This is a genomic window from Rhodococcus sp. KRD162 (genome assembly GCF_017168335.1).
Lineage (GTDB): Bacteria > Actinomycetota > Actinomycetes > Mycobacteriales > Mycobacteriaceae > Rhodococcoides.
Map to the genome: position 1 here is coordinate 297,163 of NZ_JABFAU010000011.1, position 57,671 is coordinate 354,833.

A 57,671-nucleotide genomic window follows, 5' to 3' on the forward strand; every position below is an offset into this window, starting at 1 on the left:
ACCGGGGCCAGGGATGCCGCCGCGCAGCGGTGGCAGGAATTCGGTTGGAGAACCAATGCAGAGGTTCCAGGACCGGCTCTGCGGCAACGATTTCGGCTGGCTCGTTCGGCCCTGGCACCGGTCGAGCGTGCGTTGCGCAACGGATCGTTGACCGCGCGAGGGGCGGATCGGGCGATTCGGGTGGCGTGGACGTTGAACGATCTCGCGGGCGGCACCGTTCCCGGTGCCGACGAGGTGGGGGCGGCACTGGATTTCCGTGACAGGGGAGTGGCATGAGCGGGAGTGGCATGAGCGACGACGAACGCAGACTCGCGTGGGCGTATCTGTCTCGGGTGGCGCAAGGTCCGCATCGGCCGTTGTTCGACCACGCCGCTGAGCACGGCCCGCAGTCGGCGGCCGCGGCGGTGCGATCAGGTGGTCTGGGCGAGCGGCTCGAGGTGCGGGCCCATATCGACACCGCCGCAGCTGATCTCGATCACATTGCTGCATTGGGCGGCCGGTTGGTCACGCCCGATGACGACGAGTGGCCGGCCTGGCGTTTCCTCGGCTTCGATGGGTCCGGTGTGACCGCAGCGGTCGATACCTGTCCACCGCTTGCGTTGTGGGTGTTGGGAAGCGCTCCCGTGGCAGCGGTCACCGAACGCTCGGTGTCCGTCGTGGGTACTCGGGCATCGAGTCCCTACGGTGATCATGTGACGGCGGAGATATCTGCTGACCTGGCGCTCGATGGCTGGACGATCATTTCCGGCGCGGCCTTCGGGATCGATGCCGCGGCGCATCGGGCGGCGCTCGGGGTGGAGGGCACGACGATGGCGGTGCTCGCCTGTGGCGTGGACCGGGCCTATCCGGCGGGCCACTCCCGACTGCTGCGCCAGATCGCAACTCGCGGGCTTGTTCTGAGCGAATATGCGCCGGGTACCACCCCGGCGAAGCATCGATTCCTGGCCCGCAACAGACTCGTCGCGGCGCTCGGGTCGGCAGTGGTGGTGGTGGAGGCCGGGTGGCGCAGTGGAGCTCGCAATACCGCGGCGTGGGCCGCAAAGCTGGGGCGGCCGGTGCTGGCGGTGCCGGGGCCGGTCACCTCGCCCACCTCCACCGGGTGCCATCGCATGATTCGTGACAGTGAGGCGATTCTGGTGACGAGTTCGCACGACGTGGTCGCCGAGGCAGGGCCTCTCGGCTCGCCCGAGGAGTCGCGGCCCGAACTGTTTCGTGACACCGATGCCTTGTCCGAGACCGCATTGATGATCTACGACGCGTTGCCGTCGGCGGGATCATTGTCATCTCGTGAGTTGTCCGAGCATTCCGGTGTGCCGCTGAACAAGGTGCGCGCAGCCCTGCCGGTGCTGGAGGTGGATGGCTTCGTGGCGAGCGACGAGACCGGGTGGTTTCGGGTGGTGCGAGGCTGAACGTGCTGCGTCGTGAGCCCCGAAGGTAGGGTGTTAGGTAATGCTTAGTCGATGCAGCGGGCATCGGCGTCATGTGCTCGAAGAAGGGTCAGAAGTGCCACGCAAGAAAACCACCCTGTCCGTCCTGCGGACCGAAGCGCTCACTCCGCACATGCATCGGGTGTATCTCGGCGGTGCGAATTTCGACGATTTCGACGCGATCGATCAGACCGACGCCTACGTCAAACTCTTCCTCGGTACCGAGGAAGAACCGATCATGCGGACGTACACGGTGCGCTCGGTCGACACCGTCGCGCGTGAGATTGCCATCGACTTCGTGGTGCACGGCGACGAGGGTGTCGCCGGGCCGTGGGCAACCCAAGCGAAACCCGGCGACGAGATGTCGTTCTTCGGGCCCTCCGGTGGGTACGCCCCGCGCGCCGACGCAGACTGGCATCTGTTCGCAGGCGACGAGTCGGCGATTCCGGCGATCTCGGCCGCCGTCGAGGCGCTACCGGAAGACGCCATCGCCAAGGTCTTCATCGAAGTTGCCGACCGCCACGACGAGATCTACATGGAGACACTCGCAGTCGTGGACGTCACCTGGATTCACCGGGGCGCAGCCTCGAACGAGATCGACGACGATCACGCGGGAGACAACGCACCCCTGATCGCCGCCGTGAAGAACACCGAATGGTTGCCGGGGCAGGCCCAGGTCTTCGTCCACGGTGAAGCTCAGGCAGTCATGCACAACATCCGGCCGTACATCCGCAAAGAGCGCGGGGTCGCCGCCGAGTGGGCGTCGATCTCCGGCTACTGGCGGAGAGGCCGAACCGAGGAAACGTTCCGGGTATGGAAGCGCGAACTCGCGCAGGCCGAAAGCGGAGTCGACGCCTGAACCGGCACCGCGCCGTCGTGTTCGGCGTGTCCGGTTGTGGTGCCGCCCACGAGCCCGCAAGCTGAGCCGATGACCGATTCGCTGCCGCCGCACCTCGGCATCCACGTCGAAGAGTTCGCCGAGCATCTTCGTCTCGGTCGGGAGCGTTCGGAGCACACGATTCGCGCCTACGTGAGCGATGTTCGATCCCTGCTCGCACACCTGGCGGCCTCGTCACCGGAGGCGACGATCGGCGATCTCGACCTCCGCACGGTGCGCTCCTGGTTGGCGGGGTACTCGGCAGCGGGTTCGGCCCGGACATCCATGGCCAGGAGAACCTCCTCGGCGCGCACCTTCGGCAAGTGGCTCGAGCGGGTGGGAGCGGTGGAGATCGGGCCCACGGAACGCCTGGCAGCACCCTCCAGCCACCGCACGCTGCCCGGTGTTCTTCGCCACAATCAGGCGGCTCAGGCGTTGGCCGCGGCCGAGTCGGGTGCGGCCGAGCTCGATCCCATCGCCCTGCGAGACCGACTGATCGTCGAGCTTCTGTACGCGACCGGAGTGCGCGTCGGAGAACTGTGCGGCCTGGACATCGACGACGTGGACACCGACCGCCGCCTGGTTCGAGTGGTGGGCAAAGGCAACAAGGAACGATCTGCGCCGTTCGGTGCGCCTGCGCTGCAGGCGCTCGAGAAGTGGCTGGCCAGCGGAAGGCCTGCCTTGGCGAGTGATCGCTCCGGCCCTGCACTGTTGCTGGGTCGTCGAGGTGGCCGACTCGACCAGCGGCAGGCCAGGTCCGCTGTGCACGCGGTGCTCGACACCGTCCCAGGAGCGCCCAGTCTCGGTCCACACGGCCTACGGCACACGGCGGCAACCCACCTGCTCGAGGGCGGTGCCGATCTGCGGGTGGTGCAGGAGTTGCTCGGCCACGCCTCTCTGGCGACCACCCAGATCTACACACACGTGTCGGTGGAACGGTTGCGCGCAGTCCACGATCAGGCTCATCCTCGGGCGTGAGCCGAGCGTCTGCGGCGCTAGGTTTGGTAGCGTCGTTTCAGACGCACTACATCGAAAACGGGGGACCGTGGACCGCGACCGACCACAAGGCACTTCGGAGCCGTGGTCGATGCATGTCGGTCGAGGCTTTGCCGCCGAGCGCCAGGATTCGGCCGATCGGACCGACCGGACTCGTGACAACGACGGTGGGCCCACATCCTCGGAACCGACTCCGCCACCCCGGTCGGTACCCCGGCAGCCTCCGCCCTGGCAGACGCCGGATTCCCTCGACCGGCGAATCGCTCCGCCCCGATACAACCCACCGGTACCGGTTCAGCCGGTACCGCCACCCGCGCAGTCCGATCGCTACCAGCCCGATCCGAACGCCCAGGAGTTTCCGGCAGCATCGGGTCCCTGGTCGCAGCAGCCGTGGGCAGGTGCACCCAACGCGTATCGACCGAACAGCCAGGACCTGGGCGCGGACTCGCTCCTCAAACGTCCCAAGCGCGCATCGAGCTCCGGCTGGCGACGAAGCGTGCACCGTCTCACCGGCGGCGTCATCAATCCAGGTGAGTCGACCGCCGAGGAGCGGTACCGAAATCAGGTGGAACGCATCCGTCAGCCTGTGCTGGGCGACTACCGGATCGCGTTTCTCTCACTCAAAGGTGGTGTGGGCAAGACGACCACCACCCTCGGCCTCGGCTCGACGTTCGCGTCGCTGCGGGGCGATTGCGTGATCGCCGTGGACGCAAACCCCGATTTCGGCACGCTCGGAGAGCGAGTTCCGCGGCAGACGTCCTCCACCGTGCGCGATCTGCTGGCCGCGGCGCCGAACATTCGTCGGTACTCCGACATCCGCGAACACACCTCGCAGGCACCGAGCCGTCTCGAAGTGTTGGCCGGAGAGCGTGATCCCGCGGCATCGGAGATGTTCGGTGAAGAAGATTATCGAGCCGTCATCGAGATGCTGCAGGTGTACTACAACCTCATCTTGACCGACTGCGGCACCGGCATCATGCACTCGGCGATGAACGGGGTGCTGCAACTGGCCAATGCGCTCGTACTGGTCAGCTCTCCGGCGGTCGACGGCGCTCGCAGTGCAGCGGCGACGCTGGACTGGCTCGAGCTGCACGGCTACGGCCACCTGGTCGAGCGAACAGTGGTCGTCATCAGCTCGGTTCGCCCCGGCTCGTCCGCGGTGGACATGAATTTGCTCCAGCAGCACTTCCTCGAGCGCTGCCGCGCCGTGCACGTCATACCGTTCGACGAGCATCTGGCCGAGGGAGCCGTCGTGGATCTCGATCTCCTGCGCCCCCAGACGCGTAATGCATTCGTCGAGCTCGCCGCCATGGTGGCCGACGACTTTCCCGCAGCGGCGGGCAGGCACTCGGGGGCGCGCCGCTGACGATCCTCGGCGCTCGAATCTCAGCCGTGGGGTGTGTCGAGGGGCTTCAACCTGATGGGATGCCCGCGTATGAGCGCCGTCGGATCGAGGTAGTCGCGACCGCGTCTGATGCCCCAGTGCACGCAGGTCGACGTGCAACTTCCGTGGCCTGACTGCACGAAGCCCACGACCGTCCCTCGCCGAACCCGTGTCCCGGCGGTGACCGAGGCCGACACGGGTTCGTAGGTCGAACGCAGTCCACCCGGATGATCCACCGATACGACGGGCTTGCCCGCCACCGAACCGGCGAAGACCACCGTGCCGTCGGCGACGGCCAGTACCGGTTCACCCTCACCTGCGGCGAGGTCGACACCGCGGTGGCCGGGTAGCCAATCGTGCTCCGGACGATCGAACGGGGTGAGGACCTGCGGCTTCGGCCGAAGTGGCCAGTCGAATGCGCCGGGTGCCGCCGACGCGACCGGCGTCGAGAGCGCGATGGCGGCCACCACACACACCGTCAGTGTCCGAACTGTCAGCGTGCGAACTGTCAGTGTCCGAATTATCGTGGGGATCGTCACCCGAGAACCATCTCTCGAATCCGGGTACGGAAACGAACATGCAGTCCGAGTGTGGACGAGAAAATTCTTCGTCCACAGGCATCGGAATCTCTTGACAGTCGGGCCTGGTTATGACGGGGGCCGCGGCAGGTCTACAATCGTCCATGCGACCTGTGCACGCACGGGTCGACTTCGCGCGTCCGCGTCATCGTATCGACTGCTTCGGCAGAACACCGACACGAGAACCGGTTGCCGGCGGTCCTTTGGAATCTTCGTGATTCGAATGGTCCGGCAACTACAGCGGGCGCCAGGGCAGAGGTCACCGACACTCTGCGTCAACCGCACCATCGAAAGAGAGTTCTTCAGCCATGGCTGTAGTAACAATGAAGCAGCTGCTCGACAGCGGCACACACTTCGGACACCAGACCCGTCGCTGGAACCCGAAGATGAAGCGATTCATCTTCACCGACCGCAACGGCATCTACATCATCGACTTGCAGCAGACTCTGACCTTCATCGACAAGGCCTACGAGTTCGTCAAGGAAACTGTCGCCCACGGTGGCACGGTTCTGTTCGTCGGCACCAAGAAGCAGGCCCAGGAGTCCATCGCCGCTGAGGCGACTCGCGTGGGTATGCCCTACGTGAACCAGCGCTGGCTCGGTGGCATGCTCACCAACTTCCAGACGGTCCACAAGCGTCTGCTTCGCCTCAAGGAGCTCGAGGCAATGGAGCAGACCGGTGGCTTCGAGGGACGCACCAAGAAGGAAATCCTCATGCTCACGCGTGAGATGACCAAGCTGGACCGCACCCTCGGTGGTATCCGGGACATGGCCAAGGTTCCGTCGGCCATCTGGATCGTCGACACCAACAAAGAGCACATCGCCGTCGGCGAGGCACGCAAGCTGAAGATCCCGGTGATCGCGATCCTCGACACCAACTGCGATCCCGACGTGGTCGACTACCCGATCCCGGGCAACGACGATGCGATCCGTTCCGCAGCGCTGCTGACCAAGGTCGTCGCATCCGCAGTGGCCGAGGGCGTGCAGGCGCGTGCAGGCCAGAACACCGCATCCGACGCCAAGCCCGAGGTCGGCGCAGGCGAGCCCCTCGCCGAGTGGGAGCTCGAGCAGCTCGCGCAGGCATCGCCTGCAGCAGAGGCTCCCGCCGAGGCTCCGGCAGCAGAGGCTCCCGCAGCCGACGCACCGGCAGCAGAGGAAGCACCGGCCGCTCAGTCTTGATCGAATTCGGTCCCGGTTCACCCTCAGGGGTGGGCCGGGGCCGCTTCGGTCTGTCAGGGTTGTCGTCGGTTCGGCTCCGCAAGAGCCAGTCGACCGTGCCCTGAGAACAGCATTTCGTCAACGTCCGTACCCAGCATTTGAGGAGGCTCGCCCAAGATGGCGAACTACACTGCCGCCGACGTCAAGCGGCTCCGCGAGCTCACCGGCTCCGGAATGATGGACTGCAAGAACGCGCTCGCCGAGAACGACGGCGACTTCGACAAGGCCGTCGAGTACCTGCGCATCAAGGGTGCCAAGGACGTCGGCAAGCGCGCAGAGCGCAGCACCGCCGAGGGCCTCGTCGTCGCCGAGGGTGGAGTGCTCGTCGAGATCAACTCCGAGACCGACTTCGTGGCCAAGAACGACGAGTTCCAGACGTTCGCGGCCGCAGTGGTGGCGACGGCTGCAGCAGGCAAGCCTGCCGATGTCGATGCGCTGAAGGCACTCGATATGAACGGCACGACTGTCGACACGGCTCTCAACGAGTTGTCGGCGAAGATCGGTGAGAAGCTCGAAATTCGCCGCGTCGCGTCCTACGACGGCAACACGGCAACGTACCTGCACAAGCGCAGCGCGGATCTGCCGCCTGCCGTCGGTGTTCTGGTCGAGTACACCGGTGACGGCGAGGCCGCCGGCGACGCTGCGCGCGGTGCCGCGATGCAGATCGCAGCACTCAAGGCCAAGTACGTCACGCGTGAGGAGGTCCCCGAGGATCTCGTCGCTGCCGAGCGTCGCATTGCCGAAGAGACTGCTCGTGAAGAGGGCAAGCCGGAGCAGGCACTGCCGAAGATCGTCGAAGGACGCGTCAACGGATTCTTCAAGGATGTCGTTCTCACCGAGCAGAAGTCGGTGCAGGACGGAAACAAGACCGTCAAGGCCATCCTGGACGAGGCAGGCGTGACGATCACGCGCTTCTCTCGTTTCGAGGTCGGCGCAAGCTAGTCTGCGCACCACTCGGTCGAGGCGATGCCGTTCATTCGATTCCATCGAGTGGGCGGCATCACTCGTGTGTGGGCGACGTTCGGTTGGACGTCGGAGCCCTGTCCACTACTCCGACCTCGATAGGGCAGGATGATCGTTGAAGTTAGCCGTAGTGTTCGACGAGTACCGAGGAGAGCTATGACCGATCCGGCCCCTGACCGTCCCGGGTTCCGACGCGTGATGCTCAAACTGGGTGGGGAGATGTTCGGAGGCGGCCAGGTCGGCCTCGATCCGGATGTCGTGAACAACGTGGCAGAACAGATCGCCGAGGTCGTGGCCACCGGAGCGCAGGTCGCCGTGGTGATCGGTGGCGGCAACTTCTTCCGGGGTGCCGAACTGCAGCAGCGCGGAATGGACAGGTCGCGTTCGGACTACATGGGCATGCTCGGCACCGTCATGAATTGCCTTGCCTTGCAAGACTTCCTGGAGAAGCAGGGTGTTGCCACCAGGGTTCAGACCGCGATAACCATGGGGCAGGTCGCAGAGCCGTACCTCCCGCTTCGGGCACGGCGACACCTGGAGAAGGGTCGCGTGGTGATCTTCGGAGCCGGGATGGGTATGCCGTACTTCTCCACCGACACCACCGCTGCGCAGCGCGCGCTCGAAATCGGTGCCGAGGTGTTGCTGATGGCCAAAGCCGTCGACGGCGTCTACTCGGCCGACCCTCGGGAGGACCCCGACGCCACGATGTTCGACACCATCACCCATCGCGAGGCCATCGAGCAGGGACTGAAAGTGGCCGACGCGACCGCCTTCAGCCTGTGCATGGACAACGAGATGCCGATGCTGGTGTTCAATTTGCTGATCCAGGGAAATATCGCCCGCGCAGTGGCCGGCGAGAAGATCGGAACGCTGGTCACATCGTGACTGTCACCGACAGTGGCGCGGACGAATCGAAGACGAAGACGATGGAGGACAGACCGTGATTGACGAAGCTCTCTTCGATGCCGAAGAGAAGATGGAAAAAGCCGTATCGGTTGCTCGCGACGATCTGTCCTCGATTCGCACCGGACGTGCCAACCCCGGAATGTTCTCGCGCATCGTGATCGAGTACTACGGAGCGCCGACGCCGATCACGCAGCTGGCCAGCATCAGCGTCCCCGAAGCTCGGATGGTCGTCATCAAGCCCTACGAGTCCAATCAGCTCGGACCGATCGAAACCGCCATTCGCAACTCCGATCTCGGGGTCAATCCCACCAACGACGGAAACCTGATTCGCGTCGGCGTGCCGCAGCTGACCGAGGAGCGTCGCCGCGAGTTCGTCAAGCAGGCCAAAGGCAAGGGCGAGGATGCCAAGGTGTCCATTCGCAACGTCCGCCGCAAGACGATGGAAGAGCTCAAGCGGATTCAGAAGGACGGGGAAGCCGGCGAGGACGAAGTCGTCCGCGCCGAGAACGAGCTCGACAAGACGACCGCCAAGTACACCGCGTCCGTGGACGAACTCGTCAAGCGCAAAGAGGGCGAGCTGATGGAGGTCTGACCTTCCGGAAGCTGACTGCTTTCACGACAGAAGACGATGAATTCCGAGGAGTTGACGACAGTGGTGGGTCCGGATCGGCAGGAGGGCAGCGGTACTCCCGCTGCTCCATCCGGGGTCGCTGCCGCGAAGTCCGCAGGCAAAGCAGGCCGCAATCTGCCCGCCGCGATCGGTGTCGGCGGGAGTCTGGGAATCGGCCTGATCCTGGTCCTCGTGTTCGTTCCGCTGGTCTGGATCGGTGTGGTGGCCGTGGCGTTGGCCGTCGCCACCTACGAGGTGTCCAAGCGACTACGCGAAGGCGGCGTGCTCGTACCCCGCATCCCACTGATCCTCGGTGGGCAGGCGATGATCTGGCTCGGCTGGCCGTTCGGTGCCGTCGGTGTGCTCAGCGCTGCCGTGGGCACCGTCTTGGTCTGTATGGTGTGGCTCCTGCTGAGGCAGGGTTTCGGTGCGGCTCCGAAAAATTACCTCGAGGAACTGTCGGTCACCGTCCTCGTGGCGTGCTGGCTGCCACTGCTGGCCTCCTTCGCGGTGCTGATGGTGCTCCAGGACAACGGAGCCGGCCGCATCCTGGTGTTCGTCATCGGCGTGGTGTGCTCCGACGTCGGCGGATACATCGCAGGCGTGCTGTTCGGAAAGCACCCGATGGCACCGGCGATCAGCCCGAAGAAGTCATGGGAGGGTCTGGTCGGTTCGTTGATCTTCTGCGTCATCGGATGCCTGCTGACGGTGACGCTCATTCTCGAGGCCAACTCGATGATCGGCGTTCTGCTCGGGGTGGTACTGGTGGTGACCGGCACACTGGGTGACCTGATCGAGTCGCAGGTCAAAAGGGATCTTCGGATCAAGGACATGGGCACTTTGCTACCCGGGCACGGCGGCATCATGGACCGACTGGACTCGCTGTTGCCCTCGGCGTTCGTCGCCTGGCTCGTCTTCACCGTGCTGCTCTGAGCCGAGTACGACGCCATGCACCGTGCTCGTAGCGGGGTGATTCCCAGTCCGAACATCTGGCACTGGCCGCACGTGTACGAGGCGGAGAATCGCGCTCAGGACGTGGACGGCGCACTGTTCGAGGCGATCCGCTCGGTTGCCGACTGGACTTCGAAGACGGTCGTCGACATCGGCTGCGGAAGTGGATTTCATCTCCCGATCTTCGCTGCTGCGGCCGAGCGGGTCATCGGTATCGAGCCGCACGAGCCGCTGGCCGCCGCGGCGCGGACGCGGGTGGCCGGTTTGTCGAACGTCGATGTGAGGGCCGCGCAGGCCGACTCACTCCCGATGGGAGACGGAACGGTCGATCTCGTTCATGCCCGCACCGCGTATTTCTTCGGGCCCGGTTGCGGCCCGGGAATCACCGAGGCCATGCGAGTTCTCGTGCCCGGTGGTGCGTTGGTAGTGATAGATCTCGATGCGACGGCCTCGCCGTACGGCGATTGGATGCGCGCCGATCTACCGCACTACGACCCGGCGGCCGTCGAGGCATTCTTCTCGGTGCAAGGATTCGACATCACCCGGGTGGACACGAGGTGGTCGTTTCCGAATCGAGCCGTCCTCCGCGAGGTGCTGGCAATCGAGTTCGGGCCCCGGGTTGCGAGGGATGCGATCAGGGCGGTAGAGGGCGTCTCGTTCGACGTCCGTTACCGAGTGCACGTGCGCCGTAAACCGACTGGAATCGAGTTGCGTTGAGCCCGAGAGCAAGCAGGCCGACACGCAGTGGAATGCGGGTCGGCCTGGTGGACGGTCAGGATGCGGGAGAAATCCCGAACACCTCGGCCGAGTCGTTGATCCCGAGTGCCTTGGCCAGCCGCGGCAGATCACTGCCGTCCTTGACGTGGGCACCGTCGGCACCGAGAGCCTCGATCACCTCGTGCGCCCAGGACACGTCGCTGGGGGACGGGGCGAGCTCACGATTGACGATGGCGGCCTGATGGGTATGCATGCACAGCTTGCCCGTCATGCCCATCGACACCGTCAGTGCTGCATCTCGACCGAGGACGCTCTCGTTGGAGTTCAGCGTCGGTCCGTCGATCGGACCGGGCAGACGCCCTGCCCGCGAGGAGACGACCAGGCGCGAACGTGGGTATGCCATGGCAAGTGGTTCGTCGCTCATGCCGGTGTCGCGGCGGAAATCGCCGCTGCCGAAGGCGAGTCGGAAGGTCGACTCCGCGCGGGCGATCTCGGTTGCCGCTTCCAGCCCCATCGCCGATTCCACCAGGGCGAGGATCGGAGTGCCGGGTGCGAGGCGGGCAGCTGTGGCCTCGACCTGGCCGCCGCTTTCGGTCTTGGCGAGCATGACGCCCACGAGTCCTGGCATTCCCGACAGGGCCGCGAGGTCGTCTGCCCAGTACGGGGTCGTCGCGTCGTTGATGCGGACCCACGCGGAGTTGCCCTCGCCGAGCCACTGCAGGACGGACTCACGTGCTGCGGGCTTCTTGGCCGGGGCGACGGCGTCTTCGATGTCGAGAATGACTGCATCGACTCCGGACGTCGCGGCGTCGCTGAATGTCTCGGGCTTGGTTCCGGGGACCAGTAGCCACGACCGCGCGCGGTCTGGGGCGATGCCGGATGCCACTGGTGTCTCCATGAAAGTTGTCACGTCGTGCTCCTCGGGTGAAGTGGGGGCAACACCAGCCTGATCGATTCAGTGACGAGACGCCAGATTCCGTACATAGTGTTCACAAATCGTGAGGATATTTCTTGTTCGCTGCCCGAACCGGCACCGAAGAGTCCAAGCCTGTCAGACCGACGACATCACCAGCGCCCATGATCGTGGCCGGCAGCGTCGGTGTCCGAATCCTCGGTTCGTGCGCATGTCGGTGCGGGATTGCGCGCGCATACGAACTCGTGGCGACTGCCCACCGGCCGCACATCCGACAACCGCGAATAGGACTGCGACGCGAACGGGTGGACAATGGCGGAATGATGTTCGACAGGCAGGAAGGACTGTGGGTGACGTATGAGTGAAGCGGTCGACGCAACGGACGCGTCGGCGGAGCAGAAGAGGCCGAATCTTCCCTTGGTCTTCACCGCGCCGCGTCGCGGCATGCCCTCGCGCCATCTTGCCGACCTCGACAGGGAAGGTCTGCGGGAGGCAGTGAAAGTACTCGGCCTGCCGGCGTTCCGCGCCGATCAGCTGGCCCGGCACTACTATGCGCGCCTCGAAGCCGACACCACGAAGATGACCGATCTGCCGGCCGACGTGCGCGAGAAGGTGGGGGCCGATCTCTTCCCCACGCTGCTCACTGCCATCAACCATCTGGCGTGTGACGACGGTGACACCCGCAAGACGCTGTGGAAGGCGAACGACGGGACGTTGCTCGAGAGTGTCCTGATGCGATACCCGGGCAGGGCGACGCTGTGCATCTCGAGTCAGGCCGGTTGCGGAATGGCCTGCCCGTTCTGCGCGACCGGTCAGGCGGGCCTGCAGCGAAACCTCTCGACGGCCGAGATCGTGGATCAAGTTCGGTCCGCGGCAGCGGATTTGCGCGACGGAGCGGTACCGGGCGGTGAGGGCCGGCTCTCGAACGTGGTGTTCATGGGTATGGGCGAGCCGCTGGCCAACTACAAACGCGTCGTCTCGGCGGTCCGAAAGATCGTCTCGCCCGCACCCGACGGGCTCGGTCTGTCCCAGCGATCGGTGACGGTGTCGACGGTCGGTTTGGCTCCGGCCATACGCAAGTTGGCCGACGAGGGACTGTCGGTGACGCTGGCGGTGTCGTTGCACACGCCCGACGACGAGCTGCGCGATACGTTGGTGCCGGTGAACAACCGGTGGTCGGTGGCGGAGGTGCTGTCGGCTGCTCGGTACTACGCCGATCAGACAGGTCGACGCGTGTCGATCGAGTACGCGATGATCCGCGATGTGAACGATCAGCCGTGGCGAGCGGACATGCTGGGCAAGAAGTTGCACAAGGCACTCGGGTCACGGGTTCATGTGAACCTCATCCCGCTCAATCCGACTCCGGGCAGCGAATGGGATGCCAGCCCGAAGCCGGTGGAGCGAGAATTCGTGCGACGGGTGATCGCGCAGGGTGTGTCCTGCACCGTCCGGGATACTCGTGGCCAGGAGATAGCGGCGGCCTGCGGCCAGCTGGCCGCCGAGAACTGATCGGTTGTCAGCGAGGCTTGCGTCGGACGATCACGTCGCGAACGACCAGGCCGACCAGGGCTGCGGCGAATCCGACCAGCCACAGATCTTCGACCCTGCCCTCGTGGTTTCCGATGGTCAGCAACAGTAGAAATACTGCGACGACGACGGCGGCGATGCGCATGGCCTTGTTCGATTCGCCGCTCCAGCCCCACTCGGCGGACGGTACCTCGGGCACCTCGTGCCGCGTATCGACGACCGGGTCGTACGAAGCGGATTCCAGTTCGGTATTTGCCACCGGTCGGTCCTCTCGGGTGATGAATTCTCGAAATCGTCCTGCACGAGGCGTCGAGGCTGCCGCGTTCGGTCAATATTGGCATACGACCGCCCGTCGTAGCCATCAGGGCTGCGCTCACCGGGCGCGGGTGTCGACTTCGGTGAGAGACTGCCTCGGTGACGTCCGAACGCCTTCCGCACCCACTGACCCGGTTTCCGCTGAGCTACCCCCGTGACATGGTCGGCTACGGGCGGACTCCGCCGGACGCACAGTGGCCCGGTGGGGCGAACATCGCCGTGCAGTTCGTCCTCAACTACGAGGAGGGCGCGGAGAACAACGTGCTCGACGGCGACACCAAATCCGAGACGTTCCTGTCGGAAATGATCGGGGCGCAGGCGTTTCCGAACCGACACATGAGCATGGAATCGCTGTACGAGTACGGTTCACGCGCCGGCGTGTGGCGGGTACTGCGGGCCTTCGAGAAACGGGATCTACCCCTGACGGTCTTCGCCGTGGCCAAGGCCATGGAACGAAATCCGGAAGTAGTTGCCGCTCTGCTGGAGCTGGACCACGAGATCGCGTGCCATGGACTGCGGTGGCTGTCCTATCAGCAGATCGACGAGAACGTCGAGCGCGAACACATGGCCGAGGCCGTGGCCATTCTGCGGGATCTCACCGGTTCGGCACCGCGGGGTTGGTACACCGGCCGCGACTCACCCAATACTCGGTCACTCGTCGTCGAGCACGGCGGATTCGTCTACGACTCCGATTCCTACGCCGACGATCTGCCCTACTGGACGACGGTGTCCACAGGGAGTGAGACGAGGGATCACCTGGTGGTGCCGTACACCCTCGACACCAACGACATGCGTTTCGCTTCGCCGGGCGGATTCTCCACCGGCGACGAGTTCTATGCGCATCTGCGCGACGCATTCGACGTGCTCTACGCCGAGGGCGCGAACGGCAGTCCCAAGATGCTCTCGGTCGGCCTGCACTGCAGGCTGGTCGGCAGGCCGGCTCGGGTGGCAGCCCTCGAGCGCTTTCTCGATCACGTGCAATCGCACGAGAAGGTCTGGGTCGCCAAGCGCATCGACATCGCCGAGCACTGGCGCGCGGTACATCCCCCCGGCTCCTGACTCAACGAGCAGAACGGCACGCCGATTCCAACGCGGCGAAGTACCTGTCGGTGATCAGCGCCTGTACCCGCCTGCCCACGGGACCGCCCAGTGTGGTGAACCAGCGTCCCGGACGCGAGAACGCAGAGATGTGCGCGGTGACGATGCCGTCGGCAGGGGAGTAGTCGATGTGGAAGAGCTCCTCGCCCGCCTCGGGATGGCCGTCGAGCGTGCCGTAGGCGAAGCCCTGACGGTTGGCCTCGTCGATGACGTACACCACGCGGCACGGGCTTTGGATCGGGCCGAGGGTGAGTACGACCACTGCGTCGGGGATCGCGGTGTCGGCACTGGGATGAACCCTCAGCCCGGCCCCGCGATGCATGTCCCACTGCATCAGCGCATCGGCTGCCGCCCCGTATTCGTCGAGCCCGGCCCCGATCACCTGCGATCTGGTGAGGTGGTGGTAGTCGGCTGGAAAGGTCCCTTCGCTCGCTCCCACATCGGCGTAGTTGAACGAGGTCGTGCGGTACTTCGAGACGTCCATGCCCTCCAGCGTGCCAGTACCGGTGAAGCGCATAGGGGTTTCTCAGACTCGGTAGGCAACAATGGACCCGTGCCAGACCATCGTGAGCGAACGACCACCGCGGACCGTCCCGACCCGATTCGCGTGCTGCTGTTGGGGAGCACCGGTTCGATCGGAACCCAAGCACTCGACGTCATCGCAGCCAACCCCGACCGATTCGTCGTGGTCGGTCTCGCCGCAGGCGGACGCAACATCGATCTGCTCCGGCGTCAGATCGCCGAGACCGGAGTCGAGCGGGTTGCCGTGGCCGACTCCGACGCCGCGGCCGAGCTCGGCCTGCCCGGGGTGCTCAGCGGTCCGCGTGCGGTGACCGAGCTCGTCGAGTCGACGCCTGCCGACGTCGTGCTCAACGCTTTGGTGGGCTCGCTCGGTCTGGAGCCGACTCTGGCCGCTCTGCAGACCGGCGCTCGGCTGGCGCTGGCCAACAAGGAGTCGCTGGTGGCAGGCGGCGATCTCGTTCTCGCCGCGGCCGCTCCCGGGCAGATCGTGCCGGTCGACTCCGAACACTCGGCATTGGCGCAGTGCCTGCGTGGTGGACACCGTAGCGAGGTGGATCGACTGATCCTGACCGCCTCGGGAGGACCGTTTCGCGGGTGGAGCGAGGAAGAACTGACATCGGTCACCCCGGAGCAGGCGGCCGCGCATCCCACCTGGTCGATGGGTCAGATGAACACGCTGAACTCGGCGACACTGGTCAACAAGGGCCTCGAATTGATCGAAGCGCACCTGCTTTTCGGGGTGCCGTACGAGAAGATCGACGTCACCGTCCACCGGCAGTCCATCGTCCACTCGATGGTCACGTTCGTCGACGGCTCGACGATCGCTCAGGCCAGCCCGCCGGATATGAAGTTGCCGATCGGGCTCGCACTCGGGTGGCCCGATCGAGTCCCGAACGTGGCACGCGCACTCGACTTCACCATGGCATTCTCCTGGGATTTCGAGCCGCTGGACGATCGAGTGTTTCCGGCGGTGCAATTGGCCCGCGAGGCAGGAATCCTCGGCGGTTGCATGACAGCGGTGTACAACGCGTCCAACGAAATCGCGGCCGAGGCCTTTCTGGGCGGGCACATCGAATTCCCCCAGATCGTGCAGACGGTGCGCGCGGTGGTCGATGACGGTAGCGGGGACTGGTCGGCGGCCCCGACTACCGTGGACGACGTTCTGGCTGCGGATTCCTGGGCTCGCGCACGTGCGCGTGAGCTCCTGAAGAAGAAGGGTCTCTGACTCATATGGCGTTCGCAATAGGTGTCGTGCTGTTCGCCGTCGGTATCGGCGTGTCGATCGCGCTGCACGAGGCGGGACACATGTGGACCGCGAAAGCGCTCGGCATGAAGGTCCGGCGCTACTACATCGGTTTCGGCCCCAAGATCTTCTCCTTCCGCCGAGGGGAGACCGAATACGGCCTCAAAGCCATTCCGGCAGGCGGTTTCTGCGATATCGCAGGCATGACGGCGATCGACGAGCTGGCTCCCGACGAGGTCGAGCGGGCGATGTACCGCCAGAAGACGTGGAAGCGCATCGTCGTCATGGTCGGCGGAATCGCCATGAACTTCGTACTCGGCATCGTGCTGGTCTACACGCTGGTCTTGGGCTGGGGAACGCCGGATCGGGTGACGCCTCCCACCGTTCAAGTGAGCAATGTCGTCTGCATCGCACCCTCGCAGAGCGAGGACGGAACATTCGCGCCCTGCTCGGGAACCAGTCCCGCCGCCGAGGCCGGGCTCCGCAAAGACGATGTCATCACCGCAGTGAACGGCCAGCCCACGCAGTACTGGGGCGATGTGGTCGACGCGGTGCGAAACTCGTCCGGCTCGGTCGACTTGACGGTCGAGCGGGACGGAGCATCGATCGATCTGACCATTCCGATCACCGAGGTGCAGCGCTACGTCACCGACCCGGATACCGGAGCCGTGCAATCGATGACAGTCGGTGCCGTGGGTGTGAAGGGTTCGACGATCATGCCCCCGCGTATCCAATACAACCCGATCGAGGCCGTGCCCGAGACGTTCGTCTTCACCGGCGACATCTTCGTGCAGACCGGAAAAGCCCTCGTCCAGTTGCCGACGAAGGTGCAGGCGCTGTGGGAGTCGATCTTCGGCGGACAGCGCGGACTCGACACACCCATGAGCGTGGTCGGTGCCAGTGTCATCGGCGGCCAAGCGGTCGAGCGTGACGACGCGATCACTTTCCTGGGGCTGTTGGCGTCGCTGAACTTCTTCCTCGGTGCGTTCAACATCGTGCCGCTGCTGCCGCTCGACGGCGGCCACATCGCCGTGACCATCTACGAGCGCATCCGCAACATCTTCCGTAACCGGCGCGGCCTGCCCGACGGGGCACCGGTGAACTACATGAAGCTGATGCCGGTCACCTACGTGGTCATCATCGTTTTCATCGGGTTCTCCTTGCTGACGCTCACGGCGGACATCGTCAACCCGATTCAGATCTATCAGTAAACTCGACAGTCGTAGCGACGAAAGAAGGCCACTGTGACCGTGTCAGTCGGATTGGGAATGCCGGCACCGCCGGTGCCCGTACTCGCGCCACGTCGAAAGACCAGGCAGCTCCAGGTCGGATCGGTGGGAGTAGGTAGCGACAGTCCTATCTCGGTGCAATCGATGTGCACCACCAAAACTCATGACATCAACGCCACGTTGCAGCAGATCGCCGAGCTGACGGCATCGGGTTGCGACATCGTGCGTGTGGCATGCCCCACACAGGACGATGCGGACGCGTTGTCGATCATCGCCAAGAAGAGTCAGATCCCGGTGATCGCCGACATCCACTTCCAGCCCAAGTACATCTTCGCCGCAATCGATGCAGGCTGCGCCGCGGTGCGCGTCAACCCCGGCAACATCAAGGAGTTCGACGGCCGCGTCAAGGAGGTCGCCAAGGCTGCCGGCGACGCCAACATCCCGATCCGTATCGGCGTGAATGCGGGCTCGCTCGATCCCAGGCTGATGAAGAAGTACGGCAAGGCCACCCCCGAGGCTCTCGTCGAATCGGCGCTGTGGGAGGCCGGGCTGTTCGAGGAACACGGGTTCGGCGACATCAAGATCTCCGTCAAACACAACGACCCGGTGGTCATGGTCGCCGCCTACGAGCAGCTCGCTGCGCAGTGTGACTACCCGCTGCACCTCGGTGTCACCGAGGCAGGGCCGGCCTTCCAGGGCACCATCAAATCCTCGGTGGCGTTCGGGGCGTTGCTCTCTCGCGGGATCGGCGACACGATTCGGGTGTCGTTGTCGGCCCCGCCTGCCGAGGAGATCAAGGTCGGCAACCAGATTCTGCAGTCGCTCAATCTGCGTCCGCGCAAGCTCGAGATCGTGTCCTGCCCGTCCTGCGGTCGGGCACAGGTCGACGTGTACACCCTTGCCGACGAGGTCACTGCAGGCCTGGAGGGCATGGAGATTCCGCTGCGCGTCGCCGTCATGGGATGCGTCGTCAACGGGCCGGGAGAAGCGCGTGACGCAGACCTCGGGGTGGCCTCGGGTAACGGTAAGGGCCAGATCTTCGTCAAGGGCAAGGTCATCAAGACGGTGCCCGAGGCGCAGATCGTGGAAACCCTGATCGAGGAGGCCATGCGCATTGCCGAGGAATTCGACAAGGACGAGACCACAGACGGTGGCGCTCCCGTGGTGACGGTCAGCTGAGTGGAGTCGATCTGATCGGTGTCCGGTTTGCCGCTCCGCCACCGAGACGACGTGTTCTCTGGAATGATTCGGTACACGCTCGGTCGGGGCGCAGGCGGTAGGTGGGTCAGGAGGTCCATAGGTGCTCAAGCTCCTCGGTGCGAAGCCTCTCGGTAATCGAGACGCCGCACACGTGCTGCGGGTGCTGGACGCCGATCCGGTAGCCACCTGCATGGTTGCGGCGCGGGTGCAGGAATCCGGGCTCGATCCGAGGTCTTTTCACGGTGAGTTATGGAGTAGGGGTGGCCCGGACGAATCGTTGTGCTTCTCCGGAGCGAACCTCGTCCCTCTGCTCGGATCCACCGACGACCTTCGATCGTTCGCCGATCGCGCGTGCCGCGGCCCACGGCTGTGTTCGTCCCTGGTCGGCAGAGCCGAACTGACACTTCCGCTGTGGGAGATGCTCGAGACCGACTGGGGCCCGGCTCGCGAGGTCCGTAGTGAGCAGCCACTGTTGGCGACGTCGGTTCGCTCGTCCGTTCCAGCAGATCCTCAGGTCCGCCTCGTTCGTCCGGACGAGCTCGATGCGTATCTCACGGCAGCCGTGGCGATGTTCATCGAGGAAGTCGGAGTCGACCCGCGCATGAACGACGGCGGCCGGGGCTATCGACGTCGGATCGCCAGTCTCATTGCAGCCCAGCGTGCCTGGGCTCGATTCGAGGACGGCCGAGTGGTGTTCAAAGCCGAGATCGGATCACAGTCGGCGTCGGTCGGCCAAATTCAGGGAGTGTGGGTTCATCCCGATCTGCGAGGTCACGGGTTGGGTGCCTCCGGCACGGCGACAGTGGTGAACTCGGTGGTCCGGCATGGCCGCATCGCCAGCCTGTACGTCAACAGCTTCAACTACGTCGCCCGGCGGGCGTACGCAAAGATCGGTCTCACTCAGGTAGCGACCTTCACGACCGTGCTTCTGGATTGACGCCGGGCTTCTCGATTGGCTTGTCGCCAACCGCGATTCGTTGCCGTCGGTAGCCCGCTGCCCCATTACGATGGGTCTCGATGAGATCACCTTGTGCAACCGATATGCGGTACAGAGTGTGTGCGCTGCTCGCGATCGGAGCCGTCGCGGTCGCCTCGCTCGCCGGGTGCACTCCCAAGCCCGACGGCCCGGAACCGGCCGCTCAGGCATTTCTCGCCGCCTTCGAATCGAAGGACATCCAAGTTGCCGCTGCGCGCACCGACAAACCCGACGCGGCAGCCGCAGCGCTGACCGAGACGTGGGCCAATCTGCAGGCCGAGGCTCTCGATGCGGAAACGACTTCGGTGCAGGTCGACGGGGACACCGCCACGGTCGGCTATACCTATCGGTGGCAGTTGCCGAAGGACCGGGTATGGACCTACGACGGGCAACTGAACATGGGCCGCACCGCGGGTGAATGGGCGGTCCGCTGGACGTCGTCGGACATACATCCCAAGCTCGGCGACACCCAGACGATGTCGCTCCGCTCGACGGCAGCTCCGCGCGCACGCGTGAACGAGCGTTCGGGCACCGATGTGCTGGTGCCCGGCGTGGTGCATCGCATCAAGTTCGACGCGGCGAACACGAACAACGTCGTCGCCTCGGCAACAGCACTGGCATCGTTGCTCACTGCCTTCGACGCATCGATCACGGCACAGTCGATCGTGGAGTCGGCCACCTCGGTCGATGGCGACTATCCGGTCGCGCTTCTGCGCGAGAGCGACTTCGAGCCCATCTCCGCCGCCGTCACCGAGATCCCTGGCGTCACTGCGTCCGACGAATCGGATCTGTTGTCCACCGATCCGACGTTCGCTCCGGATCTGGTCGGGCAGGTCAAGAAGGCCGTCATCGACGAGGTCGACGGGAAGGCGGGCTGGAGTGTGGTGACCACCAACCGCAACGGCATCGACATCGACGTTCTCACCGATACTCCGCCGGAGCCCGTGCCCTCCTTTTCGATCAGTCTCGATCGCAACGTCCAGGTCGCTGCCCAGAAAGCGGTGAATGCTCGCTCGGAGCAGGCGATGACGGTGGTCATTCAACCGTCGACCGGTGCCATTTTGGCGGTGGCGCAGAATCCGGCCGCGGACCGGGATGGGCCCGTCGCGTCCGCTGGCCTCTACCCGCCCGGATCGACGTTCAAGATCATCACTGCAGGCGCTGCCATCTCGAACGGACTTGCCGGCCCGGGCAGTACCGTGCCGTGCCCGGGCCGCATTGTGATCGGCGAGCGCAGCGTGCCCAATTACAACGAGTTCTCACTCGGTGACGTGACGATGACCACCGCGTTCACCCGTTCGTGCAATACCTCGTTCGCGAAGCTGGCCAGTGAGATGTCGCCGGACGCGTTGACGGTCGCCGCGTCTCAGTTCGGCGTCGGACCGGACTACGACGTCGTCGGATTGCCGACCGATTCGGGTTCGGTGCCCCCGGCCGAGGAACTGGTCCAGCGCACCGAAGACGGCTTCGGGCAGGGCAAGGTGGTGGTGTCCACCTTCGGTATGGCGCTGGCGGCCGCGACGGTGGCACACGGTTCGACGCCGGTTCCGAATCTGCTGGTCGGACGAGACACCATGATCACCGGCGATCATCCGCCGATCGAGCCGGCCATGGTCGATGGTCTGCGGGGGATGATGCGGTCGGTGGTCACCAGCGGTACCGCCGAGCGCATCGCAGATCAGGGGGAGGTCTACGGAAAGACGGGTGAGGCAGAGGTCGAGGGCGGCTCGCACTCCTGGTTCGTCGGTTACCGAGGCGATATCGCTTTCGCCACCCTGGTGGTGCGCGGGGGAAGCTCGGACAACGCGGTCGCAGTGACCAGGGAATTGTTCGAGCAATTGCCGCCGGGATACTGAGCGGGCAGTCGATGTCCCGTGGTCAGGAGTTCAACAGGCCGAGTCGTCGGCAGGTCATCACTGCCTCGTAGCGGGTGTGCGAATCGGTTTTGCGCATCACGCTACGCAGGTAGGACTTGACCGTTTCGGCACCGATCGACAGGCGGCGACCCACCTCGATGTTGGTGCAGCCCAGTGCGACTTGCGAGATCACGTCGATCTCGCGTGGCGTCAACGACGGTGACATCTCCTCGGCCCGCGTGCCGTGGTGTGTTTCCTGGCCGAGCGACGCCGCCACACGGGCCGCGACCGCGTCGAGTCTGCGGCGAATGATCCCGTCATCCACCGACCGAGCGAGATCGGCCAGCTCCTCGTGGACGCTGCGCAGTTCGGCCGTGCGCGAGGCATCCGAATCGAGCATCGATCCGGTGGTCTCCAACAGGCGGACTCTGCGGTCGACCTCGTCGCGCACGGCGATCTCCTGGCCGAGGCGTCGTGCGGCGGTCGTCATGAGGTCCGTGACGCGATCGCCGAGGGGCCCGCGCTCGCGCACCGCCGCGTACATCACCAGCCGCGCGGCACCGGCGACGACCACCGGCACCGCGAGAATCGACTTGAGGCCCTCGCCGAGCACGGGGCGGTCGAAGTGATGAGTGATCGATAGCGACGAGCCGTAATCGCTCACGGCAGCCGGTCTGCGCTGCGCCATCACCCGACCGCCGAGTCCTGATCTCGGCGCGATGGCGAGTCCGTCGAGACCCCGCGTTCTGGTGCCGTGGAACTCGCTCAGGTACAGAGTGTTCGAGGACACCTCGCCGCCGAATACCACCGGGACTCCGGATGTCGCCGCTACCTGGCGCAATTCGGCCCGCAGGGCATCACCGTCACGAGGTCGCAACAGGTTCGAGTGAATCATGGTGCTTCCTTCCTCGCGCGGGACGCTTCGGGTATGAACGTGACCCAGATCATATCCGCTGCAACGAACGGTGATTCGCCGGCATCGAGCATCGATGCGCTGCGTCGTGGAGCCGATCGGGTGCCGACTACTGTGGGGCTTATGTCTGTGACCGCCGAGAGCACGCCACGCCAGCCACTCGTACCAGGCGTTGTTTCGCCCGTCCTTGCGGTGCCGAAGTCGATCGAGCGGCCCGAGTACGCGTGGAAGTCGACGGTTGCCGAGGGGAGCGAACCCTGGGTGCAGACTCCCGAGGTCATCGAGAAGATGCGCTTGGCGTCGAAGATCGCTGCTCGAGCGCTTCAGGAAGCGGGCCGGGCGGTCGCCCCCGGCGTGAGCACAGACGAACTGGACCGGATCGCACACGAGTACATGATCGATCACGGCGCATACCCGTCCACGTTGGGTTACAAGGGTTTTCCCAAATCGTGCTGCACCTCGCTCAACGAGGTCATCTGCCACGGCATCCCCGACTCCACGGTGATCGAGGACGGTGACATCGTCAACATCGACGTCACCGCGTACATCGACGGCGTGCACGGCGACACCAACGCGACCTTCCTGGCCGGCAACGTCTCCGAGGAAGCCCGTCTGCTCGTCGAGCGCACGCACGAGGCCACGATGCGCGCCATCAAGGCGGTGAAGCCGGGTCGGGCACTGAACGTGATCGGCCGGGTCATCGAGTCGTATGCGCATCGGTTCGGCTACGGGGTGGTCGAGGACTTCACCGGTCACGGCATCGGCACCACCTTTCACAACGGTCTCGTCGTGCTGCACTACGACCAGCCCTCGGTGGATACGGTCATCGAGCCGGGGATGACGTTCACCATCGAACCGATGATCAACCTGGGCGGCATCGACGCCGAGATGTGGGACGACGGCTGGACTGTGGTCACCCGTGATCGGAAATGGACCGCGCAGTTCGAGCACACGCTCGTGGTGACCGAGACGGGTAGCGAGATTCTGACTCTCCCGTGAGTCCGCGCGGTGCACTTCTCGTTGCCGGGACGACGTCCGACGCGGGCAAGAGTGTGTTGGTTGCCGGTCTGTGTCGCATGCTGGCTCGCCGGGGCGTCCGGGTAGCTCCGTTCAAGGCGCAGAACATGTCCAACAACTCGGTGGTGACGCTCGACGGCGGTGAGATCGGCCGAGCCCAGGCGATGCAGGCCGCGGCCTGCGGCCTGGAGCCGAGTGTGCGTTTCAATCCGGTGTTGCTCAAGCCGGGCAGCGATCGGACCTCGCAATTGTTGGTGCGCGGGCGTGCGGTGGCGCAGGTGAATGCGAGCAACTACATCGAGCATCGGCGGTCGTTGCGGGCGGTGGTGGCCGAGGAGTTGGCTTCTCTGCGTGCAGAGTTCGACGTGGTGATCTGTGAAGGGGCCGGTTCGCCTGCCGAGATCAATCTGCGCGCGACGGACTTGGCCAACATGGGTTTGGCGTCGGCGGCATCGCTGCCGGTGATCGTCGTGGGAGATATCGATCGCGGGGGCGTGCTCGCGCATCTGTTCGGCACCGTGGCGGTGCTGTCCGAGGAAGACCAGGCGCTCGTTGCGGGCTTCGTGATCAACAAGTTTCGAGGCGACCCGGCTCTGTTGGCTCCCGGTCTCGATCAGTTACACGCGTTGACCGGGCGGCCGACGTACGGCGTCGTTCCGTTCGCCGACGGACTGTGGCTCGATGCCGAGGATTCGCTGGGCACCGTTCCCGATGCCCCGGTGGGCAGGCCGCGTCCGCCGGTCGGGTCGCAGTGGCTACGCGTTGCGGCGGTGCGGTTGCCGCGAATTTCCAACACCACCGACGTCGAGGCGCTGGCCTGCGAGCCGGGTGTGTCGGTGCACTGGGTCACCGAGCCGTCTCGGCTCGAGGATGCTGATCTGGTGGTCGTCCCGGGCAGCAAGTCCACCGTCTCGGATCTGGAGTGGTTGCGGCGCACCGGTCTTGCTCGTGCCATTTCCGAGCGGGCCGCGGCGGGTCGGCCGGTGCTGGGTATCTGCGGCGGCTACCAGATGCTCGGCCGAACCATCTCGGACACTGTGGAGTCGGGTGTCGGTGTGGTCGAGGGGCTCGGCCTGCTCGATCTGGACATCGAATTCGCGGACGAGAAGGTGCTCGCGCAGGTGAACGGCTTCTCGGTCGAGTTCGGCTCGGACGCAGTGGCAGGGTACGAAATTCATCACGGTCGCGTTGCCCGGAACGGTGACCGGCCGTTGTCGTCATCGGCATCGGGTGCTGACGAGGGCAGTGTGCGCGGCAGTGTCGTGGGCACCCACTGGCACGGTCTGCTCGAGTCCGACGGCTTCCGGCGTCACGTGCTCTCCTGGGTGGCAGAGGCGTCCGGGCGTACCGGATTCGTGGTGGCACCTGCTACGTCGGTCAGGGCTCTCAGAGAGCAGCAGTTGGATCTGCTGGCGGATCTCGTGGAGGACAATCTCGACGTCGACGCAATACTCGATCTCATCGAGAACGGCGTCGACCGTCGCGTCGAGATGATTGTCACGCAGTTGCTTTGAGCAAACCGAACCAACTGGCGGCTGACAACACGCCTGCGATGGTCAACGGGATGACGACCAGCAGTAGGATCCGCGGCGTGTCGGTGAAGAAGCTGCCGATGTGCGGCCACCAGTTCTGCCAGGTCACGAGAATCGCTCCGCCGCCGAAGACCACGAGCGCGCCGAGACCGAGCGTGAACAGTCCGTTCGTACGGTAGTGCCGATAGACGACGCCGATGAAGGCACCGATTCCGCCGATCATCAACAATCCTGTCACCAGGGCGGCCCATTGGAGGACTGGATTGTCGGTCGCGTATCGGGCGAGGCCGAACATACGGATGTTCTTGCCGAATCCGCCGGTCGCCGCCTCGACCAAGGACAGCAGATACACGATCGTGCCGATCGCAACCGACTGTGTAATCCCCACGAGGGCTGTAGCGCTGAGGAATTCGCGTCGGGTGATACTCAGGCTCAGTGCGTAGGGAAAGCACTGTGTTATGGCGGTGATGTAGAACGCGATGGCGAATCCGTACACGGAGAACACGCCGCCGGTGAAGGTGGAGTCGGAATTGCTCGTCGGTACCACCAGGAAGATGCCGTAGGTGATGGCGAACACTATCGCAAGGATCCCCAGTGGCCACGTGAATGTGGTCGCCCATGAGGTGTTGTGGACGCGGGCTACGTTCAGTATTCGCTTCATGACACTGTCTCCTCGGTGTCGCCTGTCGTGCGTTCGATGATCAACTGCTGCAACGGAACGGCCTCGATGGTCAGCCCTGCTGCGGTACCGTCCGTCTTCTGCCGTTCGTTCAATCGGCCGTCGATGGTGGTGCGGGCGCTCGCGCCGAGCGCAGTTCGGTGCAGTATTCGGTGCCCCGAGGCGAACGAGTCGACGGCCTGTGCCGGCCCTGTTATCTCGAACGCGCTCTCGCGCAGGGAATCCGAGTCCTCGTCGAGCACGATCTTGCCCTTGTCGATGAGAATTACGTGTTCGATCAGATCGCTCACCTCGTCGATGAGGTGAGTGGACAGCACGACGGTTCTGGGATTGTCGGCGTAGTCGGCAAGCAATCTGTCGTAGAACATGTGTCGCGAGACGGCGTCCAATCCCAGATACGGCTCATCGAAGAATGTCAGTGGTGCCCGCGAGGCCAGTCCGATGACGATGCCGAGTGCCGAGGTCATTCCTCGTGAGAGTTTTTTGATCTTGCGGCCGAGTGGTAGGTCGAAATCGCGTAGTAGTTCGGCGGCGAACTCGCTGTCCCAGTGCGGAAGTATGTGCGAGGCCTGCGAGATGGCACTTTTCACCTTGAGATCGTCGGGATACTTCTGGCTTTCCTTGACGAAGCACACGTGAGCCAGAGCGCGCGGGTTCTCCCATGGGCGTTGTCCGAATATCGAGATCTCACCGGCGCTGTGGCGCATCTGCGCTGTCATCATCTGCATGACGGTGGTTTTGCCCGCGCCGTTGCGGCCGAGAAATCCGTAGATCTTGTTCTGTTCGATCTCGAAACTGACATCGTCGACGGCGGTGAACGAGCCGAAGTTCTTGCTCAGGTGAGTCGTCGATGCAGCGATGGTGCGGGGTTCGTCCATCGAGTCGAGGGTGTGGACGCTCATCGTGCTTCCTCCCAGTTGTCGAGCATGGTCTTGAGTTCGTCGACGGTCATGCCGAGTTTGCGTGCCTCGGTGACCAACGGATCGATGTACTGGCGAGCGAACAGCTCGCGGCGACGGAATCGAAGAGCGTCCCGAGCGCCTGCAGTGACGAACATCCCGATTCCTCGTTTCTTGTAGACGACGCCATCGGCGACGAGCTTCGCGAGACCTTTGCCCGCCGTCGCCGGATTGATGCGATGGAACGCGGCGAGCTCGTTGGTCGAGGGGACCTGCTCTTCCTCGGCCAGCGAGCCATCGACGATGGAGTTCTCGACGAGCTCGGCGATCTGCAGGAAGATCGGCCTGCCCTCGTCCATCAGAACCGCCGCCGAAGCAGGTCGGTTACTTGCCTCAATGGTTCATTACTCATGTAACTAACCATAGAACCGGTACGAGTTCGGCGCAAGAGGCAGTACCGTCGTTCCCATGGAGTTCACGCATGTGAGTGCCGCGGGCGGGAAATGTTCGGTTCGAGTCGCGGGCCCGGACAGTCGGCACGCTGTTCTTTTACTTCCCGATGCCGATGATCCGGTGGACGTCTACGACGCCGTCAGCGAGCGTCTTCACAACTCCGACCTGAAAACCGTTGCGCTGGAAAGCATCGACGGCGTGAGCGACGAGGTCGTCCTCGCCGTTCTCGACGAACTGAAGTTGTCCTGGGTGCACCTGGTCGGCAGTGGTGCGGGTGCAGAATCGGCATGGACCTTGGCCGCGAAAACCTTCGGGCGATTCGCCAGCCTGATCGCCGTGAACCGCTGCCACCCCGCCATCGCAGACGAGCAGGGCGTGGTTCGCGCCGCCGACTGCCCGGCCGTCGAAATACCGACGACCTTGGTTATCGGGTCCTCGCTCGGACGGACGCCGGCCGACGCGAGCGGGCGGTTCGCCTACTCGGATTTCCGGGTGGTCCAGCTCGATGGAGTGGAAAACATCCCCGCTGATGCGGCGGCGGCACTGGCCACCGAAATCGCGCTCCGCACCAGCCCCTGGTGAGTGGGTCGGACCTACACTTCGAGACCGAGCAGCGCGTTCTCGACCACCTCGGGCAGCCCGGGATGAATCCAGTACTGGCCACGGGCCATGTCCTGGGCCGATAGTCCGAAGCTCATCGCCTGGATGATCGGCTGAATCAATGTCGGAGCCTGGGCCCCGATGATGTGGGCACCGAGAATACGCCCGGTTCCCTTCTCGGCGATGATCTTGCAGAGGCCTTCGCTGTCCTCCATGGCCCAGCCGTAGGCGACATCGCCGTAGTTCTGCACCTTGACCGTGATGTCCAGCCCGGCGCCGCGGGCCTGCTGCTCGGTCATGCCCACCTCGGCGATCTGTGGATCGGTGAACACGGCCGCGGGAACGAAACGATGATCGTTGGCGCGCAACGCCGTGGTGTCGCCGTGCCACGCGTCCTGGAGCAGGTTGTACTGAACGACACGGGCTTCCTGGTTGGCCACATGCTTGAGCTGGTACGGAGACGAGACGTCACCGAGGGCGAACACTCCTTCGGCCGTAGTACGACCGAACTCGTCGACGACGATGCGGCCCTCGGCGTCCAGTTCGATGCCGGCCGTGCCCAGGTCGAGACGGTCCCCGTTCGGTTCGCGGCCCACAGCAACGAGAAATGCGTCGCCGAGTACCTTCGTGCCGTCCGTGAGCACCACACCCTGCAGTCCGTTCTCGGAGATCGCCGTCGACTCACCGGAATCGAGGTGGACGTCCCATTTCGCGGCGGCCAGCTCGGTGAACCGGTGCGAGATGTCGGCATCGAGCGCGCGCAGGAGCGCGCCCTTGCGCGCGATGATGCTGACCTTCGAGCCGAGGGCGGAGAACACGTGCGCGAATTCTGCTGCGATATAGCCGGATCCGAGAATTACCAGATGCTCGGGAAGCTCCGGCAGTCGCATCACGTCGTCGTTGGTGTGGTACGAGACGTCCGAATCGACGATGGACTGCGGCACCACCGGCCGGGACCCGGCCGCGATGACGATCTGGTCTGCGGTGATAACGGCGCCGGTGCCGGTATCGATGGTGCGGGGGCCGACGAACGTCGCATGGCCCTCGAAGAGCGTGACGTTGGGGCTGCCTTCGGCCCGGTAGCTCTTTCCGCTCTCGGAGATGGGGTCGATACGACCGAAGACGCGGTCGACGATGTCGGGCCAGCGCACCGCATCGACGTGGGCATCGACGCCGTACTTCGCCGAGTCACGCACGGTACGGGCGACTTCGGCGGCGTAGACGAACATCTTGGTGGGGATGCAGCCGACGTTGAGGCAGGTGCCGCCGAACGTCGAATTCTCCTCGAGCAGAGCGATCTTCTTGTCGTCGAATCGCGAATCGGCGATGGAGTTTCCTGATCCGGAGCCGATGATCGCGATGTCGAAGTGCTCTGTCATGAAATGTGTCCGCTCTCACTGTGGTCTTTGCCCGACGCGTGGCCGGAGTTCTCGCTTCGGTGCAACCATTCGATCCACTCGTCCATTTCCTCGAAGGCCCGTGCGCGAGGCCCTTCGGTGGACAGAAACACATCGTGCCGTGCTCCCTCGATCGGAACGATCGTGGTGCGATCGCCGAGGCAGCCGGCCCAGCGTGCGATCTGCCGAACGTCCAGAACGGCGTCCGCAGCGTCGACGGCCGAGCTGTAGCGGCGGGAGAAGTGCGTTACTTTCGAGCGGAGAATCAACGAGGGAATACCGATGTCGAGGCCTCGGTGCAGTTCGGCGTGCCCGCGACGAACAGCGCGAATCCAGCCGAAGGTGATCGGGAAGCCGGACAGCGGCTTCCAATCGAGGTTGTACTCCCACTCACCCTTCTCCGACGCGGCGAGCGAGAGACCGTAGGTGTCGAGGCCGGTGCCGGGGACCTTCGTCTTGGACCGAAGACGCCCGATCACGTCGATCGCCGCGGTACCTACGCTGCGAACGGCGGGTGGTCCCTGCAGGTCGAACCACGGGCTGTTGAGCACCACCCCGCTCAGGCCGAGGCCGGCGGTACCGCCTGTCCGGCGGTTGAGGCGGGCGAGCCACAGCGGCAGAACGAGGCCGCCCGTGGAGTGGGCCATCAGCAGTACCGGGGCCTGTGGGCGCTCGGTGCGCACCAGCCGCAGAGCCTCGTCGAGTTCGGCGTCGTACATTGCCAGATCTGTCACGAAGTGAGCGGTCTGGCCTTCGCGGCGTGAGCGGCCGCACTTGCGTAGGTCCAGCGCGTAGAAGGCATATCCCATCGCCGCGAAGTGCTCGGCGATGTGTCGCTGGAAAAAGTAGTCGGTGAACCCGTGGACGTAGACGACCGCGCGCTCGACGTTGGCTGCTCCGGGCGGTTGATACCGAACGAGAGTGGCCTCGACCTGCCCTTCTCCATCCGGATCGTCTCCGAGTGCAATGGTCGTCTGTTCGTAGCCGTCGCCGAGGACATCGGGCACCCAGGTAGTCACAGATCACAACTGTAGTGGGCGCCGTTCGCTGCGTCCGAGGAGCACAATCGATCTCGGGTTGACGTGGTGTCCGACGGGGTAGGCCCAGCTAGTAACCTGTCCGCATCGGGTCAGTAGCCCTCTACACAGCTGAGTTCTCCGATCGAGACCTCCACAGACAAGGAAGTCGATTCTCCAGTGTCAAACGAAGAGCAGGGTAAGCGGATCAAGACCGACGTCGTTCTGGTCGGTGCCGGAATCATGAGCGCCACCCTCGGTGCGCTGCTCCGTCAGCTCGAACCGAACTGGTCGATCGACGTCTACGAGCGCCTCGATGCTGCTGCAGCCGAGAGCAGCGACGCGTGGAACAACGCGGGCACCGGCCACTCGGCGCTGTGTGAACTGAACTACACGCCGCAGAACAAGGACGGCAGCGTCGACATCACCAAGGCGCTCAAGGTCAACGAGCAGTTCCAGGTCTCGCGGCAATTCTGGGCGCACGGCATCGAAGAAGGTGTGCTCTCCGATGCCAAGAACTTCATCAACCCCATTCCGCATGTGAGCTTCGTGCACGGGGCGGACAACGCCGAGTACCTGCGCGCGCGCTACGAGGCGCTCGTGGGCAACCCCCTGTTCGCGGGGATGGAGTACATCGACTCGAAGGACGAATTCTCGAAGCGGTTGCCGTTGATGGCTCGCGGTCGTGACTTCTCCGATCCGGTGGCGTTGAACTGGAGCCAGGACGGCACCGACGTCGATTTCGGAGCGCTCACCAGGCAGCTGCTCAATTACCTGTCCTCGGCGGGCAGCACCGTGCATTTCGGGCACGATGTGCGCAATATCTCCAAGCAGTCCGACGGCACCTGGGATGTCAAGGTCGTCAACCAGCGGACCGGCGCGAAGAAGACCGTCAACGCCAAGTTCGTGTTCGTCGGGGCGGGCGGTGGGGCACTGCACCTGTTGCAGAAGTCCGGTATCGCGGAGATCAAGGGATTCGGTGGCTTCCCGGTCAGCGGCGAGTGGCTGCGCTGCACCAACCCCGAGCTGATCGCTCAACATTCGGCAAAGGTATACGGCAAGGCCTCGGTCGGCGCTCCGCCGATGTCGGTGCCGCACTTGGACACTCGTGTCATCAACGGCCGTCAGGGCCTGTTGTTCGGCCCCTACGCCGGCTGGTCGCCCAAGTTCCTCAAGCAGGGCAAGGTCACCGACCTGCCCGGTTCGGTCAAGCCCGGCAACCTGATGTCGATGCTCGGTGTCGGTGTGACCGAGCTCGGACTCGTCAAGTACCTGGTCAGCGAGCTGGCGCAGTCGCAGGCAGATCGAGTGGAGACGCTTCGGGAGTTCGCACCCACAGTGGTAGCGAAGGATTGGGAACTCGTCACCGCCGGCCAGCGCGTTCAGGTCATCCGCAAGAAGGGGCGCGGCGGCGTGCTCGAGTTCGGCACCGCAGTGGTCAATGCTGCGGACGGCACCATCGCCGGCCTGCTCGGTGCATCGCCCGGTGCTTCCACCGCCGTCCCGGCTATGCTGGACGTGCTGCAACGCTGCTTCGGTGACAAGTACGACTCCTGGCAGCCCAAGCTCAAGGAAATGGTCCCGTCGTTGGGAGTCGAGCTGGCCCAGAACAGGTCGCTGTTCGACGAGGTCTGGAGCTGGACGTCGAAAACTCTGCAGCTCGAAAACACGCGTGAGGTCGCACAGCCCACGGGTGTGTGATAGCAAAAGGTATGAATACGCAAGCAGCAGCTCTCAAACGATCATGGGCACTAGACCTGTCCAACAACACGTTGTACGACCTGTTGAAGCTGCGCGTCGAGGTGTTCGTGGTGGAGCAGGCGTGCGCATACCCGGAATTGGACGGGCGTGACCTGCTCGCCGATACGCGGCACTTCTGGCTCGAACGTGACGGTGAAGTGGTGTGCACCCTTCGTCTGCTCGAAGAGCACGACGACGGGGAGAAGGCCTTCCGGATCGGTCGACTCTGCACCCAGCGCTCGGCCAGAGGGCAGGGCCACACCACGAGGATCCTGCGGGCAGCGCTCGCCGAGGTCGGCTCGGCACCGTGCCGGATCAACGCGCAGAGTTACCTCGTCGACATGTACGCCAAGCACGGATTCCTGCCCGACGGCGAGGAAGTTCTCGAGGACGGAATTCCGCACACTCCGATGCGTCGGGGCGGCGGCACAGCCTGGAGCGAGGCGTAACAACCGCCGCAACACCCGATCTGCGAATGCCACACACGGTCACACCGTGTGTGGCATTCGTGTGTTCGGCTGTAGTGTTCGATTCCGAAGTCGGTCGCGGAGAAGTCCTGTGTGAATCAGGCGCGGTCCCGCCACTGTGTTCAGGAAGGTCTTCGTTCAGCGAATACTCCTGTCAGCCAGATCGCCGCCCGGCTTCGCGATTTTCACCGAACGCCCGGCGCGGAACTCCGGGCACGAAGGGACGAAGCTGTGCAGGGAAATGGGAGTGGTCCCGAACCGGGATATCCGTTCAGTGCGATTGTCGGTCAGGACCAACTGCGCTTGTCGTTGATTCTGTGTGCCGTGCATCCAGGGATCGGCGGTGTGCTGGTTCGAGGTGAGAAGGGCACCGCGAAATCGACAGTGGTACGCGCTCTCGCGACGTTGCTGCCTGCGGTGCAGGACGCGGAGGGATCGCGTCCGGCGAAATTGGTCGAGCTTCCGGTCGGGGCCACCGAGGATCGGGTGGTCGGCTCCATCGACCTCGAGAAGGTGCTGCGCGACGGCGAACGCGCATTCCAGCCCGGCCTGCTCGCGGCGGCGCACCGCGGAGTTCTCTACGTCGACGAAGTGAACTTGTTGCACGATCACCTCGTCGACGTGCTGCTCGACGCGGCCGCGATGGGCCGGGTGCACGTCGAACGCGATGGTGTATCGCATTCTCACCCAGCGCAATTCGTGCTCGTGGGAACGATGAATCCCGAGGAGGGCGAGCTTCGCCCGCAGCTGCTCGACCGGTTCGGTCTGGCGGTGGAGGTGACGGCCTCGCGTGAGGTGGAGGTCCGCATGAACGTCGTGCGCCGCCGCATGGACTACGAGCGCGACCCGTACGCGTTCGCCACTGCATTCCGCGACGAGGATGCCGCCGTGGCCGAGCAGATTCTGGCCGCCCGAAAGATCCTCGACGATGTGGTCCTGAGCGACAAGGAACTTCGGCGTATCGCCGCCCTCTGTGCGTTCTTCGACGTCGACGGGATGCGCGCCGATCTGGTGCTCGCGCGCACCGCGTCCGCCCACGCCGCGTGGCGCGGTGCAGGGGAGGTGGCAGAAGAGGACGTGCGAGTTGCCGCCGAGTTGGCGCTGCCGCATCGGCGTCGACGCGACCCGTTCGACGAGCCCGGCATCGACGACAAGCAACTGGACGAGGCGATGCGAGACGCCGCCGAACAGGCCGATCAGCAACCCGACCCCGAGCCGGACCCGGACGGCGGCGGGGGTGCCCCCTTGCCGGACCGTGCCGAGGACACCGAATCCTCGGAACCTTCCCGGCCTCACGAGGACCGATCCGCTCAGCCGCGCCCCTCCGGAACCAGCGGTGACAAGCAGGCAGGAACTCCAGGAGCGCAGTTCCGGGCCCGTCTGATCGAGCTCCCCGGAGTGGGTGAGGGTGCCCCGGGCCGACGATCGCGGTCGCGCTCCACGCACGGACGGTCGGTGCGGCCCACCGCCGAACGAAACAGGAGCCTGCATCTGATCGGCACCCTGTTCGCTGCGGCCGAGCACCAAGTCCTTCGAGGACGTACGTCGGGCAGATTGCGGCTAGAGCCATCGGATCTGCGGGGGGCCATCAAGGAAGGCCGCGAGGGGAACCTGATCGTCTTCGTCGTCGACGCCTCGGGATCGATGGCTGCGCGAGACCGGCTCTCGGCCGTGACCGGCGCTGTTCTGTCGCTGCTCCGCGATGCGTATCAGCGACGCGACAAGGTGGCAGTGATCACCGTCCGCGGCACGGCCGCCGAGACGGTGCTGCCGCCGACGTCTTCGGTGGACGTGGCCGTGACGCGACTGCGCACCATGAAGACCGGTGGAAAATCACCGCTGGCACAGGGCTTTGTGAAAGCCCGCGAACTGGTTCTGCGAGAACGGGTTCGAGACCCGCTCCGTCGAGCGCTCGTGGTTGCCCTGACCGATGGCCGTGCCACCGGTGGCGTTGATCCCGTCGGTCGGGCTCGGATCGCCGCCGGCCGTATCGCCTCGGACAAGATCGCCTCGGTCGTGGTCGACTGCGAATCGGGAATGGTCCGACTCGGATTGGCCGCAGAGTTCGCCGCGGCTCTCGGCGGCGGCTACGTCGCGCTGTCCGACCTGTCTGCCGAGCAGGTCACCGCCGTCGTCCGCGCAGCGGCGTAGGGGCCAGCAATGCCTCAGGGTGTACCGGCTCCGGGAACCGTTCCGCAGGACGGTCTCACGACCCGACAGCGACGCAACCAACCCGTTCTCGCCGTCCATACCGGCCCGGGTAAAGGAAAATCGACCGCAGCGTTCGGGATGGCGTTGCGGGCCTGGAATCAGGGCTTCGACGTCGGGGTGTTCCAGTTCGTCAAGAGTGCGAAGTGGAAGGTCGGCGAGGAAGCGGCGTTTCGGGCTCTCGGGGAACTTCACCGGAGCTCGGGTGTCGGCGGAGCGGTCGAGTGGCACAAGATGGGCGAGGGGTGGTCGTGGTCCCGCAAGAAAGGGAGCGAGGTCGATCACGCCGCGGCGGCGGCCGAGGGCTGGCGCGAGATCGTCCGTCGGATCGAACAGCAGACACACCGGTTCTACGTACTGGACGAATTCACCTACCCGCTCGAGTGGGGCTGGGTCGATGTCGCAGAGGTGGTCGAGGTTCTGCGCAATCGTCAGGGTGATCAACACGTCGTCGTCACCGGACGTTATGCGCCCCGCGAGCTGATCGAGGCCGCGGACCTGGTGACCGAGATGACGAAGATCAAGCACCCGATGGATGCCGGCCGAAAGGGACAGCGAGGCATCGAATGGTGAGCCCGACGTGTCCGGCCGTGGTGATCGCGGCTCCCGCGTCGGGTAGCGGTAAGACGACCGTGGCCACCGGTTTGATGGGAGCGCTGCGGGCCGCAGGCCGAAAGGTTGCACCGTTCAAGGTGGGCCCGGACTACATCGACCCCGGCTATCACGGCCTCGCAGCCGGGCTGCCAGGCCGCAATCTCGATGCGGTGATGGTCGGTGCCGATCGCATCGGCCCACTGTTTCGGCACGGCAGCCGGGGTTGCGATATCGCCGTCGTCGAGGGCGTCATGGGACTGTTCGACGGCAAGATCGACATGACCGGCCCAGGGGAGGCATCCGCAGAAGGATCGACCGCACGGGTGGCCGCCATGCTCGGCGCTCCGGTGGTTCTCGTCGTCGATGCGCGCGGCCACAGCCAGTCTCTCGCGGCTGTGCTGCACGGGTTTTCGACCTTCGATTCCAGCGTCCGCATCGGCGGTGTGATCCTCAACCGGGTCGGCAGCACGCGTCACGAGGATGTGCTGCGTCAAGCGTGCGAGCGGGTGGGTGTGCCGGTGCTCGGCGCGTTGCCGAGAATGAGCGAACTGGTGGTGCCGTCCCGGCATCTGGGGTTGATCACCGCCATCGAACACGGGGGAGCGGCCACCGATGCCGTCGAAGCGATGAGCGCACTCGTTTCGCAGTTCGTCGACCTGGAGGCAGTGAGCGCCCTGGCCAGGTCGTCGGTGACATCGGCCCAGTGGAATCCCGAGGACGAGGTCGAAAGATCCGAGGGCGCACCGGTCGTGGCAGTGGCGGGTGGCCCCGCGTTCACCTTCGGCTACACCGAGCACGTCGAACTGCTACGGGCCGCCGGGGCCGACGTCGCCGTCTTCGACCCGTTGCGTGACGGATTGCCCACCGGCACGGCAGCAGTAGTGCTGCCCGGCGGATTCCCCGAGGAACACGCCGGAGCGCTGGCCGAGAATCGAGTGTTGCTGTCCGACATAGGATCTGCCGCGGCCCGCGGATTACCGGTCCATGCCGAATGCGCTGGGTTGCTCTACCTGGCCAGGCGATTGGACGGTCACGCCATGGCCGGTGTCATCGATGTCGACGCGCGATTCGGAAACACCCTCACCCTGGGGTACCGCGATGCCGTGGCCCTCGAATCCTCGACCCTGTTCGATGCAGGAACTCGCGTCACCGGCCACGAGTTCCATCGGACCGCGCTCGTCGACGTTCGCGAGGGGGCCTCGGCAGCCTGGGGTTGGCACACACAACGCCCGGACGGCAGAACCGCAGTGCGCGAAGGCTTCGTCCGCGGCGGAGTGCACGCGTCGTACCTGCACACCCACGCCGCAGGCCATCCTCACGCCATCAGTCGATTCGTCTGCGCCGCAGTCGACTACGCGCGGGCGTAGAGCCGGTCGACCATGCGCGTGGTAGTCGGAATCGGAGCGCGGAAGGGAGTAGATGCAACCGAGGTGATACGCGTCGTCTCGACTGTGCTGCAGCAGAACTGGCAGGTCGACACGATCGCCTCGATCGACGGAAAAGCCGAACTGGTGTCGGCGGTGGCGTCGAACATGGGGGTGCGGGGGGTGACGTACTCGGGGTCCGAACTCGCGCAGGTCACGACGACGAGTTCCTCGCCGCGCGTTCTCGACGCCGTCGGCAGTGCCAGCGTCGCCGAGGCCGCGGTGCGCCTGGCCGGTGCGGCAGGGCCGCTGCTGGTGCCGAGAACCGTCCAGGGTGCGGTGGTCGTCGCGGTGGCTGCGGTGGCTGCGGTGGCCGCGGTGAGCGAGGTGGCCGGGAATTTCCGTGCCGAAGGCTGGCAAACGTCGACCGACCCGGGCACTGTGGATCGAATGAACCCCGACAGCCCTGTTGTGCTCGGCCCGATCGCCCGGTACGTCGGCACCGACACGGCGACCCTGTGGTTCGAGATGGCCGAAGCATCGACCGTCACGGTCGTCACCGACACCGGCGTTCGGGCGCAGGAACGAACGTGGGGCCTGTACGGCCATCACTTCGCGCTGGTCGCACTGGAAGGGCTGCCCGCCGATTCCACCGTGCACTACGAGGTGTTCGTGGACGAGCGCACGGTGTGGCCGCCTCAGGGCCGCCGAGCCGCCATCCACACTCTCGACGTCCACGGGCCCGTCACGTTGGCATTCGGATCGTGCCGACGAGGCGACAACTACAGCAAAGAATCTCTCGATCAGATCGGGGCCGACGCCCTGGCCGGACTCGGGAATGCGCTGATCGAGCAGGATCCCGGTCAGTGGCCGCAGGCGTTGCTGCTGCTCGGTGACCAGGTCTACGCCGACGATCCATCGCCGGAGATCCTCGAGCGGCTGCAGGAGCGCCGACGGTCGGGGCAAGGGCCGACGAGTGCGATCGGCACCGATGCGGACAACGAGATCTGCGATTTCGAGGAGTACTCCTGGCTGTACCGGGAGTCGTGGGGGCTCGAGCCGGTCAGAACATTGATGGCGAGCATCCCGTCGTGCATGATCCTCGACGATCACGACCTACGCGACGACTGGAATTCCTCGGCCTCCTGGCGTCGGGACATCGAGACCCGGCCGTGGTGGAACGACCGCGTCGTCGGCGCGTACTCCTCGTACTGGGTGTATCAGCACCTGGGTAATCTGTCGCCGAACGAACTGGCGCAGGACCAGATGTACTCCGCGGTACGATCGGCCGCCGGCGATGCCGAGCGAGAGAAATTGTTGGCGGACTTCGCCTTACGCGTGGACCGGAAGCCCGAGGCCGGACGGTGGAGCTTCTGTCGCGATTTCGGTGATACCCGGCTGATCATGATCGACTCACGCTGCTCGCGAAATCTCGATCCGAACAACCGAGAGATGGTCGATGCGAAGGAATGGGCCTGGGTACGTGAGCGAGCCATGGAGAGGACTCCGCGGCATCTGCTGTTCGGTTCCTCGTTGCCCTACCTGATGCTGCCTGCCCTGCATCACCTCGAACAGTGGAACGAGGCTGTGGCGCAGGGGAGTTGGGGCCGGTTGCCGGCCAAGGTGGCGGAGAAGATGCGCATCGGCCTCGATCTCGAACACTGGGCGGCTTTCACCAACTCGTTCCACGACATGGCAGCTCTGACCCGTGAGCTCTCCCGCGGGGAGAACACACCCGCCTCCATCCTGTGGCTCTCGGGAGACGTGCACTGCTCCTATGTCGCGAATGCGGACTTCGGGGTGGGCGGCCGCGCGGTGCCGGCGACCTATCAGCTCACCATGTCGCCGTTCCGCAATCCGTTGGATCTGCCGATCCGCGCGGTCAACAAGCTGGCCATCAAGCACCCTGCGGCCAGGGTCCTGTCGCAGCTGGCGCGCGCTGCGCACGTGGGACCATCCGGTGTCGAGTGGGAGGCCGAGGCGGGGCCGTGGTTCGACAACGGCGTGATGTTGCTGACCCTGCACGGCGACTCGGCTCGGTTGCAGGTGCGCCACGCCCATGTCGACGATGCAGGCAAGCAGGTTCTCACGGAGACCGCGACCCTGGCCCTCGCCTAGAGACAACTCGAACTCGCCTAGAGAGCGCTGGCCCTCGCCTGGAGACAGCTCGCCCTCGGCGACCGAGAAACGATTGGCCATCGCGGGGCCGATGAGGTTGGCTGGTTCGTCGTGGCCCACCTCGAACTGAACGACATCGTCTACTTCCTGCCCGATGGACGGCAGTTGCTCAACGGCGTCGGATTTCGGGTGGGCGACGGTGCCAAGGCTGCGCTGATCGGCCCCAACGGAACCGGCAAGACGACGCTGACCCGGATCATCGCGGGCGACGAAACCGCGGATGAGGGCTCTGTGTCGAGTTCAGGCTCGCTCGGGGTGATGCGGCAGTTCGTCGGTCAGTTGCGCGACGATTCGACCGTCCGCGACCTGCTGCTGTCGGTGGCCCCGCCCGCAGTTCGAACGGCTGCCGCTGCGCTCGATGCAGCCGAGAACGCGATGATCGAGGTCGACGACGAGAAGACCCAGATGAAATACGCGCAGGCTCTGGCGGATTGGGGTGATGTCGGCGGCTACGACCTCGAGCCGTTCTGGGACAAGGTCACCACGGCAGCACTCGGAATGCCGTTCGATCGAGCGAAGTGGCGCAGTGCGTCGACTCTCAGTGGCGGTGAGCAGAAGCGCCTCGTACTCGAAGCGTTGTTCGCCGGCTCGGACACTCTGTTGCTTCTCGACGAGCCGGACAACTATCTCGACGTGCCGGGCAAGCGCTGGCTCGAAGCGACCATTCGCGATTCCGACAAGTCCGTCCTGTTCATCAGCCACGACCGGGAGCTCATTGCCAACGCCGCCAACCGGATCGTGACGCTGGAGCCGGGCGTCAGCGGTGCTACCTCGTGGGTGCACGGCGGCGGGTTCGGGACGTATCACGCCGCGCGCGAGGACCGGAATGCTCGGCTCGACGAACTGCGTCGGCGGTGGGACGAGGAACTGGTCAAACTCAGGGCATTGGTCCTGCGTCTGCGGGAGAAGGCCAAATTCAACGACGGGGTTGCCGCTCGATATCACGCGTCTCAGACCCGGTTGGCCAAGTTCGAGGAGGCCGGACCGCCGGAAGCGGTGCCGTTGAAGCAGCACGTCACCGTTCGTCTACGCGGCGGCCGAACAGCCAAGCGTGCGTTGGTCTGTACGGCACTGGAACTGACCGGACTGATGAAGCCCTTCGACACCGAGATCTGGTACGGAGACCGCGTCGCCGTGCTGGGCTCCAACGGTTCGGGCAAATCGCACTTTCTGCGGCTGCTCGCCAACGGTGGCACCGATCCCGAGAAGGAACACCAGCCGGTGCAGGAGCTCGCGTTGGATCCGGTACCGCACACCGGCACGGCGGTCCTCGGGGCCCGGGTGCGGCCTGGACTGTTCGCGCAGACGCATACCCGCCCGGACCTGGCGGGCAACACGTTGCTCGACATCTTGCACATGGGCAACGAGCATCGGGACGGGATGGGACGGGAGGCCGCGGGGCGGGCACTGGACCGATACGGTCTGGCCCGCGCTGCCGAGCAGTCCTACGACAATCTCTCCGGCGGCCAGCAGGCCCGGGTACAGATCCTGCTGCTCGAACTCTCCGGTGCCACACTGCTGCTGCTCGACGAGCCCACCGACAACCTCGACCTCATGTCGGCCGATGCGCTCGAGGACGCGATCGCGGCGTTCGACGGCACCGTCATCGCGGTGACACACGACCGCTGGTTCGCCCGCAGCTTCGACCGATTCCTGGTGTTCGGCAGCACCGGTCAGGCCTACGAATCCGCCGAGCCAGTATGGGACGAGAAGAGGGTGCAGCGCGCGCGGTAGCGTTTCCTCTCGTGAACGCGACTGATTCTCCCTATCTGGTCGGCCTGAATCTGGACGGGCGACGCGTCGTCGTGGTCGGGGGTGGCACCGTCGCGCAGCGTCGATTGCCGCTGCTCATCTCCTCCGGTGCCGTGGTGCACGTCATCACTCGTGAGGCAACACCCGCCGTCGAGGCAATGGCGACGGCGGGCCAGGTGACGCTCGAATTGCGCGAGTATCGCGAGGGCGACCTCGCCGAGGCCTGGTACGCCATTGCCTGCACCGACGAGGCCGAGACCAACGTCGCGATCGTCGCAGAGGCCACTGCGGCCAAGATCTTCTGCGTCCGCGCAGACATCGCCAAGGACGGGACGGCAGTGACGCCCGCCTCGGCCGAGTGGGACGGCCTGACCCTCGGTGTGCTCGCAGGCGGGGAGCACCGGCGGTCCGCTGCTGTGCGCAATGCCGTGATCGAGGCCCTGCAGTCCGGTGTGGTTGCCGATTCGGCGCATGCCCCGATGACCGGTGTCGCGCTGGTAGGTGGTGGCCCCGGTGACCCCGATCTCATCACCGTCCGCGGACGAAGGCTGCTCGCCTACGCCGATGTCGTGGTGGCCGACCGCCTCGCTCCGCCCGAGCTGCTCGCCGAGCTGGGGCCGCACGTCGAGGTGATCGACGCCTCCAAGATTCCGTATGGCCGCGCGATGGCGCAGGAAGCGATCAACCAGGCGTTGATCGACGGTGCGCGAGCCGGGAAGTTCGTCGTGCGGCTCAAAGGCGGCGATCCCTACGTGTTCGGACGTGGATACGAGGAGCTCGAGGCGCTCGCGGCCGAGGGAATTCCGGTGACCGTGGTACCCGGCATCACCAGTGCGATCTCGGTGCCGTCATCGGCCGGAATCCCGGTGACGCATCGAGGCGTCACCCACGAGTTCGTCGTCGTCAGCGGCCATGTGGCCCCTGATCACCCCGATTCGCTCGTCGATTGGGCAGCTCTGGCCAAGCTCGAGGGCACCATCGTGCTGCTCATGGCCGTCGAGCGGATAGGGCTGTTTGCCGACGTACTGGTTGCAGGCGGCCGGGCGGCCGACACTCCGGTCATCGTCGTACAGGAGGGCACGATGCGTACCCAGCGCGAGGTTCGGGCGGATCTGAGCACCGTCGCCGAGGCCGTCCGTGAAGCAGGGATCAGGCCTCCTGCAATCGTTGTGATCGGAACTGTTGCCGGTTTCTCTGTCAACGCCGGTACCGTGAACTCTCGTGCCTGAAACACCGATACCCGACAACTCCGTCACCGAGATCAAATACCCGGTGACCACCCGCGCGTTCGGGATGGCCATCATCGTCCTGAGCGGCCTGCAATTGATGGTGGTGCTCGACGGCACCGTCGCCAACTTGGCGCTGGCACCGCTCCAGGCCGATCTCGGGCTGTCGGACGCGGGCCGCAACTGGGTGCTGACCTCGTACGCACTGGCCTTCGGCGGGCTGATGCTGCTGGGCGGCAGGCTCGGCGATGCCTTCGGACGCAAGAAGATGTTCCTGGCCGGCGTGGTGCTGTTCACCGTCGCGTCGTTGCTCTGCGGCCTCGCGGTCAACGAAGCCACCCTGGTCGCGGCGCGAGCGTTGCAGGGTGTCGGTGCCGCGGTGGCCTCGCCCACGGCATTCGCGTTGGTGGCGACGACCTTCGCACCGGGACCGGTGCGCAACCAGGCCATTGCGATCTATGCGGCCATGACCGGTGTCGGATCCATCGCCGGTCTGATCATCGGTGGAGCGCTCACCGAGGTGTCCTGGCGCTGGATCTTCCTGATCAACGTGCCCATCGGTGTGGTCATCGTGGTGCTCGCGGTCGTGTCGCTTCAGGAGACGGTCGGCGCGAAGTTGGCGCTGGACGTACCCGGCGCGATCCTGGCGACGCTCGGTTGTACCGGCGTCGTGCTGGCGCTGAGCGAGGGCACCGAACTGGGCTGGACCAATCCGATCGTGATCGTCTCGCTGGTGGCAGGGCTGCTCTTCCTCGGACTGTTCCTGATGGTCGAGCGGCGAGCCGACAATCCGCTGCTGCCGTTCTCGTTGTTCGGCAGCAGCGACCGCGTTGCCACGTTCGTGGCGATCTTCTTCGCCGGTGGCGTGATGTTCTGCCTGGCGGCGTACGTGGCCCTGTTCGTCCAGGACATCCTGGGCTACAGCCCGCTGCACGCGGGTCTGGCGTTCGTTCCGTTCGCCTTCGGTCTCGGTGCCGCGGCGTTCCTCGCCTCGCAACTGGTCACCCGGATCGCCCCGCGATGGCTGATTCTCAGCGGTGCGGTCATCATGATCGGCTGGTTGATGGTTTCGGTGACGACGATGAACGCGGATTCGGCATACTTCCCCGGGTTGTTCTTCCCCGTCATCGGCATCGGGTTCGGAGTGGGTCTGACGGTGGTTCCACTGCCGCTGTGCGCCATCGCCGGGGTCAGCCCCACCGAGATCGGTCCGCTGACCGCGATCGCGCTGGTTGCGCAAACACTCGGTGGTCCGCTGGCTCTGGCCGTGATCGGGGCGTTGGTCACCTCACGAACCCTCTCCCTCGGGGGCACGTCGGGACCGGCGAACCTGATGAACGACCTGCAACTCGACGCCCTGAGCTCGGGCTACATGTTCGCGTTGTTCTGCTGCGCGGTCTGTGCCGTGATCGCGGGAGCCGCGGCGCTGTTCATCCGCTTCACCCCGCAGCAGGTGGCCCAAGCCCAGGCCGCTCAGGAAGACGCCCAGAAGAGCTGATCACACGCCGAGAACTGCCTTGGCGATGAGGAAGTAGACGATCAATCCGCTTGCATCGCAGAAGGTCGAGATGAACGGCGTCGAGAACACCGCAGGATCGACACCGATCTTCTTGGCAACCAGCGGCATGGCACCGCCGACCGTCGCCGCAAGAGTGCAGATGGACAGCAATGTGGTTCCGATCACGACGCCGAGGTGCCAGTCGTAGACGAGTCCGGCGATGACGAAGCCCAAGGTGCCGAGCATGGCACCCATCGTCGCTCCGACCCGAACCTCGCGAAACAGCACCGCGGCGATGTCTCGCGGTCGTACGTCGCCCAGCGCCAGAGCGCGGGTGACGGTGGTCGCGGCCTGCGAACCGGTGTTGCCTCCGGTCCCGGTGAGCAGCGGGATGAACAGGGCGAGAGTGACGACGGCGGCGAGTGCGTGCTCGAAGATCTCGAGGACCTGCACCGTGAGAATCGCAGACAGGGCCAGCACGAGCAGCCACACCACCCGCGAGCGAACGATGGACAGCACCGGAGTGGACAGATAGGGCCGCCGTAGCGGTTCCGAACCGCCCGTGCGAGCGGCGTCCTCGTCCTCGGCTTCCTCCAGAATGCGTGCGGACTGCTCGAGGGTGAGAATCCCGACGAGCCTTCTCTCGGAGTCGACGACCACCACAGCGGGGCTGCGGTGCTCGAAGCACTGCCGGGCCGCGATCTCGGCGGACGAGTCCGCCTTCACCACAGGATGAACCGAATACAGATCGCCCACGGCTGTCGTCGACGCCGCGGTTGCCAGATCGGCGAGGGTGACCACACCGAGCAGCGTGCGTTGCTCGTCGGTGATCGGCAGAACATAGACCGATTCGGCATCCGAGCCGGTTCGGCGCACGGCATCGAGCGCCTCGGCCACCGTCGTATCGCTGTGCAGGCGCACGTATTCGGGGCTCATTCGCCGTCCGACGCTTCCCCGGTCGTATCCCAACATCGGTGCCGTGAGCGCTCGTTGCGTGGGGGAGAGTCCACGCATCATTCGATGCGCGACATTCGAGGGCAGTTCGTCGAGCAGTTCGACGCGGTCGTCCGGGTCGAGGTTCTCGAACAGTGCGATCACGTCGTCGCTGCGCAGGCTCTCGAACAGCTCACTGCGCACCGTGGCGTCGAACCGCTCGAACACCGATACCGCCTCGTCCTTGGGCAACAGGCGATAGAGCACCGCACGCTGAGCTGAGTCGACCCGCTCGAGTATCCGCACGGCATCCGTGGTCGACACCTCTGCCATCAACGTCGACAGGGCGGCCATATCGCGCTCGGCGAGCAATTCGGAGGTTCGCGTCATGATGTCGTCGAGAGTTTCGGGCACAGAACCATTTTGCCTTGGTGCTCGGGTCGGGCGAACGACGCGTCAGCGGGTGAGATCGGCTCGATCGGCCGCGGCATGACCGGAATCCCAACCCTCGGCGTCGAGGCGGGGTCCGCGCATCGGCTTGGCCGTCGGAAACAGCCGATCGAATTCCGCTTCGACGGCGACGGTCCGGGCCGCCAGCATCGGCAACAGATCCTCGGATTCGTGACCGACCTCGGCGAGAGTGTGCGCGTCGGCGTCGGACAGGCGGTCTCCGATGCGAACGGCGTAGGCGTACAGGAACGCCTTGCCGAAGGCAGCCGAACCTGCTTTCTTGCGCTTCTTCGCTTCGGGGGAATGGCCGAGCGCCCGTGTTGCCTGCACCAACAGTGAGGTGAACAACAATTCGGTCTGCTCGACATCGACCGGCGATCCCACCAGAGTCGCCACAGCGAACTCGGGATCCCAGATGGCCTTGACGCGGTTGGCGGTTCCCACGACGTGGAGCAGTTGAGCCTTTGCAGGCGCATGCGGGCCGTCGACGTGCACGCGTCGACTGTGAATATCGATGTTGCCGCGGGAGAGCAGCATGGTGTCGATGGAGTAGCGGGTCATCAACTCCTGCGCCTTCGCCGTCAACGTCTCGGCTTCTTCCTCGAAATCCGTGGCATCGGCTTTGGCCAACAATCCGCGAATCTTGCTCAGCATCTTGGTGTTCGGTGCGTCGGAACCGGCCACACCGACCACCGTCGGGCGAGCCCGCGGCCACTGGGAGGGCTTCGGACCGAGCTGAGGCCAACGGGGAAGGGTCTGCCAGCGACCGAGCAGGGTCAGCACATCGAGCCATTGATCGCTCGCGGCGATGTAGTCGGACTTGCCGGACGCTGCGAGGTAGGCGGTCAGGAAATCCGGTGTGGCCTCCACCCGAGCCGCGACTTTCGGGAACTGTTCGCAGATCGAGGACAGCTGGTCCACCCAGTCCTGAGGTGCTCGTGAGTCGGCGTCGGTGAGATCGGCCTGATGCAGTAGGACCGCTGCGGCCAGTGCGGCCACCGCGACGGTGTGCTGACGGCGCACTACGTGCACCAGATCCATCGGCTGCCAACCGTTTTCGTACAGAACCTCGATCATGTTCGTCAGTGTCAGAGAGCCGAGTGCGGTCGCGTCCAGCGACACCAGTCGATCGGCGACGTCGTCGGCGATGCGATGGCTCTTGGTCTTTCCGGACGACGCGTCGGCACCCTTGCGGAGGAGACCGGGAATATCGGTCATTCGGTGAGCACGATCACTTCGGTGTTCGAGGCCACTTCCACGCGCAAGCCTGCCTTCGAGGCCACGCGCGCAACAGCTTTGGCATCCTTGGGCTCGGCGGTGGTCAGGGTCAGCGCGCGAGCCAACAGTCCTTTGTGATGCTTGTTGAAGTGGCTCACCACCGATCGACTACCGTCCGGTTTCTCGGTGAGCACCGTTGCGGTGATCGCGCCGGGGATCGGCCCGAGCTGTTGGTAGGTGCCCGAGCGTAGGTCGACGACAACCCCCTCGGCCTCGCTCAGGATGGCATCGGAGAGTTTAGGCTTCCAGTGCGATCGCAGTGTTCCGAAATCAGGGATCGACGAGCCCCCCGACAGCCGATAGGACGGAATCGGGTCGGAGGCGCGGACGGCCCCGAACAGCGCCGACCCGATCCACAATCTCGCGTGTGCCCTGGCGCGACCGGCACGGGTGAACGAACGCGCGTCCAGCGCGTCGTAGAGCACGCCGGTGTAGCGCGCCAGCGCGGGCGCGGTGGGTGAGGTCCACAGTCGAGCATTGCGTTCTATCTCGTCGATCTGGGTCCGGCCGAGCCCGAGCGCGGTGACCGATGCGTCGATGTCGGCGGAGAGCTCGACCAGCGCGTCGGCGAGTGTGCGGCGAAGGGGGAGCAGAGAGGGCAACGACAACCGGTTCAGATCGAGGGGTGCTCCGGAACCGCCGTCGGACTTCGTCTCGGAGGGAGGAAGCAGAATCAGCACGGGCTAGAGGCTACTCACTTCGCGGCCACCTGCTCACAGGCGCTGCACGAGCGACTAGTCTGACAACCCGTGATCACCCGCCTTTCGCAGTTGTTCCTCCGCACCCTTCGCGACGATCCGGCCGAGGCCGAGGTCGACAGCCACAAGCTGCTGGTTCGCGCCGGATACGTTCGACGTATCGCGCCCGGTGTCTACTCATGGCTACCGCTGGGGCTACGGGTGCTTCGGCAGGTCGAACGTGTCGTGCGTGAGGAGATGAATGCCATCGGCGCGCAGGAGATCTCCCTGCCCGCTCTGCTGCCGCGCGAACCGTACGAGACCACCAATCGATGGTCCGAATACGGTGACGCACTGTTTCGGCTGCAGGACCGCAAGGGCAACGACATGTTGCTCGGACCCACTCACGAAGAGCTGTTCGCGCTGACGGTCAAGGCCGAGTACAACTCGTACAAGGATCTGCCGGTCACGCTGTATCAGATCCAGACCAAGTACCGCGATGAAGAGCGACCCCGCGCAGGCATTCTGCGCGGACGCGAATTCGTGATGAAGGACTCGTACTCCTTCGATATGGACGAGGACGGCCTGAAGAAGTCCTACGCCGCTCACCGTGAGGCGTACCAGCGCATCTTCGCCAGGCTCGGCGTCAAGTACGTCATCGTCGCTGCGACATCCGGTGCCATGGGAGGTAGTGCATCCGAGGAATTCCTGGCCGAGAGCGATATCGGTGAGGACACCTACGTTCGCTGCCTCGAGTCCGGTTATGCGGCCAACGTCGAGGCCGTCACCACCCCGGCGCCTGCACCGCTGCCCATCGAGGGCCAGCCCGCAGCACTCGACTACGAGACCGGTGACACGCCCACGATTGCGACCTTGGTCGAATGGGCCAACGGCGCTGATCTGGGTCGTACCGTCACCGGGGCCGACACACTCAAGAACATTCTGCTCAAGGTCCGCAACGCCGAGGGGGAGTGTGAGCTGCTGGCGATCGGCCTGCCCGGTGACCGGGAGGTGGACGAGAAGCGCCTCGAAGCCGCGCTGGAGCCCGCCGAGTTCGCGCTGCTGACCGATGCTGATTTCGAGGCCAATCCGTTCTTGGTCAAGGGCTACATCGGGCCTCGTGGACTGCAGGCCAACGGAGTTCGGTATCTCGTCGATCCGCGGGTGGTCGACGGGACGTCGTGGATCACCGGTGCGGACGTCAAGGGCAAGCACGTGGTGAACCTCGTCGCCGGACGTGACTTCGTACCCGACGGCACGATCGAAGCGGCCGAGGTGCGCGATGGCGACATCTCTCCCGATGGTCGTGGCCCCCTGGTCAGTGCCCGCGGGATCGAGATCGGGCACATCTTCCAACTCGGCTACAAGTACACCGATGCGTTCTCGGTCGATGTTCTGGGTGAGACCGGCAAGCCGGTCCGTCTGGTGCAGGGTTCCTACGGGGTGGGCGTCTCACGGTTGGTCGCGGTGATCGCCGAGCAGATGCACGACGACAAGGGCCTGCGCTGGCCGTCGGAGGTTGCGCCCGCCGATGTCCATCTGGTGATCGCGAACAAGGACGATGCCGCCCGTGCAGGTGCGGAGTCCATTGCAACACAACTCGATACGCAGGGAATCGAGGTTCTGTTCGACGACCGCAAGGCGTCACCGGGAGTGAAGTTCAAGGACTCGGAACTGATCGGGGTCCCGCTCGTGGTCGTCCTCGGACGCGGCTGGGCCGACGGCAAGGTCGAGATCCGCGATCGCTTCTCCGGAGAGAGTCGTGAACTGGACATCGATACGGCAGTCGAGGAGATCGTGAAGGCCGTCCGGCACACCGCGTAGGACAGTCTGCCGATCTCTCCGCGCCGTCGTGTACCCGCTGGTAGCTTCGAGTCAACGACTAGGAGAGGTCACACCGTGGGTCAGTATGCGTTGTTCGATCCGGCCACCTTCGATCCCACCGAGCTCGACGACGACTCTCGGAGACAGCTGCGTGCCCTGATCGAATGGTTCGAGAGTCGAGGCAAGGACAGGCTGCTGGCAGACGATCTGGACAGCGTCTGGCCCTCGGACTTTCTCGAATTCGTCGCGGAACAGAAGCTGTTCGCAACCTTCTCCACACCCGCCGCCTACGCGAACGGTCTTCCGAATACGCGCTGGGACGCCGCCCGCAACGCTGCGCTCAGCGAGATTCTCGGGTTCTACGGTTTGGCGTACTGGTACACCTGGCAGGTCACGGTTCTCGGCCTCGGGCCGATCTGGATGAGCGCCAACGACGATGCCAAGCGGCGGGCCGCGGCAGAGCTCGACGGTGGCGCAGTCATGGCGTTCGGATTGTCCGAGCGGACACACGGTGCCGACGTGTATTCCACCGACATGCTGCTGACGCCCACCTCCGAGGGTTCCGAGGGCCCGGAGTTCACGGCATCGGGGGAGAAGTACTACATCGGGAACGGCAATGTGGCGGGCATGGTGTCGGTGTTCGGTCGGCGGACCGATGTGGAGGGGCCGGACTCCTACGTCTTCTTCGTCGCCGACAGCGCGCATCCTGCGTACCGGCTGCATGAGTCCGTCGTGCACGGACAGATGTACGTGAGCACGTTCTCGCTGGAGAGCTACCCGGTCCGCAGGCAGGACATCCTGCACACCGGAGCCGACGCGTTCTCGGCCGCTCTGAACACGGTCAACGTCGGCAAGTTCAATCTGTGCACCGGCTCGATCGGTATCTGCGAGCATGCGTTCTACGAGGCGATCACGCACGCGCACAACAGAATTCTGTACGGCAACCGGGTCACCGATTTCCCCCACGTGCGTGCCGCATTCGTCGACGGCTACGCACGCCTGATCGCGATGAAGCTGTTCAGCGCGCGAGCGCTGGACTACTTCCGTGCCGCCGGACCGGAGGACAGGCGTTATCTGCTGTTCAATCCGATGACCAAGGCCAAGGTCACGTCGGAGGGCGAAACCGTCGTCGGTCTGCTGCACGACGTGATCGCAGCCAAGGGATACGAGAAGAACACCTACTTCCGTGAAGCCGCGCAGTTGATCGGTACGTTGCCGAAACTCGAGGGCACGGTCCACGTCAACGTCGCGTTGATGCTCAAATTCATGCCTGCGTACATGTTCTCGCCCACCGACTACCCCGATATCGTCTCCTCGTCCGAGCCGGTAGACGACAGCTTCTTCTTTGCCCAAGGTCCGGCCCGCGGCGCGAGCGCGGTGCGATTCCACGACTGGAATCCGCTGTATCGGAAACATTCCGGCATACCGAACGTCGAGCGTTTCTACGAGCAGGCACTGGCGTTCGGATCGTTTCTTTCCGAGTGTGCGCCGGACGAAGCGCAACAGAAGGACCTCGACTTCCTACTCGTCGTGGGTCATCTGTTCTCGCTCGTCGTCTACGGTCATCTCCTGCTCGAGCAGGCCGACGAGATCTCGACCGAGATGATGGACCAGATCTTCGATTTCCAGATCAGGGACTTCTCCGGGTACGCGGTCGCACTGTACGGAAAGCCGTCTTCGACTGCGGCGCAACAGCAGTGGGCGCTCGATGCCATCCGTAAGCCCGTGGTGGACGCAGATCGTTTCGAGGCGGTGTGGAACGAGGTCGTCTCGTACGACGGTCGGTACGAGATGCGCCCCTAGTCGGGGTCTGCCGGAACCAACGTGGTTCCGAATGCGCACATCGTCATCTCGTGCAGTGCGACGCTGTCGTCCGGGTGCTCGGGTGCCTGCATCGACAACAGTACGTTGAGCAGCATTCCGTGCGCGATGAACTCTCTGGCCTGGTCCTGCGAACATCCTGTGCCGCTACGGATCTGAGTGTAGATCGCACCCATACCTTCTCGTGCTCGACGGCCGATCTCGGGTACCGCGCCGGCACCGAACCCGTGCATCATCACCAGGAGTAGGTCGCGGTCGGCCACCAGATCGGCATAGGCACCGGCGAGCTTCGCCCACGTCTGATCGTCGGTGTGGTCGAGTGGGCCGCCGGCCAGTACGTTGTCGAAAGCCGCCATGATGCCGTCGATGGCGCGTTGGAATACCAGGCAGAACAACTCGACTTTGGTTCCGAACATGCGGACGACGTACGGCTGCGAGACCCCGGCCTCTTTCGCCACGGCATCCGTGCTGGTTCCGGCGTAGCCCCCGCGGGCGAACGCGCGTGTCGCGGCGTCGAGAACGAGTTCTCGACGGTCGGCTGCGTCCATGCGGGTTGCTCTGGGCGTGGGGGTATCGGACATGTTGACAGGTTATCAGTCGATAACTTACGGTCGAAAATAAGTAATCATTCGATGCTTACAAGCCTGATTCGGGAAGGTCGCCATGACCGCTACAGCCACTCCCCATGCACTGCCACCCAGCTCTCGATCGATTCCCGTGTGGTTGGGAATTGCCGCAGCATCCATACCGATGTTCATGGCCACGCTCGACAACCTGGTGATGACCAGCGCGCTTCCGGTCATTCAGCAGGACCTCAATGCCTCGGTCGGCCAACTGCAGTGGTTCCTCAACGCCTACACGCTGAGCTTCGCCACCTTCATGCTCACGGCCGCAACGCTCGGGGACAGGTGGGGCAGGCGCTCGGTATTTCTCGGCGGTATCGCGATCTTCACCGCTGCCTCGGTCGCCAGCGCTCTCGCTGCGAGCCCGGCAATGCTCATCGCGGCCCGGGCGGTGCAGGGGATGGGTGCCGCCGCCATCATGCCGTTGTCGTTGACCTTGCTCGCCGCAGTGGTGCCAGTGCGCAAGCGTGCCATGGCAATAGGGATCTGGGGCGGGGTCTCCGGGCTCGGCGTGGCATTGGGACCCGTGGTCGGTGGTGCCGCCGTGGACGGAATCTCCTGGCAGGCGATCTTCTGGATCAACGTTCCGGTGGCGCTGGTCGCGATGCCGCTCGCATACATCGCGCTGAAGGAATCGGCGGGTCGTGTCCAGCCACTCGATCTGCTCGGCGTTCTGCTGTCAGGCTCCGGAGTATTCCTCCTGGTCTGGGCTGTCGTTCACGGAAACGACGACGGCTGGGCCTCGACCACCGTCCTGGCCAGCTTCCTCGGTTCCGCAGTATTGCTCGCGGCATTCCTCGCGCGCGCAGCACGCATTCGATATTCGGTGCTGCCGCTTGCGCTGTTCCGCTCCCGTAGTTTCGCCGTCGCCAACGTCATCGGGATCACGTTTTCGCTCGGCATGTTCGGCGCTGTGTTTCTCCTCGCGCAATACCTGCAGATCGTCATGCGCTACACCCCCTTCGAGGCAGGTCTACGCACGCTGCCCTGGACTGCAGCGCCGATGGTGGTCGCTCCGATCGCGGGTCTGTTGGCCGAGCGCGTCGGACTGCGCGGCTTGCTGATCAGCGGCCTGTCCCTGCAGTCGGCGTCGCTGGTGTGGATGGCGCTGATCCTGGGTCCCGATACCGGCTACCGGTCGATCGTCCCGGCGCTGCTGATGGCCGGCGTGGGAATGGGACTGACGTTCGCGCCGTCCGCGACTGCGGTCTTGCGAGATATGAACGACGACGATCACGCCACGGCGAGCAGTGCCAACTCCACTGTGCGAGAAGTGGGTATCGCACTCGGAATTGCTGTGCTCACCGCCGTGTTCCTCGGAAACGGTGGATCGCTGACGCCCACCGGCTACACCGATGCCTTGGCACCGGCCCTACTCGTCGGTGCCGGAGTAGTCGCGATCGGCATCCTGGCCGCACTGTTCATGCCGGGCCGTACCGCCGCTGTGGCACAGACGGTCACGGTTGACCGGGAAATGCAGTCGACGATGGAGTGACGCCCAGGATCTGCTGCCATGTCGCGAGGCGAACCGCGGACTCGGTCAGGGCCTGCACTCCCATCTCGCGAGCGGCACCGGACTGGCTGCGCTCGATCAGTGAACGCCACGCGACGCTCGTGTCGGTCTCGGCCTGCACAGCCAATCGAGCAGCCGAGACGGCATCGGTCACCGGAAACGGCACTGCGTAGGCCGCAGCGGGCTCCGGTACGGCAACACTCGCGGCCTGAAGCGCGTCGATGGTCGCATCGCGGCGCGCACGGTGCGCGGCGGTGTTCGACGCCACCAGTTCGGCGCGCGAGGAGTTGGAAAATGCGGCGACGACACCGTAGGCGAACACCGCGGCGTACTCGGCGTCGAGGGCGTCCACCAGCCCTTGCTGCTCGGGACCGAGATCGCTCATGCCAGGACCACCGAGGCCGAGACCGAGCACGCAGCGCTGATCGAACCGAGAAGCCCAGCGCGATATCCGCTTTCGTTTCGAGCCGCCTGCGCGGCACTCCGAGCAGAGGCGGTCAGCGTTTCCCGCACCGCGGCGATATCGGGCGGCGGAGGTGCGGAGGCAGTCGTCGTGGTGGACGTGGCGGAGGTCTCGGTCGTCGGGGTGTCGGTAGGTGCACCGGTGGCCCGGGCGATCTCGGTATCGAGAGCATCGGCGTGTTCGGCGCGCTGCGCTGCCACGATCTCGAGTGCTGTTGCGTAGTCGGCAATCACGGTCGACGCGGCAAGGGCGTCTGCGGCATCGCTGCGCGCGGCGCGCGCCTGCGCAGTCAACGAGTCGAGCGCAGGGCCCGAGATCTCCTCGCGGCCGCAGGCGACCGTAGTGGACATGGTGGCCGCGGACAGGGCGGCGGCACCGGCGAGTCGGAACAACCCGCGGCGGCTGAGCGCGAAGGGGATGGTCGGCGTGGGCACCACGACATCGTGCCAGACCCCTGTGCCCCCGCGTTCTGTGCCCGCGTGCCGCGCCCGCGCGAAAGCGTCGGCTGTGCGTGGTCACGAGCATCGGCCGCGGGGCGGTAGGCTGTAGCTTCGGCTGATGCAGCCGGGCTGCCAGTTCGTCGTACCGCACACAACTACACACGAGGAGTTTTCCGACATGCCTGTTCCGTCGAAGGAGAGGGTTGTCGAACTGCTCGTCGACCTCGTTCGTGAGCGAGGGTACGACCTCGAAGACGTGAATGTCATCGCCGCAGGCAAACACAGCGCGGTGCGGGTGATGGTCGATCGCGAGGAGGGTGTCGATCTCGACGCGCTCCCGGAACTGAGCCGTGAGATCTCCGATGCGTTCGATGCCGTGACCGATTTCGGTGAAGCTCCGTACACCTTGGAGGTGACCACTCCCGGAATCGACCGGCCGCTGACCGAGGCACGGCATTGGCGTCGGGCCCGGGGCCGCAAGGTGCGCGTCGAACTCGCCGATGGGGGTGCATTCGAGTGTCGAGTCGGGGTACTCGACGGCGACTCGGTCACCGTGGTGATCAAGCAGAAGGGAGTGCTGTCCACCCGGGCGGTTTCACTCTCTGACGTTGTCAAAGCTGTTGTGCAGGTGGAGTTCTCGCGCCCGAGTGCCGAGGAGATGGACCTGGCGGGAGGGGTTGTGGGCAGCCGCCCTTCACCCGCGAACACCGATGAGATCGTGGATGTGGAAGCACCGGAAGAAGGGTCCAACAAGTGAATATCGACATTGCGGCACTGCGTGCGATCGAGGCGGACAAGGGAATTCCGATCGAGATGGTGATCTCGACCATTCAGACCGCGCTGCTCACTGCCTACCGACACACCGAGGGGCATCAGTCGAACGCGTGGATCGACGTCGACCGTAAGACCGGGGCCGTTCGGGTCATGGCCAAGGAATTCGACGCCGACGGCAATCTCGTCTCCGAGTGGGACGACACCCCGGAAGGGTTCGGACGCATCGCGGCCACGACCGCGCGTCAGGTCATTCTGCAGCGCCTGCGTGACGCCGAGCACGAGCGCTCCTTCGGCGAGTACTCCACACACGAGGGTGAGATCGTCAACGGTGTGATCCAGCGCGATACCCGGGCCAACTCGAAGGGCACGGTGATCGTGCGCATCGGCAGTGACGCCAACGGTGCCGACGGTCTGTTGCCCCCCGCCGAGCAGGTTCCGGGTGAGACCTACGAGCACGGAGAACGCATCAAGTGCTACGTCGTCGGGGTCGCCCGGGGAAATCGGGGCCCGCAGATCACTCTCTCTCGCACTCATCCGAATCTGGTGCGCAAACTGTTCGCGCTCGAGGTGCCCGAGATCGCAGACGGTTCGGTGGACATAGTGGCGGTGGCACGGGAGTCAGGGCACCGGTCGAAGATCGCAGTGGTGTCCACGGTGGCTGGTCTGAATGCCAAAGGTGCCTGCATCGGACCGATGGGCCAGCGGGTGCGCAACGTGATGAGCGAACTGGCCGGGGAGAAGATCGACATCATCGACTTCGACGAGGACCCCGCCACGTTCGTCGGGAATGCACTCTCGCCGTCGAAGGTTGTGTCTGTGACGGTTGTCGATGCGGCCGCTCGTGCGGCGCGAGTGGTGGTTCCGGAGTATCAGCTTTCTCTGGCAATCGGTAAGGAAGGGCAGAACGCTCGGCTGGCGGCTCGATTGACCGGTTGGCGTATCGATATCCGCAGCGATGCGGCGGCACCCGAGACGACCAGCGCATAGGGCCGGAATGCGGAGTTCGAGGCAAGACAGCGGTAGAGTGGTCTTTGGTTCGGTAACGACCTCTCCGCCCAGAGGCATGAACATGAGTATTCGGCTGTGAAAAGTCGGCCACTTCGTACATGCGTCGGGTGCAGGGAGCGAGTACCTGCCACCGATCTGTTGAGGATCGTGGTTCGAGAAGCTGGTTCGCACGAATTCGCTCTCGTCCCCGATGTCCGGCATTCGATGTCCGGCCGTGGTGCGTGGTTGCACTACAGCCGAGAGTGCCTGCACAATGCGGAGCGACGCCGAGCTTTCGGTCGTGCGTTTCGGATATCGGGAAATGTGGAATCGTCCGCGGTGACAGACGTGCTCGTGGAGCACGAACGGCTGCAGAACGAGAACACGACAAGAGCAACACCCGTCGACAAGAACAGGCAACAGCACTGATGAGCACACCGTGAAGCACCAACGATGAACGTCCATCGGAGATAACCCGAGGTCGTGCGGGCACCAAGCCTCGCTCGGCCTCTCAGTGAGGAGAGCAGTGGCAGGCAAGGCCCGCGTGCACGAGTTGGCAAAAGAACTCGGTGTCACCAGTAAGGAACTACTCGCACGGCTCAAAGAGCAGGGCGAGTTCGTCAAGTCCGCATCATCGACAGTCGAGGCCCCGGTGGCTCGTCGACTGCGCGAATCTTTCCCGTCCGAGAACGCGGACGCGCCGGCAGCACCCAACGGTCGCGCAGCGGCAGATCGCGCGGCCAGCAGCCCTGCGAAGCCAGGCGCTGCAAAACCGGGCGGACCCCGTCCCGTCCTGGAGCGGGGCGTCCCGGTGGCGGACGCCCCGCTCCAGGACAGGCAGGCCCTCGGCCTGCCGCACCGTCCGGCGGTAGCCGTCCGGCCCCCGGGCAGGGTGGGCCCCGCCCGGCACCAGGACAGGCAGGACCTCGTCCGAGTCCCGGCTCGATGCCGCCTCGTCCCAACCCAGGTGCGATGCCGACCCGTTCGGCGCGCCCCGGCCCGGCAGCAGGACGCCCAGGTCGCCCAGGAGGCGCACCCGGCGGACGTCCGGGCGGCGGCGGCTACCGCGGTGGCGGCGCTCCCGGCGCTCCCGGTGGTGCTCCCGCAGGCGGCGCTCCCGCAGGTGGTTTCCGCGGCCGTCCCGGTGGCGGTGGCCGTCCCGGCCAGCGCGGTGCAGCGGCAGGTGCTTTCGGTCGTCCCGGCGGTGCTGTTCGTCGTGGCCGCAAGTCGAAGCGGGCGAAACGCGCCGAGTACGAGAGCATGCAGGCTCCGGCAGTCGGCGGCGTCAGGCTGCCCCGCGGCAACGGCGAGACCATTCGTCTCGCCCGCGGTGCCTCGCTGTCGGACTTCGCAGACAAGATCGATGCGAACCCGGCCGCTCTGGTGCAGGCTCTGTTCAACCTCGGCGAGATGGTCACAGCGACGCAGTCGGTCAACGACGAGACGCTGGAGCTTCTCGGCGGCGAGATGAACTACGTCGTCCAGGTCGTCAGCCCCGAGGACGAGGATCGTGAACTGCTCGACTCGTTCGACCTCACCTACGGCGAGGACGCAGGCGGCGAGGAAGACCTCGAACAGCGTCCTCCCGTGGTCACGGTCATGGGCCACGTCGATCACGGTAAGACGCGACTGCTCGACTCGATTCGTAACACCACGGTGCGCGAAGGCGAGGCAGGCGGAATCACGCAGCACATCGGCGCGTACCAGGTGCTGACCGAGCTCGAGGGCAGCGAACGTCTCGTGACGTTCATCGACACCCCCGGTCACGAGGCCTTCACGGCCATGCGTGCCCGCGGTGCCAAGGCCACCGACCTCGCGATCCTGGTGGTCGCCGCGGACGACGGCGTCATGCCGCAGACGGTGGAAGCGATCAACCACGCCCAGGCGGCAGAGGTGCCGATCGTGGTCGCGGTGAACAAGATCGACAAGGAAGGCGCGAATCCGGACAAGATCCGGCAGCAGCTGACCGAGTACGGTCTGGTCGCCGAGGAATACGGCGGCGAGACGATGTTCGTCGACATCTCCGCCAAGCAGGGCACCAACATCGAGGCCCTGCTAGAAGCGGTGTTGCTGACTGCCGACGCCTCGCTCGATCTTCGTGCCAACCCGGACATGGAGGCTCAGGGTGTCGCCATCGAGGCGCACCTCGACCGTGGTCGTGGTCCGGTTGCGACCGTGCTCATCGCTCGCGGAACGCTCCGTGTCGGCGATTCGATCGTGGCAGGCGACGCATACGGCCGCGTCCGCCGCATGGTCGACGAGCACGGCGAGGACGTCACCGAGGCGCTGCCGTCCCGCCCCGTTCAGGTCATCGGCTTCACGTCGGTGCCCGGAGCAGGCGACAACCTCCTGGTTGTCGACGAGGATCGCATCGCACGTCAGATCGCCGACCGGCGCAACGCCCGCAAGCGCAACGCGCTCGCAGCGAAGAGTCGCAAGCGCATCAGCCTCGACGATCTCGATGCAGCTCTGAAGGAGACTTCTCAGCTCAACCTGATCCTCAAGGGCGACAACTCGGGAACCGTCGAGGCTCTCGAAGAGGCATTGCTCGGCATTGCAATCGGTGACGAAGTCGAACTGCGGGTCATCGACCGCGGTGTCGGTGGCGTGACGGAGACCAACGTCAACCTGGCGTCGGCGTCCAACGCGATCATCATCGGCTTCAACGTTCGAGCCGAGGGCAAGGCAACCGAACTCGCCAACCGCGAGGGCGTCGACATTCGGTACTACTCGGTGATCTACCAGGCCATCGACGAGATCGAGAAGGCCCTCAAGGGCATGCTCAAGCCGATCTACGAAGAGGTCGCACTGGGCCAGGCCGAGATCCGCGCGCTGTTCCGCTCCTCCAAG

The 57,671-nt window shown here is 64.9% G+C and carries 51 protein-coding genes, 2 pseudogenes and 1 riboswitch (1 of these 54 running past the window's edge); of the genes and pseudogenes, 37 read left to right on the forward strand and 16 right to left on the reverse strand.

Going from position 1 to position 57,671, the window contains the following annotated elements:
• The 5 genes and pseudogenes from J1M87_RS15915 to J1M87_RS15935 form a co-directional block, all read left to right on the forward strand.
• Positions 1-276, forward strand: a pseudogene (locus tag J1M87_RS15915) (ATP-binding protein); the annotation flags it as partial.
• Between the two features lie 11 nt (positions 277-287).
• Entirely contained in the window at positions 288-1,409 is a 1,122-nt protein-coding gene (dprA, locus tag J1M87_RS15920; protein ID WP_241256974.1) for a DNA-processing protein DprA, read from the forward strand.
• Between the two features lie 94 nt (positions 1,410-1,503).
• The gene (locus J1M87_RS15925; RefSeq protein ID WP_206490406.1) at positions 1,504-2,286 is read left to right on the forward strand and encodes a siderophore-interacting protein; all 783 of its coding nucleotides are present in this window, start codon (positions 1,504-1,506) and stop codon (positions 2,284-2,286) included.
• A gap of 69 nt (positions 2,287-2,355) precedes the next feature.
• Positions 2,356-3,282 carry a tyrosine recombinase XerC gene (locus tag J1M87_RS15930; RefSeq protein ID WP_206490408.1) on the forward strand — a complete coding sequence of 309 codons (927 nt, stop codon included), beginning with the start codon at positions 2,356-2,358 and terminating at the stop codon, positions 3,280-3,282.
• 109 nt (positions 3,283-3,391) lie between these two features.
• Positions 3,392-4,666, forward strand: coding sequence for a MinD/ParA family protein (locus J1M87_RS15935; protein ID WP_241256975.1), 1,275 nt, complete (start codon positions 3,392-3,394; stop codon positions 4,664-4,666).
• Between the two features lie 20 nt (positions 4,667-4,686).
• Here the strand turns inward: J1M87_RS15935 and J1M87_RS15940 are convergent, their stop codons facing one another.
• A complete protein-coding gene (locus tag J1M87_RS15940; protein ID WP_374222390.1) occupies positions 4,687-5,223 on the reverse strand; it encodes a M23 family metallopeptidase in 537 nt (178 codons plus the stop codon).
• Between the two features lie 347 nt (positions 5,224-5,570).
• Here J1M87_RS15940 and rpsB point away from each other — a divergent pair, with 347 nt between their 5' ends.
• The 6 genes from rpsB to J1M87_RS15970 all read left to right on the forward strand — a co-directional run bounded on the left by rpsB (position 5,571) and on the right by J1M87_RS15970 (position 10,626).
• Complete coding sequence (gene rpsB, locus J1M87_RS15945; protein ID WP_206490410.1) at positions 5,571-6,440, forward strand: 30S ribosomal protein S2; 870 nt, start codon at positions 5,571-5,573, stop codon at positions 6,438-6,440.
• Positions 6,441-6,596: 156 nt separating this feature from the next.
• On the forward strand, positions 6,597-7,421 hold the full coding sequence (gene tsf, locus J1M87_RS15950) for a translation elongation factor Ts (protein WP_206490412.1): 825 nt from the start codon (positions 6,597-6,599) through the stop codon (positions 7,419-7,421).
• Between the two features lie 177 nt (positions 7,422-7,598).
• Positions 7,599-8,327, forward strand: coding sequence for a UMP kinase (gene pyrH / locus J1M87_RS15955; protein WP_206490414.1), 729 nt, complete (start codon positions 7,599-7,601; stop codon positions 8,325-8,327).
• Positions 8,328-8,382: 55 nt separating this feature from the next.
• Positions 8,383-8,940, forward strand: a complete 558-nt coding sequence (gene frr / locus J1M87_RS15960; RefSeq protein ID WP_206490416.1) for a ribosome recycling factor — start codon at positions 8,383-8,385, stop codon at positions 8,938-8,940.
• Between the two features lie 36 nt (positions 8,941-8,976).
• Complete coding sequence (locus J1M87_RS15965) at positions 8,977-9,891, forward strand: phosphatidate cytidylyltransferase (RefSeq protein WP_206490417.1); 915 nt, start codon at positions 8,977-8,979, stop codon at positions 9,889-9,891.
• 15 nt (positions 9,892-9,906) lie between these two features.
• Positions 9,907-10,626 (forward strand): class I SAM-dependent methyltransferase, encoded by a 720-nt coding sequence (locus J1M87_RS15970; protein WP_206490418.1) that lies wholly within the window; start codon positions 9,907-9,909, stop codon positions 10,624-10,626.
• Positions 10,627-10,681: 55 nt separating this feature from the next.
• On the opposite strand, the gene J1M87_RS15975 is transcribed toward J1M87_RS15970, so the two are convergent.
• The gene (locus tag J1M87_RS15975; protein WP_241257050.1) at positions 10,682-11,524 is read right to left on the reverse strand and encodes a CoA ester lyase; all 843 of its coding nucleotides are present in this window, start codon (positions 11,522-11,524) and stop codon (positions 10,682-10,684) included.
• Positions 11,525-11,896: 372 nt separating this feature from the next.
• Between J1M87_RS15975 and rlmN the strand changes: the two genes are divergently transcribed.
• Positions 11,897-13,048, forward strand: a complete 1,152-nt coding sequence (gene rlmN, locus J1M87_RS15980; RefSeq protein ID WP_206490421.1) for a 23S rRNA (adenine(2503)-C(2))-methyltransferase RlmN — start codon at positions 11,897-11,899, stop codon at positions 13,046-13,048.
• A gap of 7 nt (positions 13,049-13,055) precedes the next feature.
• Here rlmN and J1M87_RS15985 read toward each other — a convergent pair whose 3' ends face one another.
• Positions 13,056-13,325, reverse strand: coding sequence for a DUF2631 domain-containing protein (locus tag J1M87_RS15985; RefSeq protein WP_206490423.1), 270 nt, complete (start codon positions 13,323-13,325; stop codon positions 13,056-13,058).
• Between the two features lie 215 nt (positions 13,326-13,540).
• On the opposite strand from J1M87_RS15985, the gene puuE reads away from it, so the two are divergent.
• A complete protein-coding gene (gene puuE, locus J1M87_RS15990) occupies positions 13,541-14,440 on the forward strand; it encodes an allantoinase PuuE (RefSeq protein ID WP_206490649.1) in 900 nt (299 codons plus the stop codon).
• Position 14,441: 1 nt separating this feature from the next.
• Here puuE and J1M87_RS15995 read toward each other — a convergent pair whose 3' ends face one another.
• A complete protein-coding gene (locus J1M87_RS15995) occupies positions 14,442-14,963 on the reverse strand; it encodes a DUF1990 family protein (RefSeq protein WP_206490425.1) in 522 nt (173 codons plus the stop codon).
• A 69-nt stretch (positions 14,964-15,032) separates the two neighbouring features.
• Between J1M87_RS15995 and dxr the strand changes: the two genes are divergently transcribed.
• From dxr to J1M87_RS16020, 5 genes are all read left to right on the forward strand, one after another.
• Complete coding sequence (dxr, locus tag J1M87_RS16000; RefSeq protein ID WP_307830825.1) at positions 15,033-16,226, forward strand: 1-deoxy-D-xylulose-5-phosphate reductoisomerase; 1,194 nt, start codon at positions 15,033-15,035, stop codon at positions 16,224-16,226.
• A 5-nt stretch (positions 16,227-16,231) separates the two neighbouring features.
• Complete coding sequence (locus tag J1M87_RS16005; RefSeq protein WP_206490427.1) at positions 16,232-17,455, forward strand: RIP metalloprotease; 1,224 nt, start codon at positions 16,232-16,234, stop codon at positions 17,453-17,455.
• A gap of 33 nt (positions 17,456-17,488) precedes the next feature.
• A complete protein-coding gene (ispG, locus tag J1M87_RS16010) occupies positions 17,489-18,652 on the forward strand; it encodes a flavodoxin-dependent (E)-4-hydroxy-3-methylbut-2-enyl-diphosphate synthase (RefSeq protein ID WP_206490429.1) in 1,164 nt (387 codons plus the stop codon).
• Positions 18,653-18,773: 121 nt separating this feature from the next.
• Positions 18,774-19,610, forward strand: coding sequence for a GNAT family N-acetyltransferase (locus J1M87_RS16015; RefSeq protein ID WP_206490431.1), 837 nt, complete (start codon positions 18,774-18,776; stop codon positions 19,608-19,610).
• A gap of 104 nt (positions 19,611-19,714) precedes the next feature.
• Positions 19,715-21,505 carry a penicillin-binding transpeptidase domain-containing protein gene (locus tag J1M87_RS16020; RefSeq protein WP_206490651.1) on the forward strand — a complete coding sequence of 597 codons (1,791 nt, stop codon included), beginning with the start codon at positions 19,715-19,717 and terminating at the stop codon, positions 21,503-21,505.
• A 22-nt stretch (positions 21,506-21,527) separates the two neighbouring features.
• Here the strand turns inward: J1M87_RS16020 and J1M87_RS16025 are convergent, their stop codons facing one another.
• Complete coding sequence (locus J1M87_RS16025; protein WP_206490433.1) at positions 21,528-22,400, reverse strand: LuxR C-terminal-related transcriptional regulator; 873 nt, start codon at positions 22,398-22,400, stop codon at positions 21,528-21,530.
• A gap of 141 nt (positions 22,401-22,541) precedes the next feature.
• On the opposite strand from J1M87_RS16025, the gene map reads away from it, so the two are divergent.
• Entirely contained in the window at positions 22,542-23,417 is an 876-nt protein-coding gene (gene map, locus J1M87_RS16030; RefSeq protein ID WP_206490435.1) for a type I methionyl aminopeptidase, read from the forward strand.
• Entirely contained in the window at positions 23,414-24,949 is a 1,536-nt protein-coding gene (locus J1M87_RS16035) for a cobyric acid synthase (RefSeq protein WP_206490437.1), read from the forward strand. The genes map and J1M87_RS16035 overlap by 4 nt, the downstream gene beginning before the upstream one ends.
• On the opposite strand, the gene J1M87_RS16040 is transcribed toward J1M87_RS16035, so the two are convergent.
• Genes J1M87_RS16040 through J1M87_RS16050 form a run of 3 tightly spaced genes read right to left on the reverse strand, consistent with a single transcriptional unit; the run spans position 24,933 to position 26,907 of the window.
• Positions 24,933-25,628: an ABC transporter permease gene (locus J1M87_RS16040; protein WP_206490439.1), complete on the reverse strand. Its 696-nt coding sequence runs from the start codon at positions 25,626-25,628 to the stop codon at positions 24,933-24,935. The genes J1M87_RS16035 and J1M87_RS16040 overlap by 17 nt on opposite strands.
• On the reverse strand, positions 25,625-26,548 hold the full coding sequence (locus J1M87_RS16045; protein ID WP_206490441.1) for an ABC transporter ATP-binding protein: 924 nt from the start codon (positions 26,546-26,548) through the stop codon (positions 25,625-25,627). The genes J1M87_RS16040 and J1M87_RS16045 overlap by 4 nt, the downstream gene beginning before the upstream one ends.
• On the reverse strand, positions 26,545-26,907 hold the full coding sequence (locus tag J1M87_RS16050) for a GntR family transcriptional regulator (RefSeq protein WP_206490652.1): 363 nt from the start codon (positions 26,905-26,907) through the stop codon (positions 26,545-26,547). Before J1M87_RS16050 ends, J1M87_RS16045 begins: the two co-directional genes overlap by 4 nt.
• Before the next feature lie 106 nt (positions 26,908-27,013).
• Here J1M87_RS16050 and J1M87_RS16055 point away from each other — a divergent pair, with 106 nt between their 5' ends.
• On the forward strand, positions 27,014-27,580 hold the full coding sequence (locus tag J1M87_RS16055; protein ID WP_206490443.1) for an alpha/beta hydrolase: 567 nt from the start codon (positions 27,014-27,016) through the stop codon (positions 27,578-27,580).
• Positions 27,581-27,591: 11 nt separating this feature from the next.
• Here the strand turns inward: J1M87_RS16055 and mtr are convergent, their stop codons facing one another.
• Together mtr and J1M87_RS16065 are read right to left on the reverse strand one after the other, a co-directional pair.
• Positions 27,592-28,977: a mycothione reductase gene (gene mtr, locus J1M87_RS16060; RefSeq protein WP_206490445.1), complete on the reverse strand. Its 1,386-nt coding sequence runs from the start codon at positions 28,975-28,977 to the stop codon at positions 27,592-27,594.
• Positions 28,974-30,014 (reverse strand): alpha/beta hydrolase, encoded by a 1,041-nt coding sequence (locus tag J1M87_RS16065; protein ID WP_206490447.1) that lies wholly within the window; start codon positions 30,012-30,014, stop codon positions 28,974-28,976. Before J1M87_RS16065 ends, mtr begins: the two co-directional genes overlap by 4 nt.
• A 177-nt stretch (positions 30,015-30,191) precedes the next feature.
• On the opposite strand from J1M87_RS16065, the gene mqo reads away from it, so the two are divergent.
• The 9 genes from mqo to J1M87_RS16110 all read left to right on the forward strand — a co-directional run bounded on the left by mqo (position 30,192) and on the right by J1M87_RS16110 (position 43,038).
• Positions 30,192-31,712 carry a malate dehydrogenase (quinone) gene (mqo, locus tag J1M87_RS16070; protein ID WP_206490448.1) on the forward strand — a complete coding sequence of 507 codons (1,521 nt, stop codon included), beginning with the start codon at positions 30,192-30,194 and terminating at the stop codon, positions 31,710-31,712.
• 11 nt (positions 31,713-31,723) lie between these two features.
• Positions 31,724-32,200 (forward strand): GNAT family N-acetyltransferase, encoded by a 477-nt coding sequence (locus tag J1M87_RS16075; protein ID WP_206490450.1) that lies wholly within the window; start codon positions 31,724-31,726, stop codon positions 32,198-32,200.
• A 74-nt stretch (positions 32,201-32,274) separates the two neighbouring features.
• Positions 32,275-32,404, forward strand: a riboswitch (cobalamin riboswitch).
• A gap of 45 nt (positions 32,405-32,449) precedes the next feature.
• Positions 32,450-34,369 carry a magnesium chelatase subunit D family protein gene (locus tag J1M87_RS16080; RefSeq protein WP_206490452.1) on the forward strand — a complete coding sequence of 640 codons (1,920 nt, stop codon included), beginning with the start codon at positions 32,450-32,452 and terminating at the stop codon, positions 34,367-34,369.
• Positions 34,370-34,378: 9 nt separating this feature from the next.
• Positions 34,379-34,999: a cob(I)yrinic acid a,c-diamide adenosyltransferase gene (cobO, locus tag J1M87_RS16085; protein WP_206490455.1), complete on the forward strand. Its 621-nt coding sequence runs from the start codon at positions 34,379-34,381 to the stop codon at positions 34,997-34,999.
• On the forward strand, positions 34,993-36,387 hold the full coding sequence (locus J1M87_RS16090; RefSeq protein ID WP_206490456.1) for a cobyrinate a,c-diamide synthase: 1,395 nt from the start codon (positions 34,993-34,995) through the stop codon (positions 36,385-36,387). Before cobO ends, J1M87_RS16090 begins: the two co-directional genes overlap by 7 nt.
• Before the next feature lie 12 nt (positions 36,388-36,399).
• A complete protein-coding gene (locus J1M87_RS16095; protein ID WP_206490458.1) occupies positions 36,400-38,502 on the forward strand; it encodes a cobalamin biosynthesis protein in 2,103 nt (700 codons plus the stop codon).
• Positions 38,503-38,613: 111 nt separating this feature from the next.
• Entirely contained in the window at positions 38,614-40,296 is a 1,683-nt protein-coding gene (locus J1M87_RS16100; RefSeq protein ID WP_206490462.1) for an ATP-binding cassette domain-containing protein, read from the forward strand.
• Positions 40,263-41,543, forward strand: coding sequence for a uroporphyrinogen-III C-methyltransferase (gene cobA / locus J1M87_RS16105; RefSeq protein WP_206490464.1), 1,281 nt, complete (start codon positions 40,263-40,265; stop codon positions 41,541-41,543). Before J1M87_RS16100 ends, cobA begins: the two co-directional genes overlap by 34 nt.
• 64 nt (positions 41,544-41,607) lie before the next feature.
• Positions 41,608-43,038, forward strand: a complete 1,431-nt coding sequence (locus J1M87_RS16110; RefSeq protein ID WP_206490653.1) for an MFS transporter — start codon at positions 41,608-41,610, stop codon at positions 43,036-43,038.
• Here the strand turns inward: J1M87_RS16110 and mgtE are convergent, their stop codons facing one another.
• Genes mgtE through yaaA form a run of 3 tightly spaced genes read right to left on the reverse strand, consistent with a single transcriptional unit; the run spans position 43,039 to position 46,379 of the window.
• Entirely contained in the window at positions 43,039-44,385 is a 1,347-nt protein-coding gene (gene mgtE / locus J1M87_RS16115) for a magnesium transporter (RefSeq protein WP_206490466.1), read from the reverse strand.
• A gap of 42 nt (positions 44,386-44,427) precedes the next feature.
• On the reverse strand, positions 44,428-45,639 hold the full coding sequence (locus J1M87_RS16120; protein ID WP_206490468.1) for a DUF2786 domain-containing protein: 1,212 nt from the start codon (positions 45,637-45,639) through the stop codon (positions 44,428-44,430).
• Positions 45,636-46,379, reverse strand: coding sequence for a peroxide stress protein YaaA (yaaA, locus tag J1M87_RS16125; RefSeq protein ID WP_206490470.1), 744 nt, complete (start codon positions 46,377-46,379; stop codon positions 45,636-45,638). The genes J1M87_RS16120 and yaaA overlap by 4 nt, the downstream gene beginning before the upstream one ends.
• 69 nt (positions 46,380-46,448) lie before the next feature.
• On the opposite strand from yaaA, the gene J1M87_RS16130 reads away from it, so the two are divergent.
• Both J1M87_RS16130 and J1M87_RS16135 read left to right on the forward strand, forming a co-directional pair.
• On the forward strand, positions 46,449-48,200 hold the full coding sequence (locus J1M87_RS16130) for a proline--tRNA ligase (RefSeq protein ID WP_206490472.1): 1,752 nt from the start codon (positions 46,449-46,451) through the stop codon (positions 48,198-48,200).
• Between the two features lie 75 nt (positions 48,201-48,275).
• Positions 48,276-50,003 carry an acyl-CoA dehydrogenase family protein gene (locus J1M87_RS16135; protein WP_206490474.1) on the forward strand — a complete coding sequence of 576 codons (1,728 nt, stop codon included), beginning with the start codon at positions 48,276-48,278 and terminating at the stop codon, positions 50,001-50,003.
• Here J1M87_RS16135 and J1M87_RS16140 read toward each other — a convergent pair.
• Entirely contained in the window at positions 50,000-50,602 is a 603-nt protein-coding gene (locus tag J1M87_RS16140; protein WP_241256976.1) for a TetR/AcrR family transcriptional regulator, read from the reverse strand. The two genes, J1M87_RS16135 and J1M87_RS16140, sit on opposite strands and share 4 nt — an antisense overlap.
• Positions 50,603-50,684: 82 nt before the next feature.
• Here J1M87_RS16140 and J1M87_RS16145 point away from each other — a divergent pair, with 82 nt between their 5' ends.
• Positions 50,685-52,139, forward strand: coding sequence for an MFS transporter (locus tag J1M87_RS16145; RefSeq protein WP_206490476.1), 1,455 nt, complete (start codon positions 50,685-50,687; stop codon positions 52,137-52,139).
• Here J1M87_RS16145 and J1M87_RS16150 read toward each other — a convergent pair.
• Positions 52,102-52,542 carry a ferritin-like domain-containing protein gene (locus tag J1M87_RS16150; protein ID WP_206490478.1) on the reverse strand — a complete coding sequence of 147 codons (441 nt, stop codon included), beginning with the start codon at positions 52,540-52,542 and terminating at the stop codon, positions 52,102-52,104. The two genes, J1M87_RS16145 and J1M87_RS16150, sit on opposite strands and share 38 nt — an antisense overlap.
• A complete protein-coding gene (locus J1M87_RS16155) occupies positions 52,539-53,054 on the reverse strand; it encodes a hypothetical protein (protein ID WP_206490480.1) in 516 nt (171 codons plus the stop codon). Before J1M87_RS16155 ends, J1M87_RS16150 begins: the two co-directional genes overlap by 4 nt.
• A gap of 184 nt (positions 53,055-53,238) precedes the next feature.
• Between J1M87_RS16155 and rimP the strand changes: the two genes are divergently transcribed.
• The 4 genes and pseudogenes from rimP to infB form a co-directional block, all read left to right on the forward strand.
• Positions 53,239-53,817, forward strand: a complete 579-nt coding sequence (gene rimP / locus J1M87_RS16160; RefSeq protein ID WP_206490482.1) for a ribosome maturation factor RimP — start codon at positions 53,239-53,241, stop codon at positions 53,815-53,817.
• A complete protein-coding gene (gene nusA, locus J1M87_RS16165) occupies positions 53,814-54,821 on the forward strand; it encodes a transcription termination factor NusA (protein ID WP_206490484.1) in 1,008 nt (335 codons plus the stop codon). Before rimP ends, nusA begins: the two co-directional genes overlap by 4 nt.
• 96 nt (positions 54,822-54,917) lie before the next feature.
• Positions 54,918-55,250, forward strand: coding sequence for a YlxR family protein (locus J1M87_RS16170; RefSeq protein ID WP_206490486.1), 333 nt, complete (start codon positions 54,918-54,920; stop codon positions 55,248-55,250).
• 97 nt (positions 55,251-55,347) lie between these two features.
• Positions 55,348-57,671, forward strand: a pseudogene (gene infB, locus J1M87_RS16175) (translation initiation factor IF-2) (it continues 243 nt past the right edge of the window).

Coding starts and splice junctions, on each gene's coding strand:
- dprA (WP_241256974.1), top strand. CDS start 288: ATGAGCGACGACGAACGCAGACTCGCGTGGGCGTATCTGTCTCGGGTG.
- J1M87_RS15930 (WP_206490408.1), top strand. CDS start 2,356: ATGACCGATTCGCTGCCGCCGCACCTCGGCATCCACGTCGAAGAGTTC.
- J1M87_RS15935 (WP_241256975.1), top strand. CDS start 3,392: ATGCATGTCGGTCGAGGCTTTGCCGCCGAGCGCCAGGATTCGGCCGAT.
- rpsB (WP_206490410.1), top strand. CDS start 5,571: ATGGCTGTAGTAACAATGAAGCAGCTGCTCGACAGCGGCACACACTTC.
- tsf (WP_206490412.1), top strand. CDS start 6,597: ATGGCGAACTACACTGCCGCCGACGTCAAGCGGCTCCGCGAGCTCACC.
- pyrH (WP_206490414.1), top strand. CDS start 7,599: ATGACCGATCCGGCCCCTGACCGTCCCGGGTTCCGACGCGTGATGCTC.
- J1M87_RS15965 (WP_206490417.1), top strand. CDS start 8,977: ATGAATTCCGAGGAGTTGACGACAGTGGTGGGTCCGGATCGGCAGGAG.
- J1M87_RS15970 (WP_206490418.1), top strand. CDS start 9,907: ATGCACCGTGCTCGTAGCGGGGTGATTCCCAGTCCGAACATCTGGCAC.
- J1M87_RS15975 (WP_241257050.1), bottom strand. CDS start 11,524: ATGGAGACACCAGTGGCATCCGGCATCGCCCCAGACCGCGCGCGGTCG.
- rlmN (WP_206490421.1), top strand. CDS start 11,897: ATGAGTGAAGCGGTCGACGCAACGGACGCGTCGGCGGAGCAGAAGAGG.
- puuE (WP_206490649.1), top strand. CDS start 13,541: ATGGTCGGCTACGGGCGGACTCCGCCGGACGCACAGTGGCCCGGTGGG.
- J1M87_RS15995 (WP_206490425.1), bottom strand. CDS start 14,963: ATGGACGTCTCGAAGTACCGCACGACCTCGTTCAACTACGCCGATGTG.
- J1M87_RS16005 (WP_206490427.1), top strand. CDS start 16,232: ATGGCGTTCGCAATAGGTGTCGTGCTGTTCGCCGTCGGTATCGGCGTG.
- J1M87_RS16020 (WP_206490651.1), top strand. CDS start 19,715: ATGCGGTACAGAGTGTGTGCGCTGCTCGCGATCGGAGCCGTCGCGGTC.
- J1M87_RS16025 (WP_206490433.1), bottom strand. CDS start 22,400: ATGATTCACTCGAACCTGTTGCGACCTCGTGACGGTGATGCCCTGCGG.
- map (WP_206490435.1), top strand. CDS start 22,542: ATGTCTGTGACCGCCGAGAGCACGCCACGCCAGCCACTCGTACCAGGC.
- J1M87_RS16040 (WP_206490439.1), bottom strand. CDS start 25,628: ATGAAGCGAATACTGAACGTAGCCCGCGTCCACAACACCTCATGGGCG.
- J1M87_RS16045 (WP_206490441.1), bottom strand. CDS start 26,548: ATGAGCGTCCACACCCTCGACTCGATGGACGAACCCCGCACCATCGCT.
- J1M87_RS16055 (WP_206490443.1), top strand. CDS start 27,014: ATGGAGTTCACGCATGTGAGTGCCGCGGGCGGGAAATGTTCGGTTCGA.
- mtr (WP_206490445.1), bottom strand. CDS start 28,977: ATGACAGAGCACTTCGACATCGCGATCATCGGCTCCGGATCAGGAAAC.
- J1M87_RS16075 (WP_206490450.1), top strand. CDS start 31,724: ATGAATACGCAAGCAGCAGCTCTCAAACGATCATGGGCACTAGACCTG.
- cobO (WP_206490455.1), top strand. CDS start 34,379: ATGCCTCAGGGTGTACCGGCTCCGGGAACCGTTCCGCAGGACGGTCTC.
- J1M87_RS16090 (WP_206490456.1), top strand. CDS start 34,993: ATGGTGAGCCCGACGTGTCCGGCCGTGGTGATCGCGGCTCCCGCGTCG.
- J1M87_RS16095 (WP_206490458.1), top strand. CDS start 36,400: ATGCGCGTGGTAGTCGGAATCGGAGCGCGGAAGGGAGTAGATGCAACC.
- cobA (WP_206490464.1), top strand. CDS start 40,263: ATGGGACGAGAAGAGGGTGCAGCGCGCGCGGTAGCGTTTCCTCTCGTG.
- J1M87_RS16110 (WP_206490653.1), top strand. CDS start 41,608: ATGGCCATCATCGTCCTGAGCGGCCTGCAATTGATGGTGGTGCTCGAC.
- J1M87_RS16120 (WP_206490468.1), bottom strand. CDS start 45,639: ATGACCGATATTCCCGGTCTCCTCCGCAAGGGTGCCGACGCGTCGTCC.
- J1M87_RS16140 (WP_241256976.1), bottom strand. CDS start 50,602: ATGTCCGATACCCCCACGCCCAGAGCAACCCGCATGGACGCAGCCGAC.
- J1M87_RS16145 (WP_206490476.1), top strand. CDS start 50,685: ATGACCGCTACAGCCACTCCCCATGCACTGCCACCCAGCTCTCGATCG.
- J1M87_RS16150 (WP_206490478.1), bottom strand. CDS start 52,542: ATGAGCGATCTCGGTCCCGAGCAGCAAGGGCTGGTGGACGCCCTCGAC.
- rimP (WP_206490482.1), top strand. CDS start 53,239: ATGCCTGTTCCGTCGAAGGAGAGGGTTGTCGAACTGCTCGTCGACCTC.